The sequence below is a fragment of the Roseateles sp. SL47 genome (assembly GCF_026625885.1).
Classification (GTDB): domain Bacteria; phylum Pseudomonadota; class Gammaproteobacteria; order Burkholderiales; family Burkholderiaceae_C; genus Roseateles.
In genome coordinates, this window is record NZ_CP113068.1 from 2,514,969 (window position 1) to 2,572,499 (window position 57,531).

General features: G+C 65.8%; 51 protein-coding genes (2 of these 51 running past the window's edge). 21 read left to right on the top strand and 30 right to left on the bottom strand.

Features of this window, described 5'->3' with window-relative positions; all coding sequences use genetic code 11:
• The 3 genes from OU995_RS10840 to kdsA form a co-directional block, all read left to right on the top strand.
• Window positions 1-507, top strand: the 3' portion of a protein-coding gene (locus OU995_RS10840; protein ID WP_267835544.1) for an NAD-dependent epimerase. Its footprint begins 501 nt before the window's first position; only the last 507 of its 1,008 coding nucleotides appear in the window; its start codon lies off the left edge, out of view; the stop codon is at window positions 505-507.
• Between the two features lie 145 nt (window positions 508-652).
• Window positions 653-1,993, top strand: a complete 1,341-nt coding sequence (locus tag OU995_RS10845) for a UDP-glucose dehydrogenase family protein (protein WP_267835545.1) — start codon at window positions 653-655, stop codon at window positions 1,991-1,993.
• Window positions 1,994-2,048: 55 nt separating this feature from the next.
• Entirely contained in the window at window positions 2,049-2,888 is an 840-nt protein-coding gene (gene kdsA, locus OU995_RS10850) for a 3-deoxy-8-phosphooctulonate synthase (RefSeq protein WP_267835547.1), read from the top strand.
• A 74-nt stretch (window positions 2,889-2,962) separates the two neighbouring features.
• Here kdsA and wecB read toward each other — a convergent pair whose 3' ends face one another.
• The 10 genes from wecB to OU995_RS10900 form a co-directional block, all read right to left on the bottom strand.
• Window positions 2,963-4,093, bottom strand: a complete 1,131-nt coding sequence (gene wecB, locus OU995_RS10855) for a non-hydrolyzing UDP-N-acetylglucosamine 2-epimerase (RefSeq protein ID WP_267835548.1) — start codon at window positions 4,091-4,093, stop codon at window positions 2,963-2,965.
• A gap of 13 nt (window positions 4,094-4,106) precedes the next feature.
• On the bottom strand, window positions 4,107-4,658 hold the full coding sequence (rfbC, locus tag OU995_RS10860; RefSeq protein ID WP_267835549.1) for a dTDP-4-dehydrorhamnose 3,5-epimerase: 552 nt from the start codon (window positions 4,656-4,658) through the stop codon (window positions 4,107-4,109).
• Window positions 4,658-5,566 carry a glucose-1-phosphate thymidylyltransferase RfbA gene (gene rfbA, locus OU995_RS10865; protein ID WP_267835550.1) on the bottom strand — a complete coding sequence of 303 codons (909 nt, stop codon included), beginning with the start codon at window positions 5,564-5,566 and terminating at the stop codon, window positions 4,658-4,660. Before rfbA ends, rfbC begins: the two co-directional genes overlap by 1 nt.
• A 9-nt stretch (window positions 5,567-5,575) precedes the next feature.
• Window positions 5,576-6,457, bottom strand: a complete 882-nt coding sequence (gene rfbD, locus OU995_RS10870) for a dTDP-4-dehydrorhamnose reductase (RefSeq protein ID WP_267835552.1) — start codon at window positions 6,455-6,457, stop codon at window positions 5,576-5,578.
• 12 nt (window positions 6,458-6,469) lie between these two features.
• The gene (gene rfbB, locus OU995_RS10875) at window positions 6,470-7,558 is read right to left on the bottom strand and encodes a dTDP-glucose 4,6-dehydratase (protein ID WP_267835554.1); all 1,089 of its coding nucleotides are present in this window, start codon (window positions 7,556-7,558) and stop codon (window positions 6,470-6,472) included.
• A 115-nt stretch (window positions 7,559-7,673) separates the two neighbouring features.
• Window positions 7,674-8,954 (bottom strand): nucleotide sugar dehydrogenase, encoded by a 1,281-nt coding sequence (locus OU995_RS10880; protein ID WP_267835555.1) that lies wholly within the window; start codon window positions 8,952-8,954, stop codon window positions 7,674-7,676.
• A gap of 104 nt (window positions 8,955-9,058) precedes the next feature.
• On the bottom strand, window positions 9,059-10,468 hold the full coding sequence (locus OU995_RS10885) for a mannose-1-phosphate guanylyltransferase/mannose-6-phosphate isomerase (protein ID WP_267836236.1): 1,410 nt from the start codon (window positions 10,466-10,468) through the stop codon (window positions 9,059-9,061).
• A gap of 72 nt (window positions 10,469-10,540) precedes the next feature.
• Window positions 10,541-11,560 carry a UDP-glucose 4-epimerase GalE gene (gene galE, locus OU995_RS10890; protein WP_267835556.1) on the bottom strand — a complete coding sequence of 340 codons (1,020 nt, stop codon included), beginning with the start codon at window positions 11,558-11,560 and terminating at the stop codon, window positions 10,541-10,543.
• Window positions 11,561-11,577: 17 nt separating this feature from the next.
• Window positions 11,578-12,777 (bottom strand): hypothetical protein, encoded by a 1,200-nt coding sequence (locus tag OU995_RS10895; protein WP_267835557.1) that lies wholly within the window; start codon window positions 12,775-12,777, stop codon window positions 11,578-11,580.
• Window positions 12,778-12,805: 28 nt separating this feature from the next.
• The gene (locus OU995_RS10900; RefSeq protein WP_267835558.1) at window positions 12,806-14,200 is read right to left on the bottom strand and encodes an undecaprenyl-phosphate glucose phosphotransferase; all 1,395 of its coding nucleotides are present in this window, start codon (window positions 14,198-14,200) and stop codon (window positions 12,806-12,808) included.
• Between the two features lie 271 nt (window positions 14,201-14,471).
• On the opposite strand from OU995_RS10900, the gene OU995_RS10905 reads away from it, so the two are divergent.
• Both OU995_RS10905 and ubiB read left to right on the top strand, forming a co-directional pair.
• Entirely contained in the window at window positions 14,472-15,005 is a 534-nt protein-coding gene (locus OU995_RS10905; RefSeq protein WP_267835560.1) for a hypothetical protein, read from the top strand.
• A 19-nt stretch (window positions 15,006-15,024) separates the two neighbouring features.
• Window positions 15,025-16,581 (top strand): ubiquinone biosynthesis regulatory protein kinase UbiB, encoded by a 1,557-nt coding sequence (gene ubiB / locus OU995_RS10910; protein ID WP_267835561.1) that lies wholly within the window; start codon window positions 15,025-15,027, stop codon window positions 16,579-16,581.
• A gap of 75 nt (window positions 16,582-16,656) precedes the next feature.
• On the opposite strand, the gene OU995_RS10915 is transcribed toward ubiB, so the two are convergent.
• From OU995_RS10915 to sctQ, 4 genes are all read right to left on the bottom strand, one after another.
• Window positions 16,657-17,259 (bottom strand): sigma-70 family RNA polymerase sigma factor, encoded by a 603-nt coding sequence (locus OU995_RS10915; protein WP_267835562.1) that lies wholly within the window; start codon window positions 17,257-17,259, stop codon window positions 16,657-16,659.
• Window positions 17,260-17,495: 236 nt separating this feature from the next.
• The gene (gene sctS / locus OU995_RS10920) at window positions 17,496-17,765 is read right to left on the bottom strand and encodes a type III secretion system export apparatus subunit SctS (RefSeq protein ID WP_267835563.1); all 270 of its coding nucleotides are present in this window, start codon (window positions 17,763-17,765) and stop codon (window positions 17,496-17,498) included.
• Between the two features lie 11 nt (window positions 17,766-17,776).
• Window positions 17,777-18,466, bottom strand: coding sequence for a type III secretion system export apparatus subunit SctR (gene sctR, locus OU995_RS10925; protein WP_267835564.1), 690 nt, complete (start codon window positions 18,464-18,466; stop codon window positions 17,777-17,779).
• Window positions 18,463-19,479 (bottom strand): type III secretion system cytoplasmic ring protein SctQ, encoded by a 1,017-nt coding sequence (sctQ, locus tag OU995_RS10930; RefSeq protein WP_267835565.1) that lies wholly within the window; start codon window positions 19,477-19,479, stop codon window positions 18,463-18,465. Before sctQ ends, sctR begins: the two co-directional genes overlap by 4 nt.
• 193 nt (window positions 19,480-19,672) lie before the next feature.
• Between sctQ and OU995_RS10935 the strand changes: the two genes are divergently transcribed.
• The 8 genes from OU995_RS10935 (at window position 19,673) to OU995_RS10970 (ending at window position 29,268) form a co-directional block, all read left to right on the top strand.
• Complete coding sequence (locus tag OU995_RS10935) at window positions 19,673-20,416, top strand: FliH/SctL family protein (protein ID WP_267835566.1); 744 nt, start codon at window positions 19,673-19,675, stop codon at window positions 20,414-20,416.
• Window positions 20,413-20,628: a hypothetical protein gene (locus OU995_RS10940; protein ID WP_267835567.1), complete on the top strand. Its 216-nt coding sequence runs from the start codon at window positions 20,413-20,415 to the stop codon at window positions 20,626-20,628. The genes OU995_RS10935 and OU995_RS10940 overlap by 4 nt, the downstream gene beginning before the upstream one ends.
• A 107-nt stretch (window positions 20,629-20,735) precedes the next feature.
• The gene (gene sctC, locus OU995_RS10945; RefSeq protein ID WP_267835568.1) at window positions 20,736-22,562 is read left to right on the top strand and encodes a type III secretion system outer membrane ring subunit SctC; all 1,827 of its coding nucleotides are present in this window, start codon (window positions 20,736-20,738) and stop codon (window positions 22,560-22,562) included.
• A 37-nt stretch (window positions 22,563-22,599) separates the two neighbouring features.
• A complete protein-coding gene (locus OU995_RS10950) occupies window positions 22,600-23,811 on the top strand; it encodes a hypothetical protein (RefSeq protein ID WP_267835569.1) in 1,212 nt (403 codons plus the stop codon).
• Window positions 23,812-23,950: 139 nt separating this feature from the next.
• Window positions 23,951-26,152, top strand: a complete 2,202-nt coding sequence (locus OU995_RS10955; protein WP_267835570.1) for an FHIPEP family type III secretion protein — start codon at window positions 23,951-23,953, stop codon at window positions 26,150-26,152.
• Between the two features lies 1 nt (window position 26,153).
• Complete coding sequence (locus OU995_RS10960; RefSeq protein WP_267835571.1) at window positions 26,154-27,440, top strand: hypothetical protein; 1,287 nt, start codon at window positions 26,154-26,156, stop codon at window positions 27,438-27,440.
• On the top strand, window positions 27,434-28,789 hold the full coding sequence (locus OU995_RS10965) for a FliI/YscN family ATPase (protein ID WP_267835572.1): 1,356 nt from the start codon (window positions 27,434-27,436) through the stop codon (window positions 28,787-28,789). Before OU995_RS10960 ends, OU995_RS10965 begins: the two co-directional genes overlap by 7 nt.
• Window positions 28,786-29,268 carry a hypothetical protein gene (locus OU995_RS10970; protein ID WP_267835573.1) on the top strand — a complete coding sequence of 161 codons (483 nt, stop codon included), beginning with the start codon at window positions 28,786-28,788 and terminating at the stop codon, window positions 29,266-29,268. Before OU995_RS10965 ends, OU995_RS10970 begins: the two co-directional genes overlap by 4 nt.
• A 6-nt stretch (window positions 29,269-29,274) precedes the next feature.
• Here the strand turns inward: OU995_RS10970 and OU995_RS10975 are convergent, their stop codons facing one another.
• From OU995_RS10975 to OU995_RS11015, 9 genes are all read right to left on the bottom strand, one after another.
• Complete coding sequence (locus OU995_RS10975; RefSeq protein WP_267835575.1) at window positions 29,275-30,459, bottom strand: EscU/YscU/HrcU family type III secretion system export apparatus switch protein; 1,185 nt, start codon at window positions 30,457-30,459, stop codon at window positions 29,275-29,277.
• A gap of 9 nt (window positions 30,460-30,468) precedes the next feature.
• Window positions 30,469-31,263 carry a type III secretion system export apparatus subunit SctT gene (gene sctT, locus OU995_RS10980; RefSeq protein WP_267835577.1) on the bottom strand — a complete coding sequence of 265 codons (795 nt, stop codon included), beginning with the start codon at window positions 31,261-31,263 and terminating at the stop codon, window positions 30,469-30,471.
• 38 nt (window positions 31,264-31,301) lie between these two features.
• On the bottom strand, window positions 31,302-31,988 hold the full coding sequence (locus tag OU995_RS10985; RefSeq protein ID WP_267835578.1) for a GNAT family N-acetyltransferase: 687 nt from the start codon (window positions 31,986-31,988) through the stop codon (window positions 31,302-31,304).
• Entirely contained in the window at window positions 31,963-32,559 is a 597-nt protein-coding gene (locus tag OU995_RS10990) for a hypothetical protein (protein WP_267835579.1), read from the bottom strand. The genes OU995_RS10985 and OU995_RS10990 overlap by 26 nt, the downstream gene beginning before the upstream one ends.
• 295 nt (window positions 32,560-32,854) lie before the next feature.
• Window positions 32,855-33,745: a type III secretion system inner membrane ring lipoprotein SctJ gene (gene sctJ / locus OU995_RS10995; RefSeq protein ID WP_267835580.1), complete on the bottom strand. Its 891-nt coding sequence runs from the start codon at window positions 33,743-33,745 to the stop codon at window positions 32,855-32,857.
• Window positions 33,742-34,053 carry a hypothetical protein gene (locus OU995_RS11000; RefSeq protein ID WP_267835581.1) on the bottom strand — a complete coding sequence of 104 codons (312 nt, stop codon included), beginning with the start codon at window positions 34,051-34,053 and terminating at the stop codon, window positions 33,742-33,744. The genes sctJ and OU995_RS11000 overlap by 4 nt, the downstream gene beginning before the upstream one ends.
• Window positions 34,050-34,646, bottom strand: a complete 597-nt coding sequence (locus OU995_RS11005; RefSeq protein ID WP_267835582.1) for a hypothetical protein — start codon at window positions 34,644-34,646, stop codon at window positions 34,050-34,052. The genes OU995_RS11000 and OU995_RS11005 overlap by 4 nt, the downstream gene beginning before the upstream one ends.
• A 57-nt stretch (window positions 34,647-34,703) precedes the next feature.
• On the bottom strand, window positions 34,704-34,919 hold the full coding sequence (locus OU995_RS11010; protein ID WP_267835584.1) for a hypothetical protein: 216 nt from the start codon (window positions 34,917-34,919) through the stop codon (window positions 34,704-34,706).
• 49 nt (window positions 34,920-34,968) lie between these two features.
• Window positions 34,969-35,241, bottom strand: a complete 273-nt coding sequence (locus OU995_RS11015; protein ID WP_267835585.1) for a hypothetical protein — start codon at window positions 35,239-35,241, stop codon at window positions 34,969-34,971.
• Between the two features lie 144 nt (window positions 35,242-35,385).
• On the opposite strand from OU995_RS11015, the gene OU995_RS11020 reads away from it, so the two are divergent.
• From OU995_RS11020 to OU995_RS11040, 5 genes are all read left to right on the top strand, one after another.
• Window positions 35,386-36,819, top strand: coding sequence for a sodium:solute symporter family protein (locus OU995_RS11020; protein ID WP_267835586.1), 1,434 nt, complete (start codon window positions 35,386-35,388; stop codon window positions 36,817-36,819).
• Between the two features lie 109 nt (window positions 36,820-36,928).
• On the top strand, window positions 36,929-37,321 hold the full coding sequence (locus OU995_RS11025) for an FmdB family zinc ribbon protein (RefSeq protein ID WP_267835587.1): 393 nt from the start codon (window positions 36,929-36,931) through the stop codon (window positions 37,319-37,321).
• Between the two features lie 21 nt (window positions 37,322-37,342).
• Window positions 37,343-38,035 carry a DUF502 domain-containing protein gene (locus OU995_RS11030; RefSeq protein ID WP_267835588.1) on the top strand — a complete coding sequence of 231 codons (693 nt, stop codon included), beginning with the start codon at window positions 37,343-37,345 and terminating at the stop codon, window positions 38,033-38,035.
• Window positions 38,036-38,167: 132 nt separating this feature from the next.
• Window positions 38,168-39,961 carry an aspartate--tRNA ligase gene (gene aspS / locus OU995_RS11035; protein WP_267835589.1) on the top strand — a complete coding sequence of 598 codons (1,794 nt, stop codon included), beginning with the start codon at window positions 38,168-38,170 and terminating at the stop codon, window positions 39,959-39,961.
• Between the two features lie 18 nt (window positions 39,962-39,979).
• On the top strand, window positions 39,980-41,146 hold the full coding sequence (locus tag OU995_RS11040; RefSeq protein ID WP_267835590.1) for a hypothetical protein: 1,167 nt from the start codon (window positions 39,980-39,982) through the stop codon (window positions 41,144-41,146).
• Between the two features lie 7 nt (window positions 41,147-41,153).
• Here the strand turns inward: OU995_RS11040 and OU995_RS11045 are convergent, their stop codons facing one another.
• From OU995_RS11045 to OU995_RS11060, 4 genes are all read right to left on the bottom strand, one after another.
• A complete protein-coding gene (locus OU995_RS11045; protein WP_267835591.1) occupies window positions 41,154-48,677 on the bottom strand; it encodes an Ig-like domain-containing protein in 7,524 nt (2,507 codons plus the stop codon).
• Window positions 48,678-49,252: 575 nt separating this feature from the next.
• The gene (locus tag OU995_RS11050) at window positions 49,253-49,942 is read right to left on the bottom strand and encodes a flagellar basal body L-ring protein FlgH (protein WP_267835593.1); all 690 of its coding nucleotides are present in this window, start codon (window positions 49,940-49,942) and stop codon (window positions 49,253-49,255) included.
• 20 nt (window positions 49,943-49,962) lie between these two features.
• On the bottom strand, window positions 49,963-50,538 hold the full coding sequence (locus tag OU995_RS11055; RefSeq protein WP_267835595.1) for a cell division protein FtsI: 576 nt from the start codon (window positions 50,536-50,538) through the stop codon (window positions 49,963-49,965).
• A gap of 2 nt (window positions 50,539-50,540) precedes the next feature.
• Window positions 50,541-51,113 (bottom strand): hypothetical protein, encoded by a 573-nt coding sequence (locus tag OU995_RS11060; protein WP_267835596.1) that lies wholly within the window; start codon window positions 51,111-51,113, stop codon window positions 50,541-50,543.
• A gap of 318 nt (window positions 51,114-51,431) precedes the next feature.
• On the opposite strand from OU995_RS11060, the gene nudB reads away from it, so the two are divergent.
• The 3 genes from nudB to clsB are packed head-to-tail and all read left to right on the top strand — an operon-like array spanning window position 51,432 to window position 54,038.
• Window positions 51,432-51,923 (top strand): dihydroneopterin triphosphate diphosphatase, encoded by a 492-nt coding sequence (gene nudB / locus OU995_RS11065; RefSeq protein ID WP_267835597.1) that lies wholly within the window; start codon window positions 51,432-51,434, stop codon window positions 51,921-51,923.
• Window positions 51,920-52,747: an endonuclease/exonuclease/phosphatase family protein gene (locus tag OU995_RS11070; RefSeq protein ID WP_324288736.1), complete on the top strand. Its 828-nt coding sequence runs from the start codon at window positions 51,920-51,922 to the stop codon at window positions 52,745-52,747. Before nudB ends, OU995_RS11070 begins: the two co-directional genes overlap by 4 nt.
• A 16-nt stretch (window positions 52,748-52,763) precedes the next feature.
• On the top strand, window positions 52,764-54,038 hold the full coding sequence (clsB, locus tag OU995_RS11075) for a cardiolipin synthase ClsB (protein WP_267836238.1): 1,275 nt from the start codon (window positions 52,764-52,766) through the stop codon (window positions 54,036-54,038).
• A gap of 155 nt (window positions 54,039-54,193) precedes the next feature.
• Here clsB and OU995_RS11080 read toward each other — a convergent pair whose 3' ends face one another.
• From OU995_RS11080 to hutU, 3 genes are all read right to left on the bottom strand, one after another.
• Window positions 54,194-55,678: an alpha/beta hydrolase gene (locus OU995_RS11080; RefSeq protein WP_267835598.1), complete on the bottom strand. Its 1,485-nt coding sequence runs from the start codon at window positions 55,676-55,678 to the stop codon at window positions 54,194-54,196.
• Between the two features lie 117 nt (window positions 55,679-55,795).
• Window positions 55,796-57,343, bottom strand: coding sequence for a histidine ammonia-lyase (gene hutH, locus OU995_RS11085; RefSeq protein WP_267835599.1), 1,548 nt, complete (start codon window positions 57,341-57,343; stop codon window positions 55,796-55,798).
• Window positions 57,344-57,448: 105 nt separating this feature from the next.
• Window positions 57,449-57,531, bottom strand: the 3' end of a protein-coding gene (gene hutU, locus OU995_RS11090) for a urocanate hydratase (protein WP_267835600.1). Its footprint extends 1,639 nt past the window's final position; only the last 83 of its 1,722 coding nucleotides appear in the window; the start codon falls outside the window, past its right edge — the gene reads right to left on this strand; the stop codon is at window positions 57,449-57,451.

Below are 57,531 nucleotides of genomic sequence, written 5' to 3' on the forward strand. Positions count from 1 at the left end.
CACCTGTTCAACCTGCCCACCACCGGCCTGCGCTTCTTCACCGTGTATGGGCCGTGGGGCCGGCCGGATATGGCGCTGTTCCTGTTCACCAAGGCCATCCTGGCCGGTGAGCCGATCAAGGTGTTCAACCACGGGCAGATGATCCGCGACTTCACCTACATCGACGACATCGCCGAAGGCGTGGTGCGGGTGCTGGACCGCACCGCCACGCCCGATGCGGACTACGATCCGGTGAAAGCCGATCCGGCACGGTCCAGTGCGCCCTATCGGGTGTTCAATATCGGCAACCACCAGCCGGTGCCGCTGATGGGCTTCATCGAAGCCATCGAGCAGGCGCTGGGCCGCGAAGCCCAAAAGGAATTCCTGCCCCTGCAGGACGGTGATGTGCCCGCCACCCACGCCGATGTGGAAGAACTCGCGGCCTGGACCGGCTTCCGCCCGGCGATGCCGGTTCCGGAAGGCGTGAAGCGCTTTGTTGCGTGGTATCGAGACTATTACAAGATGTGAAACAAAACGCCGGCGCTGGTCGGCGATGCTGGCACCCGGCTTGCTCACCGGGCGCCGACATCAGCAAATTCCTCCAGGCCACCCGGGGTGGCTCGGAGTTGTGTGAATCTGGGCAGTATTTGGAATGACCCTTGGGAGTTATCGCATGAAAGTAACGACGATTGGCACCGGCTATGTGGGCCTGGTCACGGGCGCGTGTCTGGCCGAGATGGGCAACCATGTGGTGTGCCTCGACGTGAATCCCGACAAGATCCGCGTGCTCAATGAAGGGGGAATTCCCATCCATGAGCCGGGGCTGGATGCCGTGGTGGCGCGCAATGTGGCCGCCGGCCGCCTGCAGTTCACCACCGATGTGGATGTGGCCGTGAATCACGGCACCATCCTGTTCATCGCCGTGGGCACGCCCCCCGGGGAGGACGGCTCGGCCGACCTGCAATATGTGCTGGCGGCTGCCCGCTCCATCGGTCAGCGCATGACCGATTACAAGGTGGTGGTGGACAAGAGCACCGTGCCCGTGGGCACCGCCGAGAAGGTGGATGCCGCCATCCGCGAGGAACTGAAGAAGCGCGGTGTGTCGGCTCATTTCGCCGTGGTGTCCAATCCGGAATTCCTGAAGGAAGGCGCCGCCGTTGAAGACTTCATGAAGCCCGACCGCATCATCGTCGGCTCCGACGATGAGCAGGCCACGCTGATGATGCGTGCTCTGTACGCGCCCTTCACCCGCAGCCACGACCGGCTGATGGTGATGGACGTGAAAAGCGCCGAATTCACGAAGTACGCCGCCAACGCCATGCTGGCCACTCGCATCAGCTTCATGAACGAGCTGGCCCTGCTGGCCGAGAAGGTGGGCGCCGACATCGAACTGGTGCGTCGTGGCATCGGGTCGGACCCCCGCATCGGCTATCAGTTCCTGTATGCCGGCGCCGGTTACGGCGGCTCCTGCTTCCCGAAGGATGTGAAGGCCCTGGTGCGCACCGGCCGTGAATACGGCCAGGAGCTGCAGGTGCTGAACGCGGTGGAAGAAGCCAATGACCGCCAGAAGGAAGTGCTGGTGGACAAGGTGGTGGCCCGCTTTGGCGAAGACCTGGGGGGCAAACGCTTTGCGCTGTGGGGCCTGGCCTTCAAGCCCAACACCGACGACATGCGGGAAGCCCCGGCCCTGACGGTGATCGAAGGCCTGACCCGCCGTGGCGCCGCCATCGCAGCCTACGACCCGGTCGCCATGAGCGAAGCCTCCCGCCTGCTGTCCACCAACCCCGGAGTGAGCTTCTGCGAGCGCGCTGAACATGCCCTGGCCGAGGCCGACGCACTGATCATCGTGACCGAGTGGAAGGAATTCCGCACGCCGGACTTCGACCGCTTCAAGAGCGATCTGAAGCAACCGGTGGTGTTCGACGGTCGCAATCTGTATGAGCCGGCGATGATGAAGACCCTGGGCATCGAGCATTACCCGATCGGCCGCAACGGCAAGATCGCGCCGCGCTGATCACCAGCGCCCCGCAAAATGGGATACTTCCGGGCTAACCCCGGAAGTCATCCCCATGGTCAAGATCAACAACATCCAGGTCGACAACGCGCTGCCCTTCGTGCTGTTTGGCGGCGTCAACGTGCTGGAGTCCGAGCAGTTCGCGGTGGACGTGTGCGGCGAATATGTCCGCGTGACGCAGGAACTGGGCATTCCCTACGTGTTCAAGGCGTCGTTCGACAAGGCCAACCGCTCGTCCATCAAGTCCTACCGGGGCCCGGGCCTGGAGCAGGGCCTGAAGATCTTCGAGGCAGTGAAGAAGGCCCACAACGTGCCGGTCCTCACCGACGTGCATGAGCCCTTCCAGGCCGCCGAGGTGGCCAGTGTCTGCGATGTGCTGCAACTGCCCGCCTTCCTGGCCCGCCAGACCGACCTCGTGATCGCCCTGGCCAAGACCGGCAAGGTCATCAACATCAAGAAGCCGCAGTTCGTGAGCCCTCCGCAGATGAAGAACATCGTGGAGAAGTTCGAAGAAGGCGGCAATCCGAATGTGATGCTGTGCGACCGTGGCGCCCAGTTCGGCTACGACAACCTGGTGGTGGACATGCTGGGCTTCGGCGTGATGAAGCAGGTCAGCGGCAACAAGCCGGTGATCTTCGACGTCACCCATGCACTGCAGCAGCGTGAGTCCGGCGCTGCCGCGTCGGGTGGCCGTCGCGGCCAGGTGACAGAGCTGGCCCGCGCCGGCATGGCCGTGGGTCTGGCCGGTCTGTTCCTGGAATCCCATCCCAAGCCCGAAGAAGCCCGTTGTGATGGCCCCAGCGCCCTGCGCTTGTCCCAGCTCAAGCCCTTCCTGCAACAGGTCAAGGCCATCGACGATCTCGTCAAGTCGATGCCGGCGCTCGATACAAACTGATCAGCCGCAGATCACCTTCGGATCACCCATGGGCCACGAACGGATTCCGCAGATTCTGCGGAATCCGCCTTGAGCTACAGCAGCGCGGCGGTCAGGATCTTCACGACCCGCCGCGCCGCTTGTCCGTCCCACAAGGCCGGGCGGTGCCCCACCGGCGGACGTTCGCCGCGATCGATGGCGTCCAGACAGGCATGGGCCGCCGCCAGCACCGTTGGCGCGTGTGTCCCCACCAGCCGATTGCTGCCCAGCTCCACCGTGATCGGACGCTCGGTGTTCTCCCGCAGCGTCAGGCAGGGCACACCCAGTGCGGTTGTTTCTTCCTGCAGGCCACCGCTGTCCGTCAGCACCACGGCCGCTTCGCTCCACAACGCCAGAAAGGGGCGGTAGGGCAGGGGCGGCAGCAGCCTCAACGAGGGCGGCAGGGGCAGTGACAAGGCTTCGATCCGGCTGCGTGTCCTCGGATGTACCGGGAACAGCAGCGGCAGCCGCTCCGACAGGCGCCCCAGGGCTTCCAGCAGGGCGGTGAGCTGCACCGGCTCATCCACATTGGACGGGCGATGCAGGGTCACCACGCCATAACGCCTCGCCGCCGCCAGGGCCGCCTGCTGTTCATCCCGGCCCGGCCAGCCCTGGCGGTCCGCACCGATGACCCGTTGCTGCTGATACAGCAGGTTGTCCACCATCACATGGCCGACTTCGTGGATCTGTGCGTCCGCATGGCCTTCCCGCCGCAGATGGGCCGTGGCGCTGGGTTCAGTCGTGAACAACCAGTCGGCAAGGGCATCGGTGGCCCGCCGGTTGATTTCCTCCGGCATGCTCATGTCGCCGCTGCGCAGTCCCGCTTCCACATGGGCCACGCGGACGCCCAGCTTGCGGGCAGTCAGGGCACAGGCCAGGGTGGAATCCACATCACCCACCACCACGCAGGCGGCGGGGCGGTCGGCCATCACCACCGGTTCGTAGGCTTGAAGGATGCGCGCCGTCAGCTGCGCATGGCTGCCGCCGTGGCAGTCCAGCGAGATGTCCGGGGGCGGCAGGCCCAGTTCATCGAAGAACACACCACTCATGGCGTGGTCGTGATGCTGGCCGGTGTGCACCAGCCGCCAGGCCAGGCGCCCATCCGCCTGAAGCGCTCGCACCAGCGGTGCGAGCTTCATGAAATTGGGCCGCGCGCCGGCGATGAGATGAATCAGCGGCGACGGCATGGCCCGTCAGGCCTCAGTCAAACGCCTTGGCATCCGCCAGCAGCGGGGCCTTGGCGTCCTTGTCGGCCAGTTTGGGCTCAACACCGGTGTCGGGCCACTGGATGCCGATGGAAGGATCGTCCCAGCGCACCGAGCCTTCGGCCTGCGGCGCGTACAGATCGGTGGTCTTGTAGAGAAAGTCCGCCGTGTCGCTCAGCACCAGGAAACCGTGGGCAAAGCCCGGTGGAATCCACAGCTGGCGATGGTTCTCGCCGCTCAATTCCACACCGACCCACTTCCCGAAGTTCGGGCTGGCGCGACGCATGTCCACCGCCACGTCAAACACCGCTCCGGCGGTGCAGCGCACCAGCTTGCCCTGGGCATGCGGCGGCAACTGGAAATGCAGGCCGCGCAGCACACCCCGGCTGGAGCGGGAATGGTTGTCCTGCACAAAACGCACCTCGCTGCCCACGGCCGCATTGAACTTGGGCTCGGTCCAGCTTTCCATGAAGAAGCCACGGCTGTCCCCGAACACCTTGGGTTCAAGGATCAGGACTTCCGGCAGCGCGGTCGGGATGACGTTCATCAAAACACTTTCTCGTTGAGCAACTGCTTCAGGTATTGGCCGTAGCCGTTCTTCACCATCGGCTGGGCCAGCCGCTCCAGTTGCTCCGCCGTGATCCAGCCTCGGCGGTAGGCGATTTCTTCGGGACAGGCCACTTTCAGACCCTGGCGCTTTTCCAGGGTGGCGATGAACTGGCCAGCCTCCAGCAGGCTGTCATGCGTGCCGGTGTCCAGCCATGCATACCCGCGGCCCATGATTTCGACCTGCAGTTCCTGCTGCGCCAGATAACGGGCGTTGACGTCGGTGATCTCCAGCTCGCCGCGCGGGCTGGGCTGGATGTCCGCAGCAATGTCGCAGACCTGGTGGTCGTAGAAATACAGCCCGGTCACCGCGTAGTTGCTCTTGGGCTGCTGAGGTTTTTCCTCGATGCTCATGGCCCGCTTGGCGTCGTCGAACTCCACCACGCCGTACCGCTCCGGATCGTGCACGTGATAGGCGAAGACGGTGGCGCCCTGGGTGCGGCTGTCCGCCGCACGCAGCAGGCCCAGCAGGTCGTGGCCGTAGAAGATGTTGTCGCCCAGCACCAGCGCACTCGGTGCGCCGCCGATGAAGTCACGGCCCAGGATGAAGGCCTGTGCCAGGCCGTCCGGCGAGGGCTGCACGCAATACTGAAGATGGATGCCCCACCGGGAGCCGTCGCCCAGCAGGGCTTCGAAACGCGGCAGGTCCTGGGGGGTGCTGATCAGCAGAATGTCGCGAATGCCCGCCAGCATCAGGGTGCTCAGCGGGTAATACACCATCGGCTTGTCATACACCGGCAGCAACTGTTTGCTCAGTGCCAGCGTGGCCGGATGCAGCCGGGTGCCGGAGCCGCCAGCCAGGATGATGCCCTTGCGGGAGGAAGTCGCAGGCAGGGAAGTGGTGGCCATGAAGGGTCCTCAGAGGATCTCGTCGAGCATGCGGTCCACGCCAGTCTGCCAGTGCGGCAGTACCAGATCGAACTGCTGCTGCAGACGGCGGTTGTCCAGGCGCGAATTCAACGGGCGCGGGGCCGGCACCGGGTAAGCCGAGGTTGGGATGGCCTCCACTTGATCCGGCACCACCTTGAGGGTCACGCCCTTGGCCACCGCGCGGCGCAGCACGTGCTGCGCATACTGGTGCCAGCTGGTGTCGCCGCTGGCCACCGCGTGATAGACGCCGCAGCGCGTGCGGTCGGCTCGGGTGGAGCGAATGAGGTGGGCGCTGATGTCCGCCAGCAGGTCGGCCCCGGTGGGCGCGCCGATCTGGTCGGCCACCACCTTGAGCTGCTCACGCTCGGTGGCCAGGCGCAGCATGGTCTTGGCAAAGTTGCCACCCCGTGCGGCATAGACCCAACTGGTCCGCAGCACCAGGGCATCGGCGCCGCTATCGCGAATCAGCTGTTCACCTTCGAGCTTGGTCCGGCCATAGGCGCTCAGCGGGCCGGTGGCGGCCGATTCGTCGCGGGGCTGATCACCGCTGCCATCAAACACATAGTCGGTGCTGTAGTGAACCAGCAGGGCGCCCAGCGCCTTTGCTTCGCTGGCCAACACCCCCACGGCCGTGGCATTGATCTGGCGGGCGGCCGCCTGATCGGATTCGGCCTTGTCCACTGCCGTGTAAGCGGCCGCATTCACGATGACGTCCGGCGCCACACGGCGCACGGTGGCGGCCAGGGCGCTGCTGTCGGACAGATCACCCCCTTCATGCCGGTCCAGCGCCACCAGTTCCCCCAGCGGGGCCAGCGCACGTTGCAGCTCCCAGCCCAGCTGGCCCGTCTTGCCCAACAAAAGCAGCTTCATCGCACCGGTCCTTCAGGGGGTGGGCGAGGTGGAGGGCGTCTGGCTGCCCCCGTATTGCTGCGACACCCAGTCTCGGTAGGCACCGGACTGCACCCGGGCCACCCAGTCTTCATGGCTCAAATACCACTCGACGGTCTTGCGGATGCCGGTCTCGAAGGTTTCCGCCGGGCGCCAGCCCAGCTCGCGTTCGATCTTGCGCGCATCGATGGCGTAACGGCGGTCGTGGCCCGGCCGGTCCTTCACATAGGTGATCAGGCGGCTGTAGGGGCCGGCCGCATCCGGGCGCAGTTCATCCAGCAAGGCGCAGACGGTGCGAACGATGTCGATGTTGGCCTTTTCGTTCCAGCCGCCGATGTTGTAGGTTTCGCCCACCCGGCCGCCGGCCAGCACGGCGCGGATGCCGGAGCAGTGGTCGGTGACATACAGCCAGTCGCGGATCTGCTGGCCGTCCCCATACACCGGCAGCGGTTTGCCGGCCAGGGCATTCACGATCATCAGCGGAATCAGCTTTTCCGGGAAATGCAAGGGGCCGTAGTTATTGCTGCAATTGGTGGTGACCACCGGCAAGCCGTACGTGTGATGCCATGCACGGACGAGATGGTCGCTGGCCGCCTTGGAGGCGGAGTAGGGGCTGTTGGGTTCGTAGGCGTTGGTTTCGGCGAAGGGCGGGTCTTCCGGCTTCAGCGATCCATACACCTCGTCGGTGGACACATGATGGAAGCGGAAGCCGGTTTTGGCGTCGCCTTCCAGCCCGTTCCAGTAGGCCCGGGCAGCCTCCAGCAGCGTGAAGGTGCCTTCCACGTTGGTGCGCATGAAGGCACCGGGGCCATGGATGGAACGGTCCACGTGGCTTTCAGCGGCAAAGTGGACGATCGCCCGGGGGCGGTGGGTGGCCAGCAACGAGTCGATCAGCGCGCGGTCACAGATGTCGCCCTGCACGAACACGTGGCGTGCGTCCGCTTTGAGACTGGCCAGGTTCTCCAGATTGCCGGCATACGTCAGCGCATCCAGGTTGACGACCTGCTCGTCCGACGAGCGAAGCCAGTCCAGCACGAAATTGCTGCCGATGAAACCGGCACCGCCGGTGACGAGGATCGTCATGACTCGATTGTTTCCTTAGAGCTCGAAAAAACGGAGACACCGGCGGGGCACTGCTGCCATCCGCCGGGTCCGCGCCTGCCTCCCGGGCCGGTGCAGCGCGGGAAGCCACGCACCATCAGAGGCGCCAGACCCTGAGTCCGGCTGATCGAAGATTGTCGCTCACAAAAGCGGCCTTGACGTCGATGAAGGCGCCCCCGGGGACCACCTTGCGGGTGAGGTCCTCCAGGCTCAAGGCCTTGTACTCCCGATGGGCCACCGCCGCCACGATGGCGTCGGCGCGGGGCAGGTCCTCGTAGCGGTGAAGCTTCACGCCATATTCGTGCATGGCCTCGTCGGGCTCGGCGGCCGGGTCGGTCACCCAGACCTCGACGCCATAACTTTCCAGCTCGCGGATGATGTCGATGACCTTGGAATTACGCAGGTCGCCGCAGTCTTCCTTGAACGTCAGGCCCAGCACATTGACCTTCGCGCCCTTGATGTAGCTGCCCGCAGCAATCATCTGCTTGATGGTCTGCTCGGCGATGAACTTGCCCATGCCGTCATTGATGCGGCGGCCGGCCAGGATGACCTGCGGGTGGTAGCCCAGCATGTCGGCCTTGTGGGTGAGGTAGTAGGGGTCCACGCCAATGCAGTGGCCGCCCACCAGGCCGGGCTTGAACTTCAGGAAATTCCATTTCGTGCCGGCGGCTTCGAGCACTTCGGACGTGTCCAGCCCGATGCGGTCGAAGATGATGGCCAGCTCGTTCATCAGCGCGATGTTCAGGTCGCGCTGGGTGTTTTCAATCACCTTCGCCGCTTCGGCCGTCTTGATGCTGGACGCCCGGTGGACGCCGGGGCGAATGATGCTTTCGTAGGTGCGGGCCACGATGTCCAGCGTCTCGGGGGTATCGCCAGAGACGATTTTCAGGATCTTGGTGAGCGTGTGCTCCTTGTCGCCGGGGTTGATGCGCTCCGGGCTGTAGCCGACAAAAAAGTCGCGCTTCCAGGTCTTGCCGGATTCACGCTCCAGCACCGGGATGCAGACCTCTTCGGTGGCGCCGGGGTAGACGGTGGATTCAAACACCACCACCGCGCCGGCCTTCATGTGCCGGCCGACGCTGGTGGATGCCCCCACCAGGGGACGGAAGTCCGGAATATGGGCCTCATCCACCGGCGTTGGCACCGCCACGATGATCACGTCGGCCTCGGCCAGGCAGGCCGGGTCGCTGTGATACTCCGCATGCACGGCGGCGCGCACCTCCGCGTCGGTCAGCTCCCGCGAGGGGTCGGTGCCGGCGCGGCATTTGGCGACCTTGTCGGTCGAAATGTCGAAACCGATGGTGCGGCCCAGCTTGCCAAATTCGACCACCAACGGCAGTCCCACATATCCCAGACCTACAACGGCAATCACGGCCAAGGCCTTCTCCTCTTCAAGCGTGCGCTTCTTGTTGCATCACGGACGGTGGGGACGCCGTGTGCGCAGCCGGCTTTGTAACCCGTTTCAAGCGCCCCGCCGATCCCTCAATTGCGGCCGTAGGTGTCCTGATAGCGCACGATGTCGTCTTCGCCCAGGTAGGAACCGGACTGCACCTCGATGATTTCCAGCGGCACCTTGCCCGGGTTGGACAGGCGATGCACCTGGCCCAGCGGGATGTAGGTGGACTGGTTTTCGGTCAGCAGAATCGTCTTGTCGCCATTGACCACTTCAGCGGTGCCGGACACCACGATCCAGTGTTCCGCCCGGTGATGATGCATCTGCAGGCTGAGCGATGCGCCCGGCTTGACCAGAATGCGCTTGACCTGGAAGCGCTCGCCCATGTCGATGCTGTCATACCAACCCCAGGGGCGATGCACCTTGCGATGCAGGTTGTGCTCGTCGCGCTGGCTGGCGGTGAGCGAGTTGACAATCTTCTTGACGTCCTGGCTCTTGCTGCGGTCGGCCACCAGCACCGCGTCCGGCGTTTCCACGACCACGATGTTGTCCAACCCCACGGCCGACACCAGCCGGCTGGTGGCATGCACCAGCGTATTGCGGCTGTCGGCAATGATGGCGTCGCCACGGCTGGCATTGCCGTCAAGGTCTTTGAGGGCCACCTGCCAGACGGCTTCCCAGGCCCCCAGGTCGTTCCAGCCAGCATCCAGCGGCACCATGCGCAGCGGGAATTCGCTGCCGGGGCAGCGCTCCATCACCGCATAGTCGATGGAGTCGCTGGGCACCTGGGCGAAACTGTCCTTGGCCGGGCGCACAAAGGCGCCATCGGTGGCGCGGGCGTCGAAAGCGGCGCGGGTGGCGGCCTCGATGTCCGGGCGGAAGCGCTGCAAGGCCTTCAGCCAGGTGGAGGCGCGCAGCACAAACATGCCGCTGTTCCAGTAGTAGCTGCCTTCGTCCAGATAGCGTTGGGCGGTGGCTGCATCCGGCTTTTCGACAAAAGCCTCGACCCGCAGGCCCGTGCCGTCGGCCTGGCTGCGGATGTAGCCATAGCCGGTTTCGGGGCGATCCGGTGTGATGCCCAGGATGACGATGGCACCGTCACTGGCCTGGCGGATGGCGGCCTGCAGCGCGGTGGTGAAGGCGGCGGCGTCGGTGACGGTCTGGTCGGCCGGGGTGACCACCAGCACCGGGTCGGACCCTGCCTGCAGCGCCTGCAGGGCGGCCAAGGTGATGGCCGGGGCGGTGTTGCGGCCCACGGGCTCCAGCAGCACGGCGCTGGGCGTCAGGCGCTGTTCACGCAGTTGGTCCAGCACCATGAAGCGGTGTTCTTCATTGCCCACCACCAGCGGTGCACCGATGGCGATGTCCTCGGCGCCCAACGTGGCCAGTCGGTCCGCAGCCTGCTGGAACAGGCTGGTATTGCCGCTCAGGATCAGGAACTGCTTGGGATAACCGGCACGGGACAGCGGCCACAGCCGGGTTCCGCTGCCGCCCGCCATGATCACCGGTTGGACTTCGATCTTGCTCAAACTACTGCTCCCTGGTTGGATGGGCGTGCTGACCACGGGGGCTCAGCCTTCGAAGCCATTGGGATTGTTGGACTGCCAGCGCCAGCTGTCCTCGCACATGCGTGCCAGGTCGTATTTTGCGGTCCAGCCGAGGCGCTCACGGGCCAGCGCGGGGTCCGCATAACAGGCGGCCACGTCGCCCGGGCGGCGTGGGGCGATTTCATAGGGAATTTCGCGGCCACTGGCCTTGGCGAAGGCATTCACCAGTTCCAGCACGCTGTAGCCCCGGCCGGTGCCGAGGTTCACCCAGATCGATTCCTGGCCTTCCAGCAGGAACTTCAGGGCGGCGACATGGCCGTCGGCCAGATCCACCACGTGGATGTAGTCACGCACGCCGGTGCCGTCCGGGGTGTCGTAGTCGTTGCCAAACACGCTCAGCTTCGCGCGACGGCCCACGGCCACCTGGGTGACATAAGGCATGAGGTTGTTGGGAATGCCGCGCGGGTCTTCGCCGATGCGGCCGCTTTCATGCGCGCCGACCGGATTGAAATACCGCAGGCAGGCGGTCTGCCAGCTCGGGTCGGAGGCGCCGAGGTCCCGCAGGATGCCTTCACCGATCAGCTTGGTGGCGCCGTAAGGGTTCACGGCCATCAGTTCCGCATCCTCGCGCAGCGGCAGTGAGCGGGGCTGCCCGTACACCGTGGCGCTGGACGAGAAGACGATGCGCTTGCAGTGATGGCGCTGCATGACCTCACACACCGTCAGCAGGCCATCGAGGTTGTTGCGGTAGTAGCTCAGCGGCTTGGCGGTGGATTCACCGACGGCCTTGTACGCCGCGAAATGCACCACGGCCGCAGGTTGATAGTCGGCAAACACGCGCTCCAGCGCGGCGGCGTCGCACACGTCCAGCTTTTCGAAAAGAGGCGTCTGGCCGCTCAGTTCGGCCAGGCGCTCCAGCACCTTGGGCGAGCTGTTGCTGAAGTTGTCCACACCGATGACGCGGTAGCCTGCCGCCAGCAGGGCCAGCCAGGTGTGGGAGGCGATGTAGCCGGTCGCGCCGGTCAACAGGATGGTGGAGCTCATGATGGGTCCTGGTGGTCTTACTGGATCACGCCCTGCACATAGCAGCCGGCGGTGTAGGCATCGTAGGTGTAGAGCAGGCTGTAGGAGCTGCGGCTCTGGTGGCTGTAGTTGCAGCCCACCGTCACGGCACGGGTGGCCTGCCAGCTGACGCCGGCGTTGTAGAAGCGGCTGCTGTCCTTGTAGCCGGTGTTGTAGGTCCGGTCGTCCCGGCTGACCTGGGAATAACCGCCGCCCGCGCTCAGGCTGATCTTGCCGGTGAGGCGGTAGGTGCCCTGCACCTGGGCGGACGTGGTGATGCGGTTGTAGTCCGACACCACGTTCGACACACCGAGATAGTAGGTCTCGATGCCCGTGTCTCGTGAGATCTGCGTGGTCAGGTTCCAGCGGCCGCCCGGGCGCAGGTCCCAGATCAGCGCACCGGTGACGCCGTCAAAGCTGTCGGCACGGCTGCGGCTGATGCGGGCATTCAGGTTGGAGGAGCCGGACAGGTTCCAGCCAGCGGTCAAGTCCAGGTCCTTGCGGGAGTATTCGAAGTCGGTGTCGGTGGTGTGGCCCTTGGTGTAGCGTCCGGCCACGCCAAACCGCCATTGGCCGCTGGGGCTGTAGGTCAGACCCAGCGAACTGGCGCCCTGACGGTATTCCTGGCTGACGTAGCTGGCCAGGGAGTAGTCCCGCGTGCGGTAGACATAGCCGCCTTCCAGCGCCAGCGTGGTGGTGGACGGGATGCCCAGGCGCACCGTGCCCTCGGCACTCTGGTCGGTCTGGATGTTGCGGTCGGTGGTGGGCGCAATCTGTGAGGTGGCGTTGTAGTCGGCCAGATAGCGTTTGCGCAAATAGGTCAGGTTGCCCGACAGATCGCCGGCCGTGGCCCAGTCAAGACCCGTGCGGATGTCAAAACCGCGGTTGTTCAGCTGGTCGTTGTGGTTGTAGCGGTTGTCCATCCACTTGGTGGCCGCATACAAGCGCTGGCGGCCCAGCCGTACATCGCCGCCCGCCAGCAGGCTCAGCGTGGTGTATTGATCGCTGTTTTCAGCCGAATTGTCGCGGAACACGTTGTTGGCGTATTGCTGCGACAGCGCGGCCCCCAGGTACCAGGGGGTTCCGCTGCTCTGGGCCATGGCGCCACCACCGCTTCCCAGCAGGCCGGCCGCCAGGGTCAGCAGCAGGGCACGGGGACAACGGGGAGGGTGGTGACGGTGCGGGTGAAGTCGGGTCATCACGGGAGGCTCCTGATTCTGCTGGGGTTCAGTAGGCGTGGCGGTCGAAGACCATCAGCCGCACCGTCCGCACGATGATCTGCAGATCCAGCCCCAGGGACCAGTTGCGCAGGTATTCCAGGTCGTATTCGACACGTGCCTTCATCTTGTCAATGGTGTCGGTCTCGCCGCGCAGGCCGTTGACCTGGGCCCACCCGGTGATGCCGGGCTTGACCTTGTGGCGCACCATGTAGGCCTTGATGATCTGGCGGTATTCCTCATTGTGAGCCACCGCATGCGGGCGCGGGCCGACGATGCTCATGCGGCCCTGCAGCACATTGATGAACTGCGGCAGCTCATCCAGCGACGTGCGGCGGATGAAGGCGCCGAAGGGGGTGATGCGAGGGTCGCCCTTGGTGGCCTGCTTGACCACCGCGCCGTTGTCCATCGACCGCATCGAGCGGAACTTGTAGACGATGATCTCGTCGCCATCCAGTCCGTTGCGGCGCTGCTTGAAGATCACCGGGCCGGGTGAACTCAGCTTCACGCCGATGGCCAGCGCCAGCAGGATGGGGGAGATCAACAGCAGGATCAGGCTGGCCAGGATGACATCGCTGATGCGCTTGACCACCTCGTTCACGCCGGTGAAGGGGGTCTCCAGAATGCCCACCACCGGCACGCCGTTCATGTCCTGCAGGCGGCCCTGGATGATGCTGATGCCGAAGACGTCGGGTACGAAGAAGATGGAGGCCGTGGTGCCCTGCACCTGCTCCAGCAGCTGCACGATGCGTGGCTGCGAGCCCAGAGGGAGCGTGATGTAGACCTCCCGCACACCCTGCGCGCGGACGAAGTCGCTCAACTGGGGCAGGGTGCCGAGAATGCGACCGCTGGTGTCGCTATGCAGACGGTCGTCCTGACGGTCGTCAAAAAAGCCCAGCAGGTCCACGCCCTTCATGGGCCCGGCCTCCAGGGCTCGGGCCACCTTGGCGCCCAGCGGCCCGGCACCCACGATGATGGCCGAGCGGCGAATCCAGGGCTGACGTGAACGCCAGCGCAGCACCTGCCGGCCGATTTCCACGGCCACGATCTGGCTGAGCGGCGTGAGCACGGCCCACCACATCAGCACATCGCGCTCGAAATAATGGAAGCTGCTGGTGGCGTAGGCAAACATGCCCAGGATCAGCAGCAGCATCAGCCAGGAACCGATGATGTCGGTGACCGCACTAGCCGAGTGTTCCCCGAAATGGTTGCGGCCAGGGAAGGTGAGCGCAAACACCAGCATGCACAGCGTGTAGGTGGAGCGCATGACCGGCTCACCGAACCATGCCAGCACGGCAAGATAGACCAGGACGATCAGGCTGGGCTCAAGAAAAGCCGCAATGAAGGACTGGACCGATTGCGGCGCACTGTAGAACGTTCTCTTGTAGTTCCGATCCTCAAACATCACCCTGTGGTCCTTGGTTGCTTCCCTCTTGCCACGGACTGGCGACCTCATCGGCGCACCAGGCAGTTTGCGTCGGCCGTCATGGCGGCCGGCCTGGCGGGCCGAATCGGGCGGCGCTGTCCGCACCTGTCCCGGTCGGCCATGCCTGAGGCATGGCTGGCCGGTTTACCCCCTGTCCCGGCCAGAGCCGGAAATTCTCTCTCAAATCCGTCATCCCACTCGTAACTGACGACCCCCTACCTTCGGGCTGGGTCTGCCTACAATCCGGCCCATGCTTCAAGAATGGTCCAAGCTCCTGGCCCCTGCTGTGCAGGATCGCATCACGCTGTTGCTCAACCATGTCATGTCACGCGAGCCCATCGTGATGACCCGACTGGCGCCGCAGGTTGGCAAGACGGTGCGGCTGCATCTGGCGGGGTGGCCCCGCCTGTTGCCTGCCGCGCCCGACCTGCGTCTGCGCATCACGCCCGCCGGTCTTCTGGAACGGTTGAATGACGGGGAAACCCAAGAGCAAGAACCGGACCTGGATATACAGTTGGAAGCATCCAACCCGGCGGCGGCTGCCTTCGGCCTGCTGTCGGGCGAGCGCCCGGAGGTCCGGGTGCAGGGGGATGCGCAACTGGCTGGTGAGATCAACTGGCTGATCGACAACCTGCGCTGGGACATCGAAGACGACCTGGCCGCCATCACCGGTCCGTCCGTCGCCCACCAGTTGGGCCGTGTCGGCCGTGCTGCCGCCCAGGCGCTGGCCCTGCTGGCCCGTCAGGCGGGTCGGTGGATGCCGGACGGTCAAGGACGGGCATGACGACCGGCTACCGTCCATCATGAGATATTTTTCCCGACTGCTGGTCATTGTCTGGACGCTTTACCGCTTTGGTCTGGACGAGCTGGCGCTCTCCACGCTCAAGCAGCGTCGTTTCCGCTTCCTGCGCCGCCTGATCTCGGTCGGACGTGCCTGGGAAGAGCCTCGTGGCGTGCGCATGCGCATGGCGCTGGAGCGGCTGGGCCCGATCTTCGTGAAGTTTGGTCAGTTGCTGTCCACCCGGCGGGACCTGGTGCCGGCGGACATCGTCGCCGAGCTGGCCCGGCTGCAGGACAACGTGCCGCCGTTCCCTGCGGAGCAGTCTCGCGCGCTGATTGAACGGGCCTTTGGCCGGCGCATCGAAGAGCTCTTTGCCAGCTTTGACACCCAGCCGGTGGCCAGTGCCTCCATCGCGCAGGTGCACTTTGCGGTGCTGCCGGATGGTCGGGAGGTGGCGGTCAAGGTGCTGCGGCCCGGCATGCTGGACGTCATCGAGGATGACCTGGCGCTGATGCGTACGCTGGCGGGCTGGGTGGAGCGGTTCTCGTCCGACGGCCGGCGGCTCAAGCCCCGGGAGGTGGTGGCCGAGTTCAACACCTATCTGCATGACGAGCTGGACCTGGTGCGTGAAGCCGCCAATGCCGCCCAGCTGCGCCGCAACATGCAGGACCTGCAGCTGGTGCTGGTGCCGGAAATGATCTGGGAACTGTGCGCCAGCGAGGTCATCGTGATGGAGCGCATGCGCGGGGTCCCGATTTCCCAGCTGGACCGGCTTCGCGACGCCGGGGTGGACATCCCCAAACTGGCTCGCGACGGGGTCACCATCTTCTTCACCCAGGTATTCCGCGACGGTTTCTTCCATGCGGACATGCATCCGGGCAACATCCAGGTGAGCCTGGAGCCGCACACCTTCGGCCGATACGTGGCGCTGGACTTCGGCATCATCGGCACCCTCACCGAGGTGGACAAGGACTACCTCGCGCAGAACTTCATCGCCTTCTTCCGCCGCGACTACAAGCGGGTGGCAGAGCTGCACATCGAATCCGGCTGGGTGCCCCCCCAGACGCGGGTGGATGAACTGGAGGGGGCGGTGCGAACCGTCTGCGAACCCCACTTCGACAAGCCGCTCAAGGACATTTCCCTGGGCCAGGTGCTGATGCGGCTGTTTCAGATTTCGCGACGATTTAACGTTGAGATTCAACCCCAGCTAGTTTTACTGCAAAAAACGCTGCTCAACATTGAAGGTTTGGGCCGCCAGCTGGATCCGGAGCTGGATCTCTGGGCCACCGCCAAGCCGTTCCTTGAGCGCTGGATGGATGAACAGATCGGCTGGCGCGCGTTTGTGCATCATCTGAAGAAGGAAGCGCCGCGCTTTGCCCAGATGCTGCCGGAGTTCCCGAGGCTGATGCATGAGGCCCTTCGGCATCGCGCCGATGGAGGTCATGCGGAGCTGACCCGTCAGTTGCTGGCGGAGCAGCGCCGGACCAACCATCTGCTGCAAGGGCTGCTGTGGGGCGTTGCCGGCTTCATGATCGCCCTGGTGGCCAGCCAGGTGGTGCTGCGCTGGATGCCCTGGTAGTTCTCGAAAGAAACCCCCAGGGCCCAGGCAGGACGCCTGGATCCAAGGACCGCCGACCCGCGGCGGCCGCCCCCCTCAACCGGGTGTGGCGTAATCGGAGAAGCCCTGCTGCAGCTTGGAGCGCAGCAGCGTGCGCACCCGGTTGACCCGGGAACGGACGGTCCCGATCGGGATCGACTGGATCTCCGCCACATCCCGATAGGACTCTTCCTCCAGACAGGCGAGGTAGAACGTCCCCCGCAGATCCGGCGACAGACCTGCGAGCGTGTCGTCCACCACCTTGGCCAACTGCCGGTAGGACACGCACTGGCTGACATCCATCACGGCTTCAACGCCGCGCTGCGCCACCTCACCATCCACCATGTGGGGCGTGGCATCCAGGCTTTCCACCTGGCTGCTGCGTTTGGCGCTGCGAGCCACGTGGTTGCGGGCCACATTGGCGGCGATGCCAAAGAACCAGGTCTCCACCGACGACTTCGCCATGAAGCGGTCGCTGCAGCGGGTGGCTTCCAGCAGGGCGTCCTGGATGATGTCGTCCAGTTCTCCCGGCGAGCGTTCATACCGCCGCAGGAAGCGCTTGAGTTTGCTGGAGTCGTTGCGGGATTCCCGGGCAATGCGGACGATGTGCGTCAGGACCTGTTGCTGACGACTCCGGGCTTCGTTTTCGTGTTCGGTCATAGCGTTGAAGTCTCGTGATGCGCCCGGGCCTTCGTTGGGGCCAGCGAGGGCCGGCAGGCTTATGTGGGCGATGGAACTCCCCGGGAGGGACGGAAGAGGCGTTGGAGGAGGGGGTGAGTGCGGCGTTGGGTGCGGCGTTGTGAGGGTGGAAGAAGAGGTGGACGGAGCAGTGGACGGAGTGCCGGAAAGCGGCGTGGAGGGGACAGGAGGAAGGAGCGCGGGGTGTTGGGCGAGCGTCATGGCCGACCTCCGAAAGTGGCGAGCGCCGCGAGCGCCTGCTCGCCCAGCGCCAGAATCTGCAGCGCCATCCAGCGGCCGGTGGCCGCCAGGGTGAGGCCCACGGCCATCAACTTGACGGCGAAGGGAATGCTTTGGTCCTGCATCGACAGCACGGCCTGCAGCAGCGAGACCAGCACACCGGCGAGCACCGCCACCAGCAGACTGGGCACGGACAGCCAGATCACGGCCAGCAGCCCCTTCTGGAAAAAAGCAATGGTTTCAACCATGAAGGCCTCCTTCAGGCATAAGAGGCCACAAGGCCTTCAAAGAGCCGGGTCCAGCCGTCCAGCACCACAAACAGCAGCAGCTTCAGCGGCAGGGACACGACCATCGGCGACACCATCTGCATCCCCAGCGCCAGCAGCAGGTTGGACAGCAGCAGGTCAATCACCACAAACGGCACGTACAGGACAAAACCGGCCTTCAGCGCCATCTCCAGCTCGGAGATGACGAAGCACGGAATCAGCACCACGTAGTCGCGTTCACCGGGCACGCCCAGCGCGCTGCGCTTCCACTGGCGTTGGGCCAGTTCCACAAAACGCTGGCGGCGCTCCGGCAGGGTGTTGGCCAACATGAAGTCGCGCAGCGGTTCGACCGCATGCGCCAGATGGCCGAGGCTGCCCCGGCTGGGCGGGGTGCGGGACTCGGTGGCAGACGACCCGTAGGCGTCCGATGCGACGGGGTTCAACTGCAGGCGCCCAGCCATCTCGTTGAAGATGGGCGCCATCACAAACAACGTGGCGGCCAGGGCCACCGCATTGACGGCGATGCCGGGCGGCACCTGCTGAACACCGAGCGCGTTGCGGACGATCATCAGCACCATCGAGATCTTGAGAAATGCGGTGGTGCACACCAGCAGCAGCGGCAGCAGGGCCAGCCCTGCGAGCAGCAGTACCAGTGTGATCGGGTCGTAGCCACCGAGGTTCATGGCCGCGACCCCCAGTGGGTGATCTCCACCGCCAGACGACCGTCCACATCGATCAGGTCGCCGCTGCCGAGTTCCGTACCGTGGGCCACGATGCGCACCCGAGGGGGTGTTGCCACCTCCAGCGGGAGTATCTGACCGGTATTGAGCGCAGTGAGTTCAGCGACAGTCATCGACAGCCGGCCGACGATGAAATCGAGATCGACTTTCAATGCATCCATGATGGGAGAGACCTTTTCAATTGCCTTGACATGAGACAGATTGGAAAGGGCAGGCGCCTCGACAACCCATCCTTCAAAGACATAGGAGTCGTCCGGCAGCTGACTAAATTTGACTAGTGCCGATCCCAAAAGAATGTGGATTGGGTGGGAAGCTGCTCCATCCTTGGAGGGAAGCAGGAGGGCATCGCCGACGCCGATATCTCTCAGGCGCTGGACGGGCATGCTGCGTTGTCCCAGGTGCAGTCCACCGGTGAAGGACAACTGCCGGAGCGCAGCGGGAAGTGCGCGTGCAGCCTCGCGATCAAGCGCATGTCTCTGCCATCCCGGGCTGCCGCTCCAGCGATTCAGCGTGGCCAGTGAGGTCTGCAGAAGAAAGGTGTGGCATTCCGAGTTGACATCGGTCAAGGTCAACAGGCATTGCAAGCCCGGAGATTCAAAGAACTCCGATTCGGAATGGTCTTGATCTGAAGCAAGAACGTGAAATGGACCGCCCAGGCAATCCATCAATGGCAGGGGAATGCGTGCCACGGCCAGACGATGCAGCGATTGAATGACGGACACGGGCGCGTCGTCGGCATATTGAACGCCAGTGAGCAGCGTCAGCAGGGCGCCGTCACTGAACTCCAGCACGCCATGCCGACCACGCAGCCGCAGGCGCTGCGGTTCGGCGGTGCGCCAGGCGCTGGCGGGTGCCAGCAGCAATTCGGCCCGGGCCCAGGGCAGGTCCAGGTCGTTGAGCGGCCAGATGAGGCCGCCGCCCAGTTGCTGTGACAGGCGGGATTGCGCTTCGGACACGCTGCGCAACCGCACGGCCCGGGAGGATGGTCGTTCCTGACCGTGGGGGGCGGAATTCATGATGAATGGGGCAGTCGTACTGCCCTTAGAAGTTGGGGGACGACAACAAGGCGCAAAAAAGCGTCAGGTCAGTAGGGGTCAGATGACAAAAGGGTTCCGGTGCGGGGCCCGGGGTCTGCGCTTGGTCAAGGGGATGAGTGAAGCGGCAGAACCGGACGGCGGCCCGGTGGAACTACTAGACACCATGAAGCCGCTGTCCATCACCCGCCGTTACCGGCTGGCCGACACCCCCCACCGTCTCGCCGATGCGGATGGCGTGCTGTCGGCCGCCTCGCTGGGCGCGGTGTCGGAGGCCTCCGCGCTGGTGGCTCAGGTGCGTGGTCGGTGTGCGGCCCATCTGCGAGCCCTGCGTCAGCGCCAGCAGCGCTATCTGACGCGTCAGCGCGCGGCCTGCGAGGCCGATGTGCTGGCGCGGGCGGCGCAACTGTCGCAGCAGCTGCAGGACGAGCGTCGCAAGGTGCGGGAGACGGCGGCCGCCCTGGTCGCCCAGGTCGCCCGCGATGCGCTCAAGCGGCTGATGGTGGAACTGCCTGAGGCCTGGCCGGCCCGCTCCAGCGTGCAGTTGGTGCTGGCGGAATGGACCTCGCTGGAATTGAAGGATGAAGCCGTGTTGCACCTTCATCCCGACGATCTGGCGCTGATGGCACCGGACCGCAGCCCGCTGCCCTGGACCCTGATGGCTGACCCCAAGCTGCCACGCGGCGCCTGTGTGCTGTCGCATGCCGCCGGCACGGTGCGTGCGGACTTTCAGGCCAATGTGGAGGCCTTGCAGGCCGCCCTGTCCCCCGCGTCCACGCCCCCGCCCGCAACCCCCTCGTCTTCCGCTTCTTCCGCTTCTTCCATTCCCGCTTCTTCAACCCCGAAGGACCCCTCATGAGCTACCAAGACCCGATGTCCGGCTTTGTCCAACAGATGCGCGCGCGCCAGCTGGAGATCCAGCAGCGGGTGGATCAGGTGGACATCCTGGATGGCCCCGGCGCACGCAAGTTCCTGGAGGCCAAGCTGGAAATGCAGCGTGTGAACTGGGCTGGTCAGATCGGGCTGCAGCTGCGGCACGGCCTGCTCAAGAAAGTCACGAGCAAACTCTGATGGATGCGAGCGCCCGTCCCTGCACACCCGTGCACCTGCGCAGGGCTCCCTGCCAGCCCGCATGTGGGTTCCTCCGTGGATCCTTGCGTGGATCCCTGGGAGGAGCCTTGCGTGGGCCGCTGCGCTGGGGGCTTGTGTTGCTCAGCCTGACGGCCGTGTTCGGGCCTGCCCACGCCGTCGCGCCGGCCGGGTGGAAAGACATCCTCTACAGCAACCGGGCAGATGACGAGGCCACGCTGGACACCGTGCTGCAACAGTTTGCCGCGACCACCGGGGTGGAGCTGCGCCTGAGCGACGTCCGCCTGGGGCAGAAACGCATGCTCGCGCTCCCCACGCGCGGCAGCGCGCCCGCAGCCTTCCTGGACCAACTGGCCCAGAGTCTTTCGCTGGACTGGTATGTGTACCGCGGCGTGCTGTATGTGTCCCCGCAATCGTCGGGTGTGAGGGCGCGCGTGGAACTGGCCGGGCAGACACCCGCCGCTGCGCGGCAGGCCCTCGTCGGGCTGGGGCTGTTCGAGCCCCGCTTCGGCTGGGGCGAGCTGGATACCGATCCGCCCATGGTGCTGGTGGAGGGGCCGGCCACCTACGTGGCGGCGGTGCGGAACTTTCTGGAGACACCGAAGCCGAAGCCGGTCGAACCCGAACGGCCCAAGCTGATGGTGTTCCGGCTGCAGCATGCCGTGGCCCAGGACCGCGAAGTGCAGATCCGTGGCGTCACCACCCGGCAGCCCGGCCTGGCCTCCGCGCTGAAAGAACTGATGGTGCCGCCCACGTCTCGGCGTACGGACGCCGCTTTCGGGCGGTCGGGCGCCAGCGGCTTGTCGGGCGCACTGGGTGGCGCCGGTGGAACCGGCGGGTTCGGGGAGGGCGCCTCCCGCTCGGTGCTTGGGGGCGCTTCCGGCTTGTCAGCGGCGCTGGGGGGGGCAGGTGGCCTGTCTGCCGCGTTGGGCGGACTTCCTGCCGCCAGCAGCGGTGCCCCGGCGGATGCCCTGTCTGCCCTGAGCGGCCGCGACTTCCTGTCCTCTCCGCTGCCCGATGCGCTGGTGCCCGGCGGCAACCGCCGCAAGTCGGGCGGCGGGAGCGCCCAGGACGCGTTGGAAGAGGAACGCCTGCGCGAAGAACGGGCCGCCTTGCCCACCATTGGCGCCTATCCCCCACTGAATGCCGTCCTTGTCTGGGACCTTCCCTCCCGGCGCACCGACTATGCCGCCGTGATTGCCGAACTGGACGTGCCGACTCGCCAGGTGGAAATCAACGTCACCATCCTGGACGTCAATGCCAATGCGCTGCGGGAATGGGCCGTCGATCTGTCGGCCGGTTCCGGTGCCGCGCGGGTGCAGGTGAACCCGGCGGGTTCCATCCGCAATGACGGCAGCTCCGACGTGGCTGGCGGATCGTCCATGGTCCTGTGGGCCACCGACCGACTCAGCCTGCGGCTGCGGGCGCTGGAATCCCGGGGGCAGGCGCAGGTGATGTCCCGCCCCTCCATCCTCACGCAGGACAACCACGCGGCCGTGCTGGACATGAGCCAGTCGGTCTATGTCAAGCTGGTGGGGGAGCGCACGTCGGATCTCCGCAGCGTCAGCGCCGGTACCCTGCTGCGGGTGACGCCCAGCGTCATGGGGGAGGGCAGCAACGCCACCATTCGCGTCACGCTGGACATTGACGATGGCGCGCTGAGCGACAGCAGTGGCGTGGGTGGGGCCTCCGGCGACCCGCGGGTGGGCAACAGCTCGGTCAGCACCCAGGCGGTGGTGCGGCCCGGCGAATCGCTGGTGGTGGGCGGGTACCGACGCCAGAACACCGAAACCGCCCACAGCCGCGTGCCCGGCCTGGACAGCTTGCCGCTGCTGGGCTGGCTCTTTCGCGGCGACAGCGTCATCAGCAATGAGCGGGAGCGCCTGTTCATCGTGACCGCACGGGTCCTGCCCTGACGCCCACTCAACCAGACAGACCCAGCCCGGAGTTGCCATGAACATTGCGCGTATTGTCCCCAGCGCTTCCCCGCTGCCCTCGCTGGCAGAGGCCGCCACCCTGCCGGCGGCGGACCTCACCACCTCCGGTGCGGCGGAACGTGCCCGGCAAGCCCAGGCCCAGGCCCAGGCGCGGAGGGATCGTGCCAGTGAAGCTCGCGAGCTGGCGACCCCGATGCTGCGGCCCACCACGGCCGGCCTCGGCGCGGAAGCCTTCGAAGAAATCACCTTCCAGGCGAGTGAACGGGAAGAGGCCGAAGTCCATGATGAGCTGCATGATCGCCATGTGCGGGATGCCGAGCTGATCCACGGCACGCTGCCGGTGGAGAAGGTGATGGCGGTGCTGCGCATGATGGAAGGCCAATACGGCTTTCAGACGCTGCGGAACCAGGCCAGGATCTTCGCCAGGGATTTTCAGACCGACCCGCATGGCGCGCTGGAGCGCCTCAAGACCCTCCACCACCAGCCCAGCGCCCGGTTCGCGCTGCTGCGCATGGCCGAGGACCTGCTGCAGCGCGCCGAGCACCAACCCGAGACGGCTGCAACGGTGCAGGCGCTGCGTCAGCTGGAGCATCAGGATGCGGAGCAGATCCGCCATCTGATCCGCGTCTATGAGGCCACCCACAGTGACGGGGACGGCAAGGCCTCCGCCCCGGATTCCCCGGCCATCCAACTGCTGGCCTCCCCCCTGAGCACCCGCATGCTGATGGATGCGGTGGGTTCGCCGGAAGGCCTCAAGGCCTTGGCCCAGCAGGTGCACCGCCTGCCGAAGGAAGGGCACTTCGACCAGCCGGCTGCCTTTGTCGGACTCAGCGTCTCCCTGGCCCATATGTTGTCGGTGATCCGCACGATGGACGAGCATGTCACCCACCTGGGTGAAGCGGTTTCCCTGCCCAAGACCGAGCAAGGCAAACTGATGCGCCAGGTGATGGACATGTGCCGCACGGCGGCCCCCAAACCCAAGCTGGAAAAGCTGCGCACCGATGTGCTCAAGCAGGTGGGTGCCCATCAAAGCTTGCGGTTTGACCACGAACTGCTCAAACAGGTCAGCCATTACCCGGAAAGTGTCTGGATCAACATCGAGGCGAAATCCTCGGTGCAACAGTGGCTGCGTGAGGCGCAGGGCCTGCATTACCGGCGCGAAGGGGTGCTGGGCATCACCGGCCAATGGAATCAGGACGCGCTGCGCATCGTGGCCCCTGCCGCCTGACCGGGCTGTGGGGCCCGTCGGTCCTCAGCGACGCACGCTGGTGCGCCTTGACGACTGTCCATGGGCCAGTGCGTGATCGAATCGAGATCTGAGGGCGTTGCCCGCAGAACCTCCGCCTGCCTGACCGCACTGACCATGCATGGAGACTCCAGGACCTTTCTCTACCCCCGGCGCCAGTGCTGCCAAACCCGCCGCTGTGGCGGCGTCCGGCGCTGCCGCCGCACCCGCTGGCCGTTTCGGCAGTGCGGCCGCGGCATCCCGGGCGCTGGCGGCTCGCCTGGCGCCGAGCGGCGAGCGCGCGGAGATTGTGGTCACGGCTCTGGTCGTGTCCGTGGTCTTTGCCATGCTGCTCCCCGTACCGGTGTGGCTGCTGGACTTGCTGATTGCGGTCAATCTCTGCACGTCCTCCTTCCTGATCGTGCTGGTGCTGCAGATCAAGCACACTACCGGGCTCAGCGCCTTCCCCTCGCTCTTCCTGGTCACCACGCTGTTCCGGGTGGCCCTGAGCGTGGCCAGCACCCGGCAGATCCTGCTCAGCGGTGAAGCCGGCCACATCATTGCCGCGTTTGGTGAAATCGTCGTCGGCGGCAATCTGATCGTGGGCCTCGTGATCTTCCTGGTGCTGACGGTGGTGCAGTTCATCGTCATCACCAAAGGCTCGGAACGTGTGGCCGAGGTGGGTGCCCGTTTTTCGCTGGACGCCATGCCGGGCCGGCAGATGGCCATCGACATGGAACGCAAGGCCGGAGGCATTTCCCAGGAAGACGCCAAGGCGCAGCGGGACATGCTCACCGAAGAAAGCCAGTTCTTCGGCGCCATGGACGGCACCATGAAGTTTGCCAAGGGCGATGCGATTGTGGGCATCGTCATTGTGCTGGTGAACCTGATCGGCGGTCTGGCCGTCGGTGTGCTCCAGCGGGGGATGGAGGCCTCCGAAGCGCTCCGTGTCTACGCCATCCTCACCGTCGGCGACGGCCTGGTTGCCCAGATCCCGGCGCTGCTCATGTCGATGACGGCCGGCCTGCTGGTCACCCGGGTGTCCAAGCCCGGTGGCGCGGGCGGCAACATCGGCAAGCAGTTGAGCGAGCAGTTGCTGGCCCAGCCCAAGGCCTGGGTGACGGCCAGCGGCGCCATGATTGCCTTTGGCCTGCTGCCCGGCATGCCCCTGCTGGCCTTTGTGGGCCTCGCCACCGCCTCAGCCACCGTCGGATTGGTGGCCATGTTCCGCATCATGCGCCGGGGGGAAGCAGAGGCAAAAAAGAAGGCGGAAGAGGTGCGGCCGGAGGGAGAGTTCGACATCGTCCGCGCCTTTGTTGTGCGCGTGAGCGACCGGATCGATCCCGAGGTGGCGAAGAAGGTCATCAATCAATGCCGCACCACCCGCAACACCTTGCTGCTGCGCATCGGGCTGATGATGCCACCGGTGCATGGGGAGGAGTCGGTCCCACTGGACGACGTCGACGTCGAGTTCTGCCACGGCGAGGTGCGCTCTTTCGGACTGCGGCTGCGGGAAGACCTCTCCACCTGCTCCTGGCTGCAGGATGACGGCAGTGGGTTTGGCCTGCCGCCGGAACAGCTGGAAGCGCGTGGTGGCATGGCCGGGTCGGCGCGTCTGTGGATGACGCCGGCGCAAATGGAGCAACTGTCTCCGCCACCCACCGATGTGCAGGACTGCTGGCAGCGGCTGGAATCCCTCACGCAAGAGGTGATGCTGCGCAATGGCCCCAGCTATTTCGGTATCGAGGAATGCCAGCGCATCGTGACCTGGACCGCCCAACGCATGCCGGAAGTGGCCAAGGAACTGGAACGGGCGCTGCCGCTGAGCCGCATGGCCGAAGTCTTCCGCCGTTTGCTGAGCGAGCGGGTGTCCATCCGCAATCTTCCGGTCATTCTGAATGCGCTGATCGACTGGGGGCCTCGTGAGCGAGATGCCGCCATCCTGACTGAATGCATCCGGTCGGCGCTGCAGCGGGAAATCTGTGAGCACCTGTCGGTGCAACGGGAACTGCGTGCGCTGGTGCTGGACAGTGAGCTGGAATCGACGGTGCGGTCGTCCGTTCGCCAGACCGCCTACGGGGACTTCCTGGCCCTGGATGCGCAGACCACCGACAACATCAGCGACGAGCTGTCGCGGGCCTATCTTGAATCGGTGTCGGACCAGCATCCCACCGTGGTGATCTGCGCGCAGGACATTCGCGCCCATGTGCGCAAGCTGCTGGCGGAACGCATTCCGGAGATGTCGGTCATCGGCATGTCCGAGCTCCCGCCGGACTACAAGGTGAACGTGCTGAGCGTGGTGTCAGCACCGGCCGGGTATACCGGCTATTCAGATCTGCATTGATATGAACTCCGTTGAAAACCATGAGTTGCTGAAACAGGCCACCGATCCGCCGCCGGGCCCCCCGCTGGAGCTTCGAGTCCTGACAGGCTTGCAGGCCGGTGCGGCCCTGCCGCTGGACCAACCATTGCTGGTGGGGCGAGGGGACGACTGCGACCTGCTGCTGCTGGACGAACAGGCGCCGGACCATCTCCTGGAGATCGAACCTCCGCTGGCGCCAGGCATGGTGCGGGTCACGCCGATGGAGGGGCGTTTGATCAATGAAGTCGGCGAGTCGCTGACCGGCCCAGTCGAACAACCGATCGGGCAGGCGTTTGGAACGGACGGCCTCTGGTTTGAAGTGCAGACCAGCGACTCCCCCTGGACCACCTGGACCGATCCGTCGGAGCGGACGGCGTCGCCCGTGTCCGGGCCACACACGAACGGGAGTGCTGCGCCAAGTGCCGACGCGGATGACGCACAGGCGAGCGACCTGGCGCCCTTGTCCGCGCAGGAGCAAGCGCTGTCACAGTCACAGCAAGCCGCGCAGACACGAACCTCCGCGTCGCCGCCGCTGCATGGTGGGTCCACCGCAACGGACTTCGATGACTGGCTCGCCGAATCCCTGGACCCGAACGGTGCTTATGCCGCCTGGGCGACCGATCCATCGGACCGTCGCTTCACCGCATCCCGGGTATCGGGCACCGCATCCCGGGTATCGGGCGTGTCGGCAGGTTCGGTCCGGCGGTGGCAGCAGTGGATGGTGATTTCGGGCGGTGCGTTGCTGACGCTGGCCGGTCTGGCGGCCATGGCCGTGCAGGTGGGGCTTCCCGCGATGGGCGATGCCAAGGCGGAGGCCCAGCCTGAAGCGGCCCACGCCGGGGCCTTGCCGGACCCTGGCCTGGTAGGCGGCGCGCGTGATGCTGCAGGCGTCGATTCGACGGACGCTGCCCGCATCTCTTCCGCCACCGCCGTCCCCCCATCCACCACCTTCCCCTCCACCACCTTCCCCCCCTCCACCCCCTCGACCTCCAGCCCCGCATCGGCGCCCTCCCACGTGTCGTCCTTGCCTGCGGAGCCACCGCCGGTGCGTGTGCAAGCCGGCGGCGGGGTCACGGTGGTCCGCGGTGACACCGACATCACCCTTCCGTTTGAAGTGCGGGAAGTGATCCTCGGGGCCCGAAGCAAGGTGGTGCTGAGCAATGGCCGGATGCTGCTGCCGGGGGATGCGGTGGGCGCCTGGCGCTTGATCGAGATCAAGCCTGGCGTGCTGGTCTTTGACGGCCCTGAGCGGGTGCTGCTGCCGTGGTGACCGATACCGGTCTGATCGAAGCCCAGACCCAGGCCTGGCGGTCGGCCATGGAACAGGTCCGGGTGACCAGCAGCCTGGGCAAGGTTCATCGGGTGACCGGCATGCTGATCGAGGCGCGCATTCCCGGCACCAGTGTCGGAGAGCTGTGCGAGGTGTTTGACCCGGCTTGGCCGGACCGCCTCTGGCGCTGTGAAGTCGTGGGGTTCCAGGGGACGCAGGTGCTGCTGTCTTCACTGATGCCGCTGGAGGGGATCTCCGCCGGCTGCCTGGTGCGCCCCCTGAAGATGACGCACCAGGTGGCTGTTGGCGCCGCCCTGCAAGGTCGCATCCTGGACGGTTTTGGCCTGCCCCTGGACGGCAAGCCGGCCCTGGCGCCGGGGCAGCCCGGCGTGACGATGCGCCGTGTGGTGGCGGATGCCCCTCCTCCCGTTGAGCGCTGGCGGATCAAGGACCCGTTTCCGACGGGTGTGCGCAGCGTGGATGCCCTGTTGACGCTAGGGCAAGGTCAACGGGTCGGCCTGTTTGCCGGCCCGGGGTGCGGCAAGACCACCCTGATGGCGGCGGTCGGGCGAGGCAGCCCGGCGGATGTGATTGTGGTGGGGCTCATCGGTGAACGCGGCCGTGAAGTGCGTGAGTTCACCGAGCATGAGTTTCCGCCCGACCTGATGGCCAGAACGGTCATGGTCTGCGCCACGTCCGATCGCACCTCCATCGAACGGGTGCGGGCCGCTTTCACCGCCACCGCCATCGCCGAAGGCTTGCGGGACCAGGGGCTCAACGTGCTGCTGATGATCGATTCCCTCACCCGCCTGGCCCGTGCGCAACGCGAGATTGGTCTGGCGGCCGGCGAAGCGCCGGCGCGTGCGGGCTTTCCGCCTTCGGTGTATGCCCTGATGCCTCGCTTGATCGAGCGGGCGGGCAATTCCGCCGGAGGCTCCATCACGGCGCTCTACACCGTGCTGCTGGAGGGGGAGCTTCGCTCGGACCCGATTTCGGAAGAGGCGGTGTCGCTGCTGGACGGGCACATCGTGCTGTCGCGCAAGCTGGCGGAGCAGGGGCAGTATCCGGCCGTCGACGTGCTGGCCAGCCTCAGCCGGGTGATGTCCAACATCGTCCCGCGCGAGCACACGCAGGCGGCAGCGCGGCTGCGGCAGGTGCTGTCGGGCTATCGGGACATGGAATTGATGGTGCGCTTGGGGGAATACCGCAGCGGCCAGGATCCTGAGACCGACCGCATCGTGGCCGCCTATCCCAAGGTGATCGACTTTCTGCGTCAGGACACACGCACGCCGACGCCCATGCCGGACAGCCTGGCCCGCCTGATGGCACTGGCCAGCAGTGCAGCATGAGCCGTCCGGCGCTGGGGGACCGTCCTGCGCGCTGGCCCCATGAGCTGGCGGCGGAGCCGGCCCCGGACGCTCGACTGCCGCCGCTACGGGCCATCGAATCGCTGGCGACGCGGCGGGCCCGGCTGGCGGAGGCTGCGCTCGCCCGGGCCCGGCACGCCCAGGCTCTTGCGCGACAGGCGCTGGAGGCGGCTCGCCAGGCGCTCGACGAGCGGGTGAGCTTTGTTGCGTCGGAACGCGCCCGGCTGGTGGTGGAGCGGCAGAACAGTGTGGAGGCCTCGACCGCCCTCAAACGCTGGCGCGAAGCAGACCAGCAGCTGATCAACAGCATTCCACCCTGTCGAGCGCTTGTGGCCCAGCGCCAACAGGCGCTGGAGGCGGCGGACCTGGCCTTGGTGCGTGCTCAGGATGAGCATCGGAAACGCAGCAAGCGCCGCGAAAAATTCGACATGCTGATCGACACCCTCATCGAAGAGGCGTGAGGTCGCTCAGGGGGTGTCGAACATGGCGGTCCCCAGCGCATCATCCACTTCCGCCAGCAGCCATTCACCCACCTTCGGTGTGTCGCCGGCATCCCCGTTCTCATCGCCGTCGCTGTCCCAATCACCGGGCGGATGCAGCAACTCCGGTGCGAGACGTTCATATTCTTCCAGCACCCGAAACAGCAGTGCCGCAGCACGATAAGTGTGCTCCGGAATCGGCTCGCCCGCCTTGCCACTGGCCAGCAGATGCCGCGCCAGTGCCACGTATTTGATGATGGGCACCCGCTCCTCCCGGGCCATGCGGCGCAGGTCCCGCGCGTCATCGTCGGTGGTCGCGGCCATCAGGACCGGCAGATCCATCGATTCCGGCTCATAGAGCAGCGCCACGGCAATATGCTCCGGGTTCACCACCACGGCACTGGGTCGTTGCTTGCCCTTGCCGCCTGGAGCGTCTTCCAGTGCGATTTCCTTGGCCGTCTGCTTGCGCATGCCCTTGAGCATCGGGTCGCCTTCGCTTTGCTTGTAGTCCTGCTTCGTCTCGCTGACATCCATGCGCAGCTGTCGCCAGACCAAATAGCGCTGCAGCAGGATGTCGGCGATCATCAGGATGATCAGCACCACCACGCATTGCATCAGCAGCGAATGCATCAGGGCGAGCGTCAGCGACCAGCCTTGCGCTGGACTCAACCGGTAGGCCTGTGCCAACAGCGGGAATTGCTCGCGCAGCTCCAGATAGACCATCCAGAGCAGCAGCCCGCCTTTGATCGGGCCCAGGAAGGGGACCAGCAGCTTCTGGGCGGAGACCAGTTGCTGCAGATTGTTCCCGATGTCGAGTTTTTCTAAGCCCTTGGCCAGCGCCTTTGGCGCGACGTTAAAGCGGGTCTGGGCCAGGGTGGTGATGGCCGCCAGCAGCATGGGCATCACCGCCAGCAACAACAGGCTGAGCGCCACCGGCAGGACGGTGTCCCAACTGGGCCTCAGCTGGATGGGCTGGTGCGACGAAACCGCCAGCAGTGCGGCATCCAGCATGTCCGACAACATGCGACGCCACCACGGTTCAATGGCGAAAGCGAATTCCGCCATCACCAACAGCTTGATGATGCGAACCGCCTCTTCGCTGACGCCCACCTGCCCGTCTTCGCGGGCCTGCTGGATGCGCTGGGGGGTGGGGGGAAGGGTCTTTTCTCCCATGCGGCGCTTTCAGCGGTGTAGCCGCAGGCCGACCGTCTCGGCCAGACCCTCCTGCCACCACCGCAGGGCCTCTGTGGCGCTCCAGTCCATCACCGGGGAGATCACCAGCAGCAGCATCAGGAGCGCCAGCAGCGTCTTGACCGCCATCGCCGAGGAATAGACGTCAAAGCCCTGCACGGCGGTGCTCACAACGGCCAGCCCGAGCTCGACCAGCAGCAGCAGGGCCAGCACGGGGCCGGCCAGCACCAGCGCCTGGGTGACCATGCCGGCGAGCGCGGACAGGATGCTGTGCTGGTAGGACGACAGATCGGGGAGCAGGGCCAGCACCGGCCAGTGCTCATGGCTGTCGGTCAGGACGGTGAAGACGGTCTGAAACAGGCCCCATTGCACCAGCAGCGCGGCCAGCCCGCGTTCGGCCAGTTCACCGATCAGGGTGGCATCGGCCTGCAAGGACGGGTTGACCTGCTGGGCGGCATTGGCGCCGCGCTGGTTGTCGATCAGGGTGCCCATGCCGCGCACGGCCCAGAAGGGCAAGGCGGCCAGCATGCCCAGCAGAGTGCCCAGCATCGCCTCCTTCATCACCAGGACGAGGTAGAGCGCCGGGGTGGGGGCCGCCGCCACCAGCGGCGACCACAGGCTGGCCGCGACCGGCAGGCTCAGCCCCAGCGCCAATGCACCCCGGAGCACGACGCTTGTGTGCTGCCTGGAGAGGAAGGGTAGGAACATCAGCATGCCCAGCGTCCGGGCCATGGACAGGATCACGGCCTGCAACACCACCAGGAGGTCGGGCAAGGTCAGGGTCACGGGCGGCTCCTGGGAGGAAGGAAACGGCGTGGTGAACGTCAGCCGACCAGCTCGGACGCAGCCGGGAGGGGCTGGGTCAGAAAAGCCGGGCTGTTCGGTGTCGGGATTCCGGTCGGGCCGGCGGAGGGCGCTTCGGTACGAGCAGCCGCGCGGGCCTCCAGGCGCTTGTAGCGCCGGTCCAGCCGGGTCATGTAGGCCTGCCAGGCAGGATCGTCGGCGCGCACGCCCCAGATTTCCAGATCGTTGCGGTCATCCCCATAACGCACGACATCGGGCAGGACTGCCCAGCGTTGCATCCGGCAGCCTCGCACCAGCGACAGGCTGCGGCGGTTGCCACCAAGAATCCAGCAGGTCAGGGTGTCGAAGCCATGAATGAGAATTTGCGGATGCACCCGGCGGGCCATCTGCATGGCGACGCCTGTGCCATGCCAGGCCTGGGCCACATAAAGCCACAGGTCGCCCACCGTGCCGCAGGCACCACCGCCCCAGGCAATCCGGCGCAGATAGGCCCAGCCGACGATCTCGTCTCCATGGGCCAGCACCCACAGGGGCCATCGGTTGGCGCGGCTCTCCTTGAGCACCTGATCAACGCCGGCTTCCGAGGCGTCGACCAGCGCAGGGCTGTGGCCGCCGCCTCGGACGGATTCGTTGTAGATGCGGGTGAGGGCGGGGACATCGCTGGGGCGCGCCAGGCGCCAGTCAAGCGGGGGCAGTGCGGGTTTCATGAGCAAGTGAAGGTTGTTGATATGCAGCAGCACGCCAGATGCGCCAGGCCTGGCGCTGCAGCGCTGCGGAATAGGGCGTGGGGGGTAACGGGGCCAGCGTGAAACACTGGGGGTCGAAGCGCAGACGCAGCCGCGCCCAGGCGCCCGGGACCGCATCCTCGATCAGCCGTGCCATGAGGGGCAGCGCCCAGCGTTGCAGTTCCAGCGCACTGCCGCCCGGGGGCGGGGCGTGGTCCTCGGCCACGGTCAGCGGGCGGGCCCGCGCCTGGCGCAATGCATCGCGCCAGGCGTCGGCGTCACCGGCGGAGTGTGTCTCGTGGGAGAACAGCCGCGCCAGGCCTTGGCGTGAAGAAGTCAGACAGTGGCTGGCATAACCGACGCGCCCAAGGGCGGTGGCCGCCGCCACGAGGTCGTCAGGCGCGAGCGGCAAGTCGGGCAGGGCCACGTCTACGGCGGAAGGAAAGGGCCGGGGGGCCGGCAGCGCCACGTCAATGCCGAACTGCTGGCAGAACCAGCGGTGGCCCAGACGGGCACCCGTGACGGCACGAGAGAACAGGGACAACAGGTCCAACGATCCGTGCGGTGGATGGTCGGGAGCGCCACCCGGAGCAGCACCTCTCGAGCCGCTGGCCGGCTGCGGCACCGAGCCGGATGTGGACTTGTTCTGACCGGTGTCCGCTGGGGAGCCGGAGGGAGTGGCTGAGTGGGTGGCTGAGTGGGCGGCTGAGTGGGCGGCTAAAGAAGGACCTGAGGAGGTATCCGAAGCAAGGCGCCACCAGCCAGGATGGGTATGTCGCCAGGGTTCATGCCAGAGCGTCCACCAGGCGTCGAGGCTGGCGGCGTCCAGGGGCTGGGGCGGCTGCATCTCAGGACTCCTGGGTGGGCCGGGGCATGGCGGCCCGCAAGGTCGCACGTCGATGCCACCACAACCAGCCCGAAGGCGCTCCCACACCGATGATCACAGCGGCGATGCCGATCAGCCATCCCTGCCACGAGCCGGAGGCTCGGGACGGCATGGCGTTGGCGCCAACGGTGGTGGAAGCCGCTGTTGACGTTGTGGCCGACGTGGATGTGGAAGGCGCGACCGAGGACAGGCCTGCGGCCGCCCGTGCCGCTTCGGCGCGGGCCGCACGCGTCTGGTCGCGCACCGCAAGCGCTTCGGAGGGGACAAACACCACCGCGATTTTTTCAGGGGTGTCGGCCAGGCCTGGAATGCTGGCCAACACCAGCTTTCGCACACGAGCCTCATAAGCCGTTGTGTCCCAGCCGGGCACATGCTTGATCAGCACTGAACAGGAACTGGGCAGCACCGGTTCGCCGGGCACCACTCGTTCCGGCAGCACCGGATGCACCCGCGCCAGCACCACCCCATCAATCTGGGATAGCGTGCTTTCCAGTTCCTGCGACAGCGCATAGAGAAAACGCGCACGCTCTTCGGTCGGCGTGGAAATCATGCCATCCTTCTTGAAGATGTCGCCCATCCGGGCGAAGGAGCTGTTGGGCAGGCCGACGGCATGCAGCAGCGCCACCGAACGGCTGAAGTCGGAACTCGGCACCGTGACCGAAAACAGCTGCTTGCCCTGGGCTGTTTTCTGAGCGTGGATGCCGTGGTCGCTTAATGCTGCGGTGATGTCATTCGCATCGCGTTCGCTCAGGCCGCCATACAGCTCCGCGCCGGATTCGCAGGCGGCCAGGGCCAGCGTCAGCACGGAGGCCAACAGCAGTGCGGGCCAGCGGTGGGACGTGAGGGGTTTCACTGCATCTTGACGATCTGGTCGATGCCACTCGTCGTTTTGGTCAGTACGGTGGCCATCACGTCCTGCCGCGCATTGGCGTCCTGCAGGCGGCCCAACACGGCCGGGATCTGGCTGGTGTCGCCGGAACTGACGACGCGGCGCATCTGGTTGGCGATGGATGCGCGTTCAGCCGCCATGTCCCGGGCAATGCCGGACACATCTGCCATGGCCTGGGAGAACGACTGCGCCCCGCCGCCGCCTGCGGAGGCGATGCGGTCCTGGGCGCTGGCGGCAAACGCCAGGCGAGCGGGGAAGTCCAGCGGATTCATGCGCTCAGCCCCAGTGCATAACGCACGTCGATGAGTGTCACTTCCTTGGCGGTATCCACCAGGCTTTGCATGAAGGGGCTGGTGATCGGGACGTGATCAAACCCGGCATCGATGGCCTTCGAGATTTCGTCGCCTTGCGCCACGCCATTGGCCATGCAGGATTTGTAGAGGGACATGGCACGTGCCATCACCGCCACGTCGTCCGGAGAGGCATCGGGGGAGGCGAGCGCCTGCACCGCCGCATCGGGCTCCAGGTCGCCGACACCTTCTTCCTGGGCGCGGCGCAACACGGCCGGCAGGTCGGCCTCTTGGGGAATGCTTTCCTGGGCAATGCGCATGACCTGCACCAGGCGGCCGATGGCCAGGTCCAGGGTGAGCCGTTCGGAATCCTGGGCTATGCAGTTCTGCTCGACGAAGTCAAGCCAGGTCGGCGCGGACACGGGTGCAGAGAAGGTCTCCGGGTGGCGGTCCATCATGGCGGCAATGCAGAGCCGCTTTTGCGCGCCAGGGTCGTCCGCCGCAGGGGTGCCCTCCTGCATGGGGAAGGGCTGCTCGGAGGTCGGCAGCGTGCGTTCAAGCTCGGTCAAAGTCATGGGAGGCTCCTGTGAACAGGGGCAGCGGGAACGCCGCTGGGGCGTTCCCGAGCAGGTTTAATAGAAGCGCGGGTACTGCGAGCCGAAACCGAAGCCGTAGCCGGGGTTGCCCATCATGTTGCCCATCAGGCCGAAGGCCATGGCGCCGCCCATGCTGGCCATCAGGCCTGACATCAGGCCGCTGCCGAAGCCTTGGGCGGACATGCTGCCGTGCATCGGGTTCATGGAGTGGTTGTCCAGGTGGTAGTGGACTTGGGTGGTGCTTCCAGACATGTTGTTTCCTGTTTAGAAATGAAGTGAAAAGGGGCGAGCCCTGTGTGAATCAGTTGCCCAGGTTGATCTTGCTGACGAGGCCGGCGTAGAAGCCGTTCTGCTCGACCTTCATGGAGGTCTTCTTGTTGTCCGCATCCATGTTCATTTTCTGGATGGCGGTCTGGGTGTTTTCGCGGCTGGTCGCCGCCGAAGCCACGTCCATTTGCTGCTGATTGATCGCGTTCTGGAAGTTGGACAGCTGTCCGCCGCCGCCGAATGCGCCTGTGATGCCTCCTGCCATAAGAGGAGCTCCTTGAAGTTGATGATTGGGGGTCAGTGCCAAGGGCGCGCGCCCTGCTGCCGGTCAGTGCCATGCGTTTCGTGGCAAGTTCGATGAATTCGGGCAGACCCGAGGAGAGCGGGCGTCTGATCCAGGGATAATCCGCGCGCTTTTTCCCCTCCCCAGTTAGTTCCCAAGGCCGACGCCATGCTTTTGACCCTGGTCATCCTTTACCTGCTTGTCACCATCGCCATCGGCCTGTGGGCCGCCAAGCGGGTGAAGAACACGGCCGATTTCGCGATCGCGGGGCGTCATCTGCCGCTGGTGATGATCATTACCACCACCTTCGCGACCTGGTTCGGCTCGGAAACGGTGCTGGGCATCCCCGCGAAATTTGTCCAGACCGGACTGAACGGCGTGGTGGAAGACCCCTTCGGGGCTGGCTCCTGCCTGATCCTGGTGGGGCTGTTTTTTGCCGCCAAGCTCTACCGCATGACCTTGCTGACCATCAGTGACTACTACCGCGAGCGTTACGGCCGCGTGGTGGAGGTGATCTGCAGCTTCATCATCATCCTGTCCTACCTGGGCTGGGTGTCCGCCCAGGTCACGGCCCTGGGCCTGGTGTTCAATCTGCTGTCCGGTGGTGCCATTTCCATCCCGGTCGGCATGGCCATCGGGACCGCGTCCATCCTGGCCTACACCCTGTTCGGGGGCATGTGGTCAGTGGCGGTGACCGACTTCATCCAGATGATCATCCTGGTGGTGGGCCTGTCCATCATTGCCTGGTTTGCGGCGGACAAGGCCGGTGGCGCTGACAAAGTGATCGCGCTGGCCACCAGCCAGGACATGTTCAAGTTCCTGCCGGAACCCAAGTTTCACGATGTGGTGTTCTTCATCGGTGCGGCCATCACCATGATGCTGGGTTCGATTCCGCAACAGGACGTCTTCCAGCGGGTGATGTCGGCCAAGGACGAGCATGCGGCCACCCGCGGACCGGTGATCGGGGGTATCTGCTACATCCTGTTCGCCTTCGTGCCGATGTTCATCGTGGTCAGCGCCTTGATCATCATGCCGGAGGAAGCCAAGCAGCTGATTGCCGAGGATCCGCAGAAGGTCATCCCCACGCTGGTCATCGAACGCATGCCGTTTGTGATGCAGGTGCTCTTTTTTGGTGCACTGCTGTCCGCGCTGAAGTCCACCGCCTCGGCCACGCTGCTGGCGCCGTCGGTGACCTTCGTGGAGAACATCTGGCGCCAGTTCTTCCCGCGTGTGTCCGACAAGCAGGAACTGCGCACCATGCGGATCGCCGTGCTGATCTTCTCGATCTGCGTCTGCGCCTATGCCGTGGCGCTGGAGGGCACGTCCATCTATGAAATGGTGTCCGCAGCCTATCAGGTGACGCTGGTGGGTGCCTTTGTGCCACTGGTGTTCGGGCTGTATTGGAAGCGCGCCACCACGCAAGGGGCCTTGTTCGCCATCGCCCTGGGCGTGGTGGCCTGGCTGCTGTTCCTGGTGACGCCAGCCGGCGAGGTGTTCCCGGCTCAGTTGGCGGGCTTCCTGGCGGCCGTGGTGGGCATGCTGCTGGGCTCGCTGGGGCCGCAGGCCATCCGCAACGTGCACGGATCGCACCACAAGCTCTGAGGCAAAACAGCCACGCCTTGGTGTGGACCGGCCCACGGCCCGAACCCCGCCCGGGGGGCGGGCCGTTGGTCCTCTATATAATTTCCCGTTTTTCACCCAGGCGACCATCATGCCGATTTACGCTTACCGTTGCGGCATCTGCGGCCACGCGAAGGACGTGCTGCAGAAGCTGTCCGATGCCCCCCTGCACACCTGCCCGGCCTGCGGCGCAGAAGCCTTCAGCAAGCAGGTGACTGCCGCCGGCTTCCAGCTCAAGGGCTCCGGCTGGTATGTAACCGACTTCCGCGGAGGCTCCGGCGGCACCAGCGCCCCGGCCAGCGCTGGCGGCGCCGGCGCTGCAGGAGACACTTCCAGCGGCAGCAGCAGTACCAGTACCAGTACCAGTACCAGTACCAGTACCAGTACCAGTGGCGAGAGTGGCGGCTCCTCCGCCAGCAGTGGCGGCGACACGTCCTCCGGGGGCGCCAGTGCCTCCTGCGGCGGCGGTTGCGCCTGCCACTGACCGGAAAGGCCGGACCCAGGCATGAGAAAATACATCATCACCGGCCTGCTGGTCTGGCTGCCCCTGGCGATCACCATCTGGGTGCTGTTGTGGGTGCTGGGCATCATCGACGGTGTCTTCGTCTGGCTGCTGTCAGCCGTCCAGGCGGTCTTGCCGGACTCTGCCCGGGCGTCCATCCGCGAGCTGCACAACATTCCCGGCCTGGGCGTGCTGGTGCTGGTCGCTGCGCTGATGCTCACCGGCATGTTCGTGGCCAACATGTTCGGCCAGTGGTGGTTCCGCCAGTGGGACCGCCTGCTGTTCAAGATCCCCATCGTCAAGAGCATCTACAGCTCGGTCAAGCAGGTCTCGGACACGCTGTTCTCCTCCAGCGGCAACGCTTTCCGTGAAGCCGTGCTGGTCCCTTACCCCCATCCCCAGTCCTGGACCATCGCCTTTGTGACCGGCAAGCCGGCCGGCGAGGTGGGGGACCAACTCGCCACGCTCAGCGGTGCCGCGTCGGAAGAGCATGTGAGCCTGTATGTGCCCACCACGCCCAACCCCACGTCGGGGTTCTTCCTGATGATGCCCCGTTCGCAGCTGCGGCCGCTGGCCATGAGCGTGGACGAAGCGCTTAAATACATCATCTCCATGGGGGTGGTGGCACCGGCCTCGGACGCCCTGTCCGCGCACCCGGCCAAGCAGCCCGCCGCCGCGGAGAGCGCCCGAAATTGACCGGGCTGAGCGCCCTGGCAAGCGCTCAGCCCTGAGGGTCCTTCCGACCCCGCCAGCGCCCATCAGACCCTTTTTTTGGGGCGCGCGCCTGTGTCAGCGTGCCCTGTAGACACCCGATTTCCGGAGAGTTCCATGCGTACCTGTTATGCCGGCCAAGTCAGCGAAAAGCTGCTGGACCAGACCGTGACCCTGATGGGCTGGGCCCATCGCCGCCGTGACCACGGCGGTGTGATCTTCATCGACCTGCGCGACCGTGAAGGCCTGGTGCAGATCGTCTGCGACCCCGACCGCCCTGACATGTTCAAGGTGGCTGAAGGCGTTCGCAACGAATACTGCCTGAAGCTGGTCGGCAAGGTCCGTGCACGGCCCGCCGGCACGGAAAACAGCAACCTGGTCAGCGGCAAGGTGGAAGTGCTGTGCCATGAGCTGGAAGTGCTGAACCCGTCGGTGACGCCGCCGTTCCCGCTGGATGACGAGAACATCTCCGAAACCACCCGCCTGACGCACCGCGTGCTGGACCTGCGCCGTCCGTACATGCAGAACAACCTGATGCTGCGCTACCGCGTGGCGATGGAAGCGCGCAAGTTCCTGGACGAGCACGGCTTTGTGGACATCGAAACCCCGATGCTCACCAAGAGTACGCCCGAAGGCGCACGGGACTACCTCGTTCCGTCCCGCGTGCATGACGGCATGTTCTTCGCGCTGCCGCAGTCGCCCCAGCTGTTCAAGCAACTGCTGATGGTTGCCGGTTTCGACCGCTACTACCAGATCACCAAGTGCTTCCGCGACGAAGACCTGCGTGCGGATCGTCAGCCCGAATTCACCCAGATCGATATCGAAACCAGCTTCCTCACCGAGGAAGAAATCCGCGCGATGTTCGAAGGCATGATCCGTCATGTCTTCCGCAAGGCCCTGGATGTGGAGCTGGGCGACTATCCGGTGATGAAGTACGCCGAAGCCATGTACCGCTTCGGTTCGGACAAGCCCGACCTGCGCGTCAAGCTGGAGTTCACCGAACTGACCGACGTGATGGGCGATGTGGACTTCAAGGTCTTCTCCGGCCCCGCCACGACGCCAGGGGGCCGTGTGGTGGCCCTGCGCGTGCCGGGCGGTGCCCAACTGAGCCGCGGGGAAATCGACAGCTACACCGAGTTCGTCAAGATCTACGGTGCCAAGGGCCTGGCCTGGATCAAGGTCAATGAGCTGGCCAAGGGCCGTGAAGGCCTGCAGTCGCCCATCGTCAAGAACCTGCACGACAAGGCCGTGGCCGACATCCTGGCCCGCACCGGCGCTCAGGATGGTGACCTGATCTTCTTCGGTGCCGACAAGGCCAAGGTGGTCAACGACGCCATCGGCGCCCTGCGCCTGAAGGTGGGCCACAGCGAATTCGGCAAGACCAACGGTCTGTTCGAAGACCGCTGGGCACCGCTGTGGGTGGTGGACTTCCCGATGTTCGAGCAGGACGAGGAAAACAAGCGCTGGGCCGCCGTGCACCATCCGTTCACGGCCCCCAAGGACGGCCATGAGGACCTGATGGCCACCGACCCCGGCGCCTGCATCGCCAAGGCCTACGACATGGTGCTCAACGGCTGGGAACTCGGCGGCGGTTCGGTGCGGATCCACCGTGCTGACGTGCAGGCCAAGGTCTTCGAGGCGCTCAACATCAGCCCGGAAGAGCAGCGCGTGAAGTTCGGCTTCCTGCTGGATGCCCTGCAGTACGGCGCCCCCCCGCACGGGGGTCTGGCCTTCGGCCTGGACCGTCTGGTGACGCTGATGACCAAGGCGGAATCCATCCGCGACGTCATTGCCTTCCCCAAGACCCAGCGTGCGCAGTGCCTGCTGACCGGTGCCCCGTCGTTTGTGGATGAAAAGCAGCTGCGCGAGCTGCACATCCGCCTGCGCAACCCGGCCGCTGCGGCCGAATAAGCCGCGCGGCAGGCCTGCATGTCCGGTGTCCTCCGCCCGGCCGACCGCTGGGAGCGGCTGCTGATGCGCCGTCCGGCGCGGGTGCTTCCGGTGCTGGAACGGGTGGTGGCGGCCGAGCCGGCGCCACCGGCACAGGCCCTGCTGGGCCTGTTTTTCATTCTGGAACGGTGGGGCCGCGGCCCCGAGCTGCAGCACGCACTGGAAGCCGCCCTGGAGCGGGCCCTCGGTCCGTCCAGCGCCGCCTCGCGGGAAGAGGCGGCCGAGCTGAGCGAAGCGCTGGGCCGCTTGCACTACCAGCGTGGCGATTACGTCCAGGCCTGCAATGCCTGGAGCCAGACGCTGGCCCTCACACGCAACGACACCCGCTGGGCCTGTCTGGCCCGCATCGGTCTGGCGCACCTGTGTTTTGCCCTGGGCGACTGGGCCCGTGGCGGGCGGGTGCTGGACCAGGCGGAGAGCCACTATCCGAGGCTGGCCGGTGACGCCTATCTGCGGGCCAAGATCGGCTTGAACCGGGCTGCATCCCGCCGGGCCACTGTGGGCCCGCAGGCCGCCATCCCGCTGCTGGACCAGGCCCAGGCGGCCGCACGTGAGGCCGGGCATCGGGACTACGAAGCGGAAACCCTCTGGCACCGCGCCCGCGGCGCCCGTGACAGTGGCGACCCGGCGCAGGCCTTGTCCCTGGTGCGTCAGGCGCTGTTAATGGCACGTCGATGCGATTACCGCTGGCTTCAGGCCCAATGCCTGCTGTTGCTGAGCGATCTGCAGGACGAGGACGCGCTGGCGCCGGCTGAAGAGGCGCTGACGCTGGGCGAAGCGCTCCAGTCCCGTGCCGTGCAGGCGGCGGCACACGGCCGGCTGAGCCAGCTGATGGCGGAGCGGGGGGCCCTCGGACCCAGCTGGCACCACCAGCAGCAACGCCAGCGGCTGGAGGCGATGCTGGGCCAGGCGGCGCAGTCCACCCTGCCGGCGCAATTGGAGCAACTGGCCCGCTTCGACAACGCGCCTGTCGCTTCGACCTCGCAGGACGATCTGCTGGCCGAAGCCGCCCGCGAGGCGGCGGCGTTGCGCGATGCGCTGGCAGCACTGGCGCAAGGGCAGGGCTCCGGCGCGGACCTGCAGACCGAACTGCGCCGCTGGGCCACCGCCGCCGCACAGCTCGCGCAGCGGCTGTCCCGCCCCTGACCACGGTTTACAGCGTTGTTGTCCCGTACTGGGTGATGATCGTGATCGGGTCGGTGGCATGCGCAGATCCCAGCAGGATCGTCAGCTCCGCATCACGGAAATGCCCCTGTCCGTCCTGATCCACCAGCACGGACACCTGGGCGTTGCCATCCACCTGTTTGAGCAAGTAGAGGTCGGTGTCGCCGGCCGTCATCCTTCGTAGCAGCGCACTCAGATCGAGGCGGTCCCCCTGGGCGTCGCTGAAGTCCTGCACGGTGTCCACGCCTCGCTGGTTGTCTCGCCAGGTAAAAGTGTCAGCACCGCCACCGCCCAGCATCACATCATTGTGGGCGGTACTGAACAACACATCGTCGCCATGCTGCCCCAGCACCACTGACTGCTGTCGCTGGGCGTTGTAAGCGATGCGCTCACCATTGAGCACAACGGCGTCCCCCTCCCCCATGATCACCGTCAGCGGTCCACTGCCGTTCGCGGCGAGCGTGGTGGCGTCCAGCGTCAAGGTATTGGCCTGTCCGTTGTCCATCCACACCTGCCCGATGCCTTTCACCCCACCGCTCATCTGCGCAAAGTTCAGATCCACAGTGCCTGACAGATACAAGGTGTCATGCCCGGCCATGCCGTCGATCCTGCGAATGGTGGTTTCCCCGGAATAGGTCAGTACATCGTTATTGGCCGTTCCCAACAGGGACTGCAAGTCCGGCGCAGAGTTGTCGGTGGCGAGATAGACCATGAATTCGTTGTAGATCACCTGCTGGTAATAACTGCTGGTTGTGGAGTGCCGAGCCAGTTGCCATTGCGCGCTGGTCGGAAACGATGCGGACAAGGTGGCATCCGACGCGACATTGATGCCGTTTTCATAAATGGCCTGGGCGCTGTCCGTGAAATTGCGCTCGGCGGTTCCTGCGCTCTCATTGCCGGAATGAGCCTCGAAGACAATGTCATTGGCCATGCCCAACAGCGCACTGTTGCCGTTGCTGACCGGACGGCTGAGCCGGCCCACCGACTGGTTGTTGACGTCGAACACATACCCTCGGTTGGCTTCCGGATAGTGCGCACTGAGCCGCCCCCAGGTCTCGACCCCCAGGTTGAAGAGCGACCCATTGCGGCTGCCTTCCGATTGAACCTTCGAGTAGAGCAGCGCACTGGTCCAGGCGGTGCCTGCAACACCGTTGGCGACCATGAAGTCATTGGCAGCGCCGTTGCGGGTGTTGAAGCTGATGCCCGGCGACCCATCCGCGCGGGTGACAAGCGCCCCACCATCCACAATCACCCCTTGCTTGTCGGGGTCGGTCTGCGTCATGTCTCGTTCATGACCGGACTGGTCATACCACGTCGTGACAAAGCCGGTGTCGGTGCTGCCTCGCCCCACGAAGTTCAGCAGGGCGGTGGTGTCCAGGTTGCCGTTGGCATCAAAGCCGATGTCCTGTTCCTGGTGGTCTGATGAGCGCCGAACCCGGATGGCTGCGGTGTTCAGATTGGGGTTGAGATTGCGCATGCTGTAGGTCGCCTGCATCAGACCCACATCGATCTCATACAGCGTGCCGATGCCGAGGCCATCACCAATCTGGCCGCCACTGGGTTCCTCCAGGTTGACGAGCAGGCGCTCATTCACCTCCCGGTAAAAGTCACCGGAAACCGTGAATCGAACCAGCTTTTCGCTCTCGCCAGGGGCGAATGCCACCCGGCCCGAGACGGCACCGCTGAAATCGCTGTCGGAGGCCAGGCCGTTGGCGTCACTCCTGGCGGAGCTGCGCGTCAGGTCCAGCGACCATCCCACGCTGCCGTCCGATTGAAGATCACCACTGCGAGAGACCATGAACACCAGCTCGCGGGTGCCTGCATTGCCTTCCACCACATGGGCGTCGGACAGGTTGAAGACCGACGCGATGGCCGTGCTGCTGTCCTCCCGCACGGTGGCGTTGCCAGCGATGTCGAAAGTGGTGACCCGCGCATGAACCGTGTCACCGTGAAGGAAGGGGCGGAACTCCCCGACCGCAGGCCAGTCAACGGCGGTATCCACCCGCCACTGCCCGCTGGCGTCCGACCAGGTTTCATAACGCAGCTCATAGCCATTGGAGAGGTCGCCGTCGGTGTCGATGTCCACCAGCACCCGTTCATCGGCATCGGACACACCCGACAGCACGGGCGACAGCGCCACGGAGTCGCCCAGACCGAAACTGCTGGCCGGCGGCCGCGTGTCCACGGTGATGGAGAGCGGGGGAGACACCTGGCGGGTGGTCGTGTCCAGTGCCAGGAACTGATGCACGCCGTCCGCCAGGGTCATGGTGGGCAATTGGAAGTCCCACCGGCCGTTGGCATCACACACCACGGTGCCCAGCAGTTCTGCGTTGTCGGGCACTCCATCCCTGTTCAGGTCCAGATGGATGGCCAGCGTGGCGCCTGGATTCCCGGCGCCGCGCAAGCGCAAGGGCGCGTTGTCCGATCCGTCACGTTGCGTCACGCCGTCGTTGCGATAGCTGCCTGTATCCGCGTCGTTCGCCAGGAAGAGGTAGGGGGTGCCGACCGGCATCACCGACAGCTCGGAGACGGACGCCTGGGTGATGGTATTGCCCGCCAGGTCGCTGGCTGTGACCGCCACTTGGCGCAGGCCAGGAAGGACGTTCGCATCACCTTCATAACGCAGACGCTGCAGCAGCAGCGACACCTCGGCGTCGGTCAGCGGCGTATCGGCGGTGATGACCAGCGTGGGCCGGGTGGCACTGTCGCTCAGTTGCAGCGTGATGGTGCGCCCTGCCAGCAGCGTGCGGTCGATCAGGACGCCACCCAGACCCAGCACCAGGGCATTGATGGTGCCGTCACTGTCGTCCTCATCCGCCAGGCCGATGCGTTCCTGCCGCCCCGGTGCGGTGCTGAAAGCGTCGGCCAGCGAAGACGAAAATTCCACCATCAGTTGGGTGATGGGGCTGGCATCCAGGAGGCGAGCCGTCGCCGGATTAAAAACCGGCAGCATCCAGGAAATTCCGGCCACTGTGTAGGTGGTGTGATCCAGACCGGCGGCCTGGCCATTGAGGTCTGCCACGGGGGCGGTCTGATCCAGCAGCACCTGGCCAATCGCCCGGCCGTTATTGCCGACCTGATCGGTCAGCATCACGGTGAACCGGCGTTCGCCCTGGATGGGGAATGCCTCGAGATTCTGCAGATGCAGCGAGGCCAGCAGTTGCTGAACGTCCTGCGGGGTGGCGGCGGTACCGTCGCTGCGGCTGAGCGTATAGCGGGTGGACGTGAGGGTGACCGTCCACCAGACCTCACCGACCTGCACCACTCCCCCATCCACCAGCACTGTGTGGCCGTTCGGGCTTTCACTGGTGAGTTGGTCCTGCAAACTGATGCCGCCGCCGTTGCCCACCAGTGTGACGCGCTCAAAGCGGGCCTGTGGGTTGGTGTGGGTCACCTGCAGGTCGGTCGCGAAGAGTCGCACGGGTGCCTGAAGGCTGTTCACAAAGCTCAGTTCATCCACCCCGTCCACGCGACCGTTCAGATCCAGCAGCGGGACGCGGTTGTCCACGGTGATGCGAACGGTGGCGGGCGCGCCGACATTGCCGGCCATGTCTTGTCCGTAGATGGAGAACACACGCTCGCCTGCGGGCGGAATCGGACTTCCATTGCGGAACCGGAGTGCGTTCGTCAAGGCACTGGCTTCCAGTCCGGTCAGCCCGCTGCCGTCGGATTTTCGGATCGTCAGCAGCCCACGAGCGAGATCGAACTGGTAGTCCAGACCGGTCACGCCCGCCAGAGTGGCCTGAGTTCCGGTCAGGTCGCGGTCCAGGCGGAGCGTTCGGTCCAGGCTCACCTCGTCCTGCGCATCCAGACCGCTGTCGAGACGGACAAACAGGGTATGCAGTTCCTCATGGGTCAGCCCGCCCGTGGTGGCGGTCAGCGGGGTGCCCTGCTGCGTGGCGGCAATGCCCAGGGTGGTGGTGCGGCTGTCCTGCACACCGGCCGCCGCGTCCAGGTCCATGATGGGAGCGTCCAGCAGCAAGGTGAAGGTCAGCACGCCGGGCTCGCTGATGTTGCCTGCGGCATCGGTCTGTACGACCCGGAGCGTGAAGTCCCCCGACGCCGGAAACACGCTGTGGTCCAGTTCGCTGCCCTGGCCTTCGGACCAGGTCTGTCCGTCATCCATCGAGTAATGCCAGGTGGCGCCCGGCATCAGGCCGCCAACGGAGACGGTCCCGTTGCGCGTGATGGCGTCATTGTCCGAGGCGCCAGTGTCCTCGGTGAGCGCCAGGGTCGGCGCCGGCATCTGGCTGCTCCGCTCAAAGTGGATCGACTCCACCGCACTGATGTTGCCCGCCGCATCGGTCTGCCGAACCTCGATCGCCACGGCGCCCTCGGACAACAGGGTGTCGTCGATGGTGCTCCCCGTGCCAGCACGCCACGCACTGCCATTGAGGCGGTATTCCCATTGGGCCCCGGCCTCCAGCCCCATGACCAGCACGGTACCGTCGCGTGTCACGAGGTCGGAATCGCTGATGCCGGTGTCATGGGCGAGCGCCAACGTGACTGGAGCCGCCACCGTGTCCCGATGCAGGTTGAATTCGCTGATGCTGCTGATGTTGCCGGCCGCATCGGTCTGTCGAACCTCCACGCGGACAGGGCCATCGGCGGGCATGACCACGTCATTGATCTCACGGCCATGGCCGGTGACCCAGGGGCCTCCGTTGATGCGGTAGTCCCAATGGGCACCCGCTTCCAACCCGCCCACGGAGAGCGTGGCATCGGCGGTCAGGTGGTCGGTGGCGCTGGTGCCGGTGTCGTTGACCAGGGTGAGGGTCGGCGCTGGGCCGGCCTGGGTGTCCAGGTGCAGCAGGAAGGGCAGGGTGTCGATGTCATGCCCGCCGATGTCGGCCTGCCTCACGACGACCTCATACATGCCGTCGGCCGGAAATGCGCTGGCGTCGATGGTCTGTCCCTGGCCCTCCGCCCAGGTCTGCCCGTTATCCAGGCTGTAGAACCACGGACGGGTGTTGTCCAGTCCGGTCAGGATCAAGGTGGCGTCCTGGGTCTGGCGGTCATGGTCCGACACGCCGGTGTCGTTGCGGAGCTGGAGGCTGACGGGCGAGGTGCTGCCGTTCAAAGAGTCCAGCAGCAAAAACTCGAAACGGGCGACCAGGCTAGTGTTGCCCGCCACATCCCGCTGCTGGGCCTCCACCGTCTGCGGCCCGGTGCCGGAAAACGCGTCCGCAGGAATTTCCTCCCCCACGCCGGTGATCCAGTCGCCGCCGTTGATCCGGTAGAACCATGATGCGCCGGGTTCCAGGCCGCTCACGCGGAGGGTGGGGTCCTGGGTGAGCAGGTCCTGATCGGAGCTGCCGGTGTCGTGCTGGAGGGTGAGCGACAGATCGGCGATGTCCCGGTCCACGGTCAGGTTGATCGCCGCCAGCGGACTGACGTTGCCGGCCAGATCCGTCTGCCGTACCTCGACGGTATGGAACCCCTCGGGAATCGCCGAGGACGGGATCATCTGGCCGATCCCCGGTATCCAGGCACCGCCGTCAATGCGGTACTCCCAGTCTGCATCGGCCTCCAGGCCGGAGACGGCCAGGCGTGCGTCCTGCGTGATGGCGTCGTGGGCGGACACGCCGGTGTCGTGTGCCAGCGTCAGCACGGGCACATCGCCTTGGCGGTCCAGCACCAGCGCAAAGTGAGCGATGGCGCTGACATTCCCGGCGGCATCGGTCTGACGGATGAGTACTTCATGAGCACCATCGGCGCTGAACACGCTGCCGGGAATCTCCGCCCCGGTGCCCGATTGCCAGGTGCTGCCGCCGTCCAGGCTGTAGACCCAGGTCGCGTTGTGTTCCAGCTGGCCCACCTGCAGGGATGCATCCTGGGTGACGTGATCGTTCCAGGACTTGCCGGTGTCCTCCGTCAAGTGGAGCGTGGGCGGCAGCACGAAGGTGTCGATGGTGAGCGCGTCGGTGTTGGCCGTCGGCGCACTGATCTGCCCCAGGACATCCACCTGCCGGACCACCAGCCGACCGGCCCGATACACCCCGTCCGGCAGGGCCAGACGGTCGCCAGAGGCCGATTGCCAGTGAAGCCCCCCATCGGTGGACCACTGCACGTGCGCCCCCGATTCCAGGCCGGAGACCGTCACTTCATGGCGATGCACCGTCCAGGCCGGTGCATCGGGGGGACCGTCATACGTGATCTCGCGTGCGGAGGTCGGCTGAAGGCTGCCATCCCCGCGTTGGATGTCTGCGGTCCAAAGCCGCAGCCCATCGCCCTGTCCCAGGCTGCGGCCGGCGACGGGCACTTCCAGATGGGATGTGTCCTGCAGGACGGTGACGGTGAGGTCGTCGCGGGTTACGCCGTTCTGATGAAACACCACACGATCACCCGTCCGGAAGTTGCCGGTCAATGTCAGCGTGAAGCTTTGCAGGCTGTTGACGTCCGACTGTCGTTGGCTGCCCAGGTAGACCGCATGGTCGGTCCATTCTCTCGCCAGCACTTCGGCGGCGGGCCCGTCCATGCAACTGCTGGCGCAGGACTCCAGACCGTCCAGCAACAGGGCTGTGGCTCGGTCCCAGGCTGCGGGCGAGGCGACCTGTCCCGCCTGCGGCCAGGCCTCGCGGAGCACGTCCAGCAGTTGCGCAGGGGTGAGGTCGGCCAGGTCGGCGGTGGCCTCCAGCAAGGCCAGCACGCGGCCGTGCAGGTCGGGGGCGTCCGACGGCCGGCCCTGGGCGTCCTGAAGCAGTGCGGGGGGCTGCAGAAGGTCTTGGAGGCCGAACCAGTCGGCGACGGCTTGCTGCGCCCGTGTGATGTCGTCAGCAGTGGGTGCGGTGGATTCCACCAGCATGGCGGCCAGGGTGGTCAACGGCGTCACGGCGACTGTCAGATCCTGGTGCGGCGGGATCGTCACCAGCGCCATCAGGCGTTCGGAACCAGCCGTGGCCGATGGGTCGCCGGGGGGCTGGCGGTCCTGATGGTCCGACGACGAAATGTCGGCTGTGTTCACCAGCACCATCATCGGCCCGTCAAAGCCTTTCAGGGGCAGGCGGAGACTGCCGTCCGGCGACAGGATGTGAGGGCCGGACAGGGGGGTGCCATCGGGGTGGAGGAGGGTGACCGTGAGCGGTGATCCAGACGCGAGGATGCCGCCTTTGCCGCGGGCGACCTGGAGGGTGAGGAGGGGATCGGGGGAGGGATCCGACGGTGTGTCGGGGGCTTGGGGGTGAGCGGTGTCAGCGCCAGCGTGGCCGCTGTCGGCGGCTTCGCTGCCGGTGTGGCCGCTGTCACTGCTGTGGTCAGAGCCAGCGGCCGTATCGGCTGGCACACCGCTATCGTTCTCGGCACCCGCACCCGCACCCGCACCCGCACCCGCACCAGTGCCCGTGCCCGTGCCCGTGCCCGTGTCAGAGCCAGAGCCAGTGCCAGTGCCAGTGCCAGTGCCAGTGCCACCACCACCAACGCCTATGGCAAGCAGCGGCAGGGCCAGGCCACCCAGGAGCAGACCGTCACTGGTTCCAGCGGTTCCCGCCGTCGCAGCGGACGTGGCGTTCTCCATGCGAAGCGCCGGGAGCTCATCGGAGTCCTCGGAGGGGCTGGAGGCCTCACTGGCAGCGACCGCCGTCGCTGACGGCGTTGATGGCGAGTCCAGACTCCCCGACCCATCACCGGAATGCCTGGCGTCCTTGTGATCGCCTTGGACATCTTCCGCAGTGCCGCTGTCTGGGTCTTCCTCGAATGCCAGGCCCCATCGAGCGCGTGCGCCATGACGTCCCCCGCCGTGGGACAGCCCCGTCACGCGCTCCGCCGGCATCGGGCTGGCTGAACCCGCAGAACCCGCTGAATCGGCGGACGGTGATTGCTCCGTCACGGTCGCCCTCAGCTTCAGGCCGCTATGGGCCGTGTGGCGGTCGCTCGCTCGTGACAAACCCGTCGTTGCCTGGGGAGCCAGGGCGGCATTCGTTGCGGTGGAAGTGGGCAGCGTCTTCATAATGACTAGCAGGTCTGAGTTGACTACCTGCAGTCTCGGACGCTGAAAGCGAAGGCGCTCCCACCTAAATATGCTGACTCATTCGGGTTGACTAGCCTAAATGTGCAGTCTCCCCCCGCGGATACGTGGAGTCCGTCCAGCGATCACCAGATCGACAGGCTGCTCGCCAGCACCCGCTGCAGCCAGCTGCGGTGGGATGCGTCGGCCACTTCACCGCGCCCGACCAGTTCCATGCGCGCATTCACGATGTCGGCTGACGTCACCTGATTGCCGCTGCGAATGTCCTGCGGATTCACGATGCCGGAGAAGCGCAAGGTGTTCATGCCGCCGTTCATCGCCACGCTGCGTTCACCCGCCACCACCAGATGCCCGTTGGGCAGCACATTGATGACCGACACCGCCATCTGGCCGTTGAAACTGCTGCTGTTTTCGGTCGACCCATCACCCTTGTAGGAATCGCTGCCGGAGGCCGAGGCATCCGCCTTGAGCAGCTTGTCGATCAGACCGACATTGCTCGAGCCTCCCGGACCTTTCACCGCCAGGGCGTTTTCACGGCTGGTGTCCGTCTTGGTCTTTTGATTGGCGCTCAGCGATTCACTGATCACCACCTTGAGCGAATCCCCGATCTGCCGGGCGCGGCGTTCCGTGGTGAACAGCGAGGTGGCCGCCATGCCCGGCTGGTAGATGGCTCCGTTGTTGGTGCGTTCCACATAGGCCGATTCCGGTGCCGGCATCACATGGATCGGGTCCTGCACCAGCATGGGGTCACGCGAGGCGCAGGCGGTCATCAGCAGGGGGCCGATCAGCAGGGCAGCGATGGTGAGTTTTGACATGATGTCCTCGAGGATGGGGTTTAGCTTTCGAAGCCGGTCAGCAGGGCTTTCACCACGGGCGCGAGCTTGTTGCGAGTCGATCCCCACTTGCCCAGGCCCATGACGGCTTCCTCGCTCTGGTAGCTGCTGGCTGACATCAGGCGTCCGCCGGGGTCATGCAGGCTGAGCGTCGCCTGCGACAGATAGGGGCGCATCTGGTCCGACAGGGGCGGTTTGTCCCACTGCTGAAGCCCCTGGTAATGCAGCCAGGCCGGGCATTCCTCCTCGCTGGGGCGCACGCCCACATCGAAGACCCGCGAGGCCACCTGATGGTCCTTCAGTTCCGCCATGAGGGCCGGCAGGAAATCGGGCACCTGCAGGGACCGGTTGTATTCAATGCAGACCCGCTTGGGCACGGCGGCCCCTTGGAACACGGTGCCGCTGGCCTTGTTCGGGCCCTGGCCGATGGCCACGGTGGCGGCGCTGGCGCTGGCCTTGATCAGTTCAATCGTGGGCAGCGGGCTGAAGAGGGTGCAGCCTGAGAGCGCGCCGGTCCCGGCCAGCATCGCAACCGTGACCGCAGTCGACACCCGGCGGCGAAGGAAGGGCGCGCTCATGATCACAGCATCTCGTCGATCAAGGCGCGTCCGGCCACGGCACCGGCGGACACATAACCGGCCACGGTGCTGCCGACGTCCTCAATTTCATCCACCACGGTGCCAATGCCACTGGCCAGGCTTTCGGCGCCGCTCACAACGGCGTTCTTGACGGAGGTCGCGCCGGAGCTCACCGCATTGGCCACCGACGTGGCGCCGTCACTGATGGCGTCGCCAACCGCGCTGGCGGCATCTCCCAAGGCCGAGGCGCCGTCGCTGATGGCTTCAGCCACCGAGGTGGCCGCGTCGCCAACATAAGAGGCGCCGCTGCTGATGGCCTCGCCGACAAAAGAGGCCCCCTCGCTGATGGCCTCGCCGACCGTGCTGGAGCCACTCTCGAGTGCCTGCATGCCTTCTTCGCTCAGCGACACGATGGAACTGACAGCATTTTCTGCGCCCTGATAGACCGCTTGCGTCAGACCGATGGTCGAAGCAGCCACCGTGCCGTATTCGCGGGAATTGATCTCATAACTGCCGCTGGGGCGGTTGGTCAGTTGGCGCGATGCGACCAGGGAATTGTTGGATATCGAGGTCATGGTCACCTCCTTTGGGGTCCGGTTGTGATGGATCGAATTCTGCGGAGACCACCGCCGGGGCATCCGATGAATACCGGCCCATCCTTTCGGTTCGGAAAGCGTTGCTTCTATCCAACCAGACATCTGCGCCCCGAAACGTGCAGCGCCGGTAAAGGAACATTGCTATTGAGCACTTGATATGTGTCGAGGGTTGAGAATCGCCCCAATATGTCATTGCGGTTCATTCGCCAGAAACAAGCATGATGAAAACAATGCCAGCCTTGCCTCCAGCAAACCCCAGGGACCGACGGATACCGGGGCTGAGATATGCTTTCACCCATGCGCGAAGCCGTCCTCATGCCGCATTCCTACAAGATTCCTGAATCCGTCCTGGTGGTGATCCATACGCCGAGCCTGGACGTCCTCATGCTGGAGCGGGCGGATCGGCCCGGTTTCTGGCAATGCGTCACCGGGTCCAAGGACCGCCTGGACGAGCCCCTCATCGACACCGCCCGCCGCGAAGTCGGGGAAGAAACCGGTATTTCTGTCGCGAACCTGCCGCCGCAGGCCCTGGTGGACTGGGGTCTGGCCAACGTCTATGAGATCTATCCGGTCTGGCGGCACCGCTATGCACCCGGCGTGACCCACAACACCGAACATGTGTTTGGCCTGTGTGTGCCGGCCGGCACACCGGTCACACTGGCGCCGCGCGAACATCTGCAATACCGCTGGCTGCCCTGGCGGGAGGCGGCGGACCTGTGCTTCTCGCCGTCCAATGCGGAAGCCATCCTGCAACTGCCTGTCCAGCTCGGCACGGGAGCCCGGTCATGACCCGCCCCTCGCCCCGCCATGCGGCCGTTGCCAATTCCGCCACCACCGACACCAGCCCTGCCCAGAGTGCGGATCGGCTGCGGGTGGCCACTTACAACATCCACAAGGGCGTACGGGGCATGGGCCTCGCCAAGCGGCTGGAGATCCACAACCTGGGCATGGGCGTGCAGGCCCTGGATGCGGACCTGGTGTTTCTGCAGGAGGTGCGGCTCTTTCACCACCGCGAGGCGCGCCAGTTCGAGCGCACCTGGTTTGGCTGGCCGGAGGAAGGCCAGGCGGAGTTCCTGGCGCCGGATGGCTATGCGGTGGCCTACCGCACCAATGCCATCACCCGCCATGGTGAACATGGCAATGCGCTGCTGTCACGGTATCCCATCGGGGATATTGGCCATCACGATGTGTCGGACCACCGCTTTGAACAGCGCGGCCTGCTCCATGTGCCGGTGCAGTGGCAGGGGCGGGAGGTGCATGCGGTGGTGGCCCACCTGGGCCTGATTCATGGCAGCCGGGTGCGTCAGGTGCAGCGGCTGGCCCAATTCATCACCGACCATGTCCCCGCTGGGGCTCCGCTGGTGGTGGCGGGCGATTTCAATGACTGGGGCGAGCGGCTGGACGGCCCGATGAAGGACGGCGGTCTGGAACGTGCCCTGGTGCCTGGCCGGGGCCGTCTGCCGACCTTTCCTTCGCGGGTGCCGGTGTTCTCGCTGGATCGCATCTATGTGCGCGGCCTGCGCTGCGTGGACATGAAGGTGCCGCGCGGCCCGAGCTGGGCCCGAATGTCCGACCATCTGCCGCTGCTGGCAGAACTGGTGCTGGACGCCTGACCACAAGGAGCTGTGCCTGAAACGCCCGCAGGACGCCCATTTCCCCTGGACCCTCAGCGCCCAACCCAGTTTCAGCGGCGGCAACGCGGTGGAGCTGCTGTGCGGCGGGGATGCCCTATTCCCGGCGCAGATCGCAGCCATGGACCGGGCCCGGCACGAAATCTGGCTGGCCACCTACATCTTCCATGACGACGAGGCCGGCGCGGCCACGGCGGCGGCCTTGTGCCGTGCCGCGTTGCGGGGTGTGCGGGTGCGGGTGGTGGTGGATGGCTTCGGTTCCAAATCCAGCCTCTCATGGCTCCGCAGCCAGTTGGCCGCTGCCCCGGTGGCACTGGCCGTCTTCCGTCCGATCGATCGGTGGTGGAACTGGCTCCATCCCGGCCAGTTGCGGCGGCTGCATCAGAAGCTGTGTGTGGTGGATGGGGATGTGGCCTTTGTGGGCGGCATCAACATCATCGAAGACCGGGTGGACCTCCACCACGGGCGGACGGAGCAGCCGCGGCTGGACTTCGCCGTCTCACTGCGCGGCGCGGTGGTCCGGCCGGTGGAGCAGGCGGTGCGCGCGGTGTGGACACGGGCCTGGCTGGGCCATGATTTCGGGGATGAGCTGCGGGCGATTGTCCGCAGCGCCGCCCCGCTGCGCCGCGCCCGACGGCTGATGCGTCGGGTGCGCATGCCCAAGGCAACGCACCGCCCGCAGGACCCGCGACACCTGCTGCCGATGCGCGCCGCCTTTGTATTGCGGGACAACCTGCGGCAGCGGCGCACCATCGAGCGCGCCTATGTGCAGGCCATTCGCAACGCTACCGCCCGGGTTGACCTGATCACACCGTATTTCTATCCCGGCCAGCGCTTTCGCCGCGCCCTCAAGGACGCCGCCAAACGCGGCGTGCAGGTGCGCCTGCTGTTGCAAGGCAAGGTGGACTACCGGATTGCCGCATTGGCCGCCCATGCGCTGTATGACGAGCTGCTGGGCCACGGCGTGCAGATCTTTGAATACACCCCGGCCTTCCTGCATGCCAAGGTCTGCGTGGTGGACAACGACTGGGCCACCGTGGGCAGCAGCAACATCGACCCGCTGTCGCTGCTGCTGAACCTGGAAGCCAATGTCGTGGTGCAGGATGCCGGTTTTGCCGGTGACGTGGTGCGTGCGTTCGATGCCGCCGTGGCTCGTTCACGCCGGGTGGAGCAGCCGGATGCGGGCGGCCTGCGCGGCATGCTGCGCCGGGCGCTGGTGGCCTGGGTGGCCTATGTCTACCTGAGGGTGGCGGGGGCGACAGGCCGCTATTGAAGCGGCAGCCATGGAATTGGTTCAGCAATTGGCTCAGCAATCGGCTCAGCAATCGGCTCAGCGCCAGGCGGGACTCGCCAAGGGGAGCCGCTGCCTCCGTATCCGGCCGACGACAGGGCTGACCTGGGAAGAGATCGGGCCAGCCCTTGCGTGTTTCAGGGTTGTGCGCCCCGCATAGGAACGATCTGCTTCGGCATTTCCGGCGGGAAGGGATCGTCAGACCCCTTGGGCATACGCGGGGTTCCCTTGCCGGGCCACAGCGTGCGGTCCAGGAAGAACAGCATCGGTGTCACACGGGCGGCCCAGCTGGTTTCGTCATGGCCGCCACCACGGGCTTCCAGATAGTTCAGGTCGTTGCGGTTCCAGCCGCGGTTCAGCAGCGTGGCACGCAGGGTGCGCAGTTGCTTGATGGCGGTAGAGCCTTCCTCGGTGCCCATGTCCAGCCACAGCTTGGGACGCGGCGCGCCCGACAGCGGTGTGCGGATCAGGTCACGCAGCGGGAACTCTTTGTCCCACCACAGGGACGGCGACACCACCAGCGCTCCGCCAAACACATCGTCGTGGTGCAGCACCAGCCAAAAGCTCAGGATGCCGCCCAGCGACGATCCGCCCACGGCCGTATGTCCGGGGTCCTTCAGCGTGCGGTAGCGCTGGTCGATGGCGGGTTTGACGGTCTGGATCAGGTAGCGCGCATAGTCCGCCGCCTTGCCGCCCTGCGGGATGCCGTCACGGTCGATGCGGGTGGCGGTGAAGTCATCCACCCGGGTCGGGCCGCTGGACACGGCCACGATGATCAGCGGCTGGATGTCGCCGTCCGCCACCAGGCGCTGGGCGGTTTCATCGAAACCCCATTCGGCGCCAGCGGCAGCGGCGTCAAAGACATTCTGGCCGTCGTGCAGATACAGCACCGGATAACGCTGTTCCGGATGCTGCTCATAACCGGGCGGCAGCCAGACCTGGATGGTGCGGGCCGAGATGCGGTCATCGCCCAGCGGGGGCAGTTTGTCGATCTGGCCGGCACGGCTGATGGAGATGGGGGCGGCCGGGGCGCCAAAGGCCCGGGCCACCAGCACGCGGTCGGCCACCAGCTCCAGGTTGCGGTTGGGGCCCGGTTCCCAGCCCTCGGCACTGCCCTGGCCGGGGCGCTCAATACGGAACTTGTAGAGCAGCGCGCTGTTGAACGGCGAATTCTCCACTGTCAGTTCAGCCCTCCAGAGGCCGCCCGGCACGGCGCTGCCGCTGGCCTCGCTGGCACTGCCAGGGCCTGCATCACCTGGATTGCCGCCTACGTCGTCGGGGCCGGTCGTCCCGCGATGGGCGTTCTGGCTTTGCGGGTTTGGCTCCGCGTTGATGGGCGCCGGATAGGCATACAGCGGGCGGTCCCAGCTCAGCGGCGCGGCGCCACGGATGCTGACCCTGTCCTTGGTCGGGTCGAAGCGCCCGGCGTTGATCTCCTCCCGCATGTCGATCTCGAACTTCACGTGGGTGGCGGCCAGCGCCTGATTGCCGATCAGGGCCAGCATCCCCACCATCAGCATCGCCAGCGCCCGGGATGCGCGGTCGGCCAACACGCCCGCCCAGACGCGGTCCCCGATGCCGGATAAATCGCGGGACAAATCGCCAGACAAATCACGGTTCAAGACACAGTCCAGGACGCGCGCTACGGCGCGGCCGGGTCCGTCCGGGAGTCGTGCGGTCCGGGCAAGCCGCGCGGGAAGCGGAAGGTCGTTCAGGGGCATGGGGCGTCGAAGGCAGATTCAGTCGAGCAGCACCATAGCAGTTCTCTTGTTCAGCAATGTTGCCAGTTCACCCTCATGGATGATGCAAGCCGCCCGTTCGATGTCAGGCGCGAGATAGTGGTCGTCCGGCATCGGCGGGCAATGCTGCCGCAGCAGGGCATGCACCGCCTCCAGCGTCTCCGAGCTGCGCAGCGGCCGCAGGAACTCGATGCCTTGGCCGGCGGCCAGCAGTTCGATCGCCACGATATGGGCGGTGTTGTCCAGCATCGGGCCCAGGCGGCGGGCGCCGAAGGTGGCCATGGAGACATGGTCTTCCTGGTTGGCACTGGTCGGCAGGCTGTCCACACTCGCCGGATGGGCCAGTGACTTGTTTTCGCTGGCCAGGGCCGCCGCCGTCACATGGGCGATCATGAAGCCGGAGTTCAACCCGGCATTGGCGGTGAGGAAGGGCGGCAGGCGTGACACCCCGGTGTCGATCAGCATCGCAATGCGACGTTCGGCAATCGCCCCCACCTCGGCAATGGCGCAGGCCAGGGCGTCAGCCGCCAGGGCCACCGGCTCGGCGTGGAAATTGCCGCCGCTGATCATGGTGGCGCCGCTGTTGTCGGCAAACACCAGCGGGTTGTCCGTCACTGCATTGGCTTCGCGCAGCAGCACATCGCGGACATACCGGGCCTGGTCCAGGCAGGCCCCCATCACCTGGGGCTGGCAGCGCAGGCAGTAGGGGTCCTGCACGCGGTCATCACCGTCCCGGTGGGATTGGCGGATGGCGCTGCCAGTGAGCAGGGCGCGGTAGGCGGCGGCGGCTTCGATCTGGCCGGGCTGCCCGCGCACCTCGTGGATGCGGGGATCAAACGGGCCATCGCTGCCCCGGGCGGCGTCCAGGGTGAGGGCGCCGGTCACGATGGCGCTGGCATAAACGGTTTCGAAGCGCAGCAGGCCCTCCAAGGCCAGGGCGGTCGAGGTCTGCGTGCCGTTGATCAGCGCCAAGCCCTCTTTGGCTTCCAGCACCAGCGGCTGCACGCCCGCCCGTTCCAGTTCGGGCCCGGCCGGGCGGCGCTGGCCGGCCACCAGCATTTCGCCTTCTCCCATCAGCGCCAGCGTCATGTGGGACAGCGGGGCCAGGTCGCCGGACGCGCCCACCGAGCCCTGGCACGGCACGTACGGAGTCAGCCCGGCATTCAAGGCGTCCAGCAGCGTCTGCACCACCGCTTCGCGCACGCCGGAGAACCCCCGCGCCAGCGAGGCCGCCTTGGTGGCCAGCATCAAACGCACGACCGGCGGGGCCAGCGGCGCGCCCACGCCCACGCAATGGGAGCGGATCAGGTTGCGCTGCAGGGCGGCCAGTTCGTCCTTGCCAATGCGTTTGGAGGCCAGTTTTCCGAAACCGGTGTTGACGCCATACACCGGGTCGTCCCCGGCTGCGGCGGCCTGCACCACCGCAGCGCTACGGCGGATGGCCACGGTGGCGTCGGGGTGTAGCGTCAGGCGCACGTCGCCACGACGGATCTGGCGCAGTTGATCCAGCGTGAGCTGGCCGGGAATGAGTTCAAGCAGGGTGGTCATGGTCGCAAGCAGGCCATCAGCAGAGGGACCCAGGCACCGGGCGCGGCAGCGCGCTCGGGGACATGGGCCGGGGATCAGCGGATCATCGATTCAGCGGATCATGGATCAACGGGTCAGCATCGGCAGATTCAGTCCGCGTTCCTGGGCGCACTGCCGGGCGCTTTCATATCCCGCGTCGGCATGGCGCA

Bases quoted from the DNA above. Each gene is read 5' to 3' on its own strand.
- OU995_RS10845 (WP_267835545.1), top strand. From the start codon at position 653: ATGAAAGTAACGACGATTGGCACCGGCTATGTGGGCCTGGTCACGGGC.
- kdsA (WP_267835547.1), top strand. From the start codon at position 2,049: ATGGTCAAGATCAACAACATCCAGGTCGACAACGCGCTGCCCTTCGTG.
- wecB (WP_267835548.1), bottom strand. From the start codon at position 4,093: ATGCCGTCGCCGCTGATTCATCTCATCGCCGGCGCGCGGCCCAATTTC.
- rfbC (WP_267835549.1), bottom strand. From the start codon at position 4,658: ATGAACGTCATCCCGACCGCGCTGCCGGAAGTCCTGATCCTTGAACCC.
- rfbA (WP_267835550.1), bottom strand. From the start codon at position 5,566: ATGGCCACCACTTCCCTGCCTGCGACTTCCTCCCGCAAGGGCATCATC.
- rfbD (WP_267835552.1), bottom strand. From the start codon at position 6,457: ATGAAGCTGCTTTTGTTGGGCAAGACGGGCCAGCTGGGCTGGGAGCTG.
- rfbB (WP_267835554.1), bottom strand. From the start codon at position 7,558: ATGACGATCCTCGTCACCGGCGGTGCCGGTTTCATCGGCAGCAATTTC.
- OU995_RS10885 (WP_267836236.1), bottom strand. From the start codon at position 10,468: ATGGCGGGCGGCAGCGGAACCCGGCTGTGGCCGCTGTCCCGTGCCGGT.
- galE (WP_267835556.1), bottom strand. From the start codon at position 11,560: ATGAGCTCCACCATCCTGTTGACCGGCGCGACCGGCTACATCGCCTCC.
- OU995_RS10895 (WP_267835557.1), bottom strand. From the start codon at position 12,777: ATGACCCGACTTCACCCGCACCGTCACCACCCTCCCCGTTGTCCCCGT.
- OU995_RS10900 (WP_267835558.1), bottom strand. From the start codon at position 14,200: ATGTTTGAGGATCGGAACTACAAGAGAACGTTCTACAGTGCGCCGCAA.
- OU995_RS10905 (WP_267835560.1), top strand. From the start codon at position 14,472: ATGCTTCAAGAATGGTCCAAGCTCCTGGCCCCTGCTGTGCAGGATCGC.
- ubiB (WP_267835561.1), top strand. From the start codon at position 15,025: ATGAGATATTTTTCCCGACTGCTGGTCATTGTCTGGACGCTTTACCGC.
- OU995_RS10915 (WP_267835562.1), bottom strand. From the start codon at position 17,259: ATGACCGAACACGAAAACGAAGCCCGGAGTCGTCAGCAACAGGTCCTG.
- sctS (WP_267835563.1), bottom strand. From the start codon at position 17,765: ATGGTTGAAACCATTGCTTTTTTCCAGAAGGGGCTGCTGGCCGTGATC.
- sctR (WP_267835564.1), bottom strand. From the start codon at position 18,466: ATGAACCTCGGTGGCTACGACCCGATCACACTGGTACTGCTGCTCGCA.
- OU995_RS10935 (WP_267835566.1), top strand. From the start codon at position 19,673: ATGAGTGAAGCGGCAGAACCGGACGGCGGCCCGGTGGAACTACTAGAC.
- OU995_RS10940 (WP_267835567.1), top strand. From the start codon at position 20,413: ATGAGCTACCAAGACCCGATGTCCGGCTTTGTCCAACAGATGCGCGCG.
- OU995_RS10950 (WP_267835569.1), top strand. From the start codon at position 22,600: ATGAACATTGCGCGTATTGTCCCCAGCGCTTCCCCGCTGCCCTCGCTG.
- OU995_RS10955 (WP_267835570.1), top strand. From the start codon at position 23,951: ATGGAGACTCCAGGACCTTTCTCTACCCCCGGCGCCAGTGCTGCCAAA.
- OU995_RS10960 (WP_267835571.1), top strand. From the start codon at position 26,154: ATGAACTCCGTTGAAAACCATGAGTTGCTGAAACAGGCCACCGATCCG.
- OU995_RS10970 (WP_267835573.1), top strand. From the start codon at position 28,786: ATGAGCCGTCCGGCGCTGGGGGACCGTCCTGCGCGCTGGCCCCATGAG.
- OU995_RS10975 (WP_267835575.1), bottom strand. From the start codon at position 30,459: ATGGGAGAAAAGACCCTTCCCCCCACCCCCCAGCGCATCCAGCAGGCC.
- OU995_RS10985 (WP_267835578.1), bottom strand. From the start codon at position 31,988: ATGAAACCCGCACTGCCCCCGCTTGACTGGCGCCTGGCGCGCCCCAGC.
- OU995_RS11000 (WP_267835581.1), bottom strand. From the start codon at position 34,053: ATGAATCCGCTGGACTTCCCCGCTCGCCTGGCGTTTGCCGCCAGCGCC.
- OU995_RS11005 (WP_267835582.1), bottom strand. From the start codon at position 34,646: ATGACTTTGACCGAGCTTGAACGCACGCTGCCGACCTCCGAGCAGCCC.
- OU995_RS11010 (WP_267835584.1), bottom strand. From the start codon at position 34,919: ATGTCTGGAAGCACCACCCAAGTCCACTACCACCTGGACAACCACTCC.
- OU995_RS11020 (WP_267835586.1), top strand. From the start codon at position 35,386: ATGCTTTTGACCCTGGTCATCCTTTACCTGCTTGTCACCATCGCCATC.
- OU995_RS11025 (WP_267835587.1), top strand. From the start codon at position 36,929: ATGCCGATTTACGCTTACCGTTGCGGCATCTGCGGCCACGCGAAGGAC.
- OU995_RS11030 (WP_267835588.1), top strand. From the start codon at position 37,343: ATGAGAAAATACATCATCACCGGCCTGCTGGTCTGGCTGCCCCTGGCG.
- aspS (WP_267835589.1), top strand. From the start codon at position 38,168: ATGCGTACCTGTTATGCCGGCCAAGTCAGCGAAAAGCTGCTGGACCAG.
- OU995_RS11040 (WP_267835590.1), top strand. From the start codon at position 39,980: ATGTCCGGTGTCCTCCGCCCGGCCGACCGCTGGGAGCGGCTGCTGATG.
- OU995_RS11045 (WP_267835591.1), bottom strand. From the start codon at position 48,677: ATGGAGAACGCCACGTCCGCTGCGACGGCGGGAACCGCTGGAACCAGT.
- OU995_RS11050 (WP_267835593.1), bottom strand. From the start codon at position 49,942: ATGTCAAAACTCACCATCGCTGCCCTGCTGATCGGCCCCCTGCTGATG.
- OU995_RS11055 (WP_267835595.1), bottom strand. From the start codon at position 50,538: ATGAGCGCGCCCTTCCTTCGCCGCCGGGTGTCGACTGCGGTCACGGTT.
- OU995_RS11060 (WP_267835596.1), bottom strand. From the start codon at position 51,113: ATGACCTCGATATCCAACAATTCCCTGGTCGCATCGCGCCAACTGACC.
- nudB (WP_267835597.1), top strand. From the start codon at position 51,432: ATGCGCGAAGCCGTCCTCATGCCGCATTCCTACAAGATTCCTGAATCC.
- OU995_RS11070 (WP_324288736.1), top strand. From the start codon at position 51,920: ATGACCCGCCCCTCGCCCCGCCATGCGGCCGTTGCCAATTCCGCCACC.
- hutH (WP_267835599.1), bottom strand. From the start codon at position 57,343: ATGACCACCCTGCTTGAACTCATTCCCGGCCAGCTCACGCTGGATCAA.